Origin of the sequence: Variovorax sp. E3, assembly GCF_016082275.1 — a bacterium.
Taxonomy (GTDB): domain Bacteria; phylum Pseudomonadota; class Gammaproteobacteria; order Burkholderiales; family Burkholderiaceae_C; genus Variovorax.
On record NZ_MOWM01000034.1, the window covers coordinates 1 to 55,228 of the forward strand.

General features: G+C 69.1%; 50 protein-coding genes and 5 pseudogenes. 25 read left to right on the plus strand and 30 right to left on the minus strand.

What is annotated here, in order from left to right:
- The 4 genes from BMG07_RS14485 to BMG07_RS14500 all read right to left on the minus strand — a co-directional run.
- Positions 1 to 671: hypothetical protein (locus tag BMG07_RS14485; protein WP_198085160.1), on the minus strand; the 671-nt coding region annotated here is incomplete at its 3' end.
- Between the two features lie 244 nt (positions 672 to 915).
- A complete protein-coding gene (locus BMG07_RS14490) occupies positions 916 to 3,831 on the minus strand; it encodes a DUF11 domain-containing protein (RefSeq protein ID WP_198085161.1) in 2,916 nt (971 codons plus the stop codon).
- A 196-nt stretch (positions 3,832 to 4,027) separates the two neighbouring features.
- A complete protein-coding gene (locus tag BMG07_RS14495; RefSeq protein ID WP_269758961.1) occupies positions 4,028 to 4,543 on the minus strand; it encodes a hypothetical protein in 516 nt (171 codons plus the stop codon).
- Between the two features lie 472 nt (positions 4,544 to 5,015).
- The gene (locus tag BMG07_RS14500) at positions 5,016 to 5,909 is read right to left on the minus strand and encodes a LysR family transcriptional regulator (protein ID WP_198085162.1); all 894 of its coding nucleotides are present in this window, start codon (positions 5,907 to 5,909) and stop codon (positions 5,016 to 5,018) included.
- 345 nt (positions 5,910 to 6,254) lie between these two features.
- On the opposite strand from BMG07_RS14500, the gene BMG07_RS14505 reads away from it, so the two are divergent.
- Both BMG07_RS14505 and BMG07_RS14510 read left to right on the plus strand, forming a co-directional pair.
- Entirely contained in the window at positions 6,255 to 6,935 is a 681-nt protein-coding gene (locus BMG07_RS14505; RefSeq protein WP_198085163.1) for a FadR/GntR family transcriptional regulator, read from the plus strand.
- The gene (locus BMG07_RS14510) at positions 6,932 to 8,290 is read left to right on the plus strand and encodes an MFS transporter (RefSeq protein ID WP_269758962.1); all 1,359 of its coding nucleotides are present in this window, start codon (positions 6,932 to 6,934) and stop codon (positions 8,288 to 8,290) included. Before BMG07_RS14505 ends, BMG07_RS14510 begins: the two co-directional genes overlap by 4 nt.
- A 19-nt stretch (positions 8,291 to 8,309) precedes the next feature.
- Here the strand turns inward: BMG07_RS14510 and BMG07_RS42115 are convergent, their stop codons facing one another.
- Positions 8,310 to 8,822, minus strand: a complete 513-nt coding sequence (locus BMG07_RS42115) for a hypothetical protein (protein WP_269758963.1) — start codon at positions 8,820 to 8,822, stop codon at positions 8,310 to 8,312.
- 302 nt (positions 8,823 to 9,124) lie between these two features.
- Here BMG07_RS42115 and BMG07_RS14520 point away from each other — a divergent pair, with 302 nt between their 5' ends.
- The 3 genes from BMG07_RS14520 (at position 9,125) to BMG07_RS14530 (ending at position 12,604) form a co-directional block, all read left to right on the plus strand.
- Entirely contained in the window at positions 9,125 to 9,766 is a 642-nt protein-coding gene (locus BMG07_RS14520; RefSeq protein ID WP_198085164.1) for an ATP-binding cassette domain-containing protein, read from the plus strand.
- A 135-nt stretch (positions 9,767 to 9,901) separates the two neighbouring features.
- The gene (locus tag BMG07_RS14525) at positions 9,902 to 12,139 is read left to right on the plus strand and encodes an NADP-dependent isocitrate dehydrogenase (protein ID WP_198085165.1); all 2,238 of its coding nucleotides are present in this window, start codon (positions 9,902 to 9,904) and stop codon (positions 12,137 to 12,139) included.
- Between the two features lie 120 nt (positions 12,140 to 12,259).
- Entirely contained in the window at positions 12,260 to 12,604 is a 345-nt protein-coding gene (locus tag BMG07_RS14530; RefSeq protein WP_198085166.1) for a DUF1161 domain-containing protein, read from the plus strand.
- A 38-nt stretch (positions 12,605 to 12,642) separates the two neighbouring features.
- On the opposite strand, the gene BMG07_RS14535 is transcribed toward BMG07_RS14530, so the two are convergent.
- Positions 12,643 to 13,560, minus strand: a complete 918-nt coding sequence (locus BMG07_RS14535) for a response regulator transcription factor (protein WP_198085167.1) — start codon at positions 13,558 to 13,560, stop codon at positions 12,643 to 12,645.
- A 302-nt stretch (positions 13,561 to 13,862) separates the two neighbouring features.
- Here BMG07_RS14535 and BMG07_RS14540 point away from each other — a divergent pair, with 302 nt between their 5' ends.
- On the plus strand, positions 13,863 to 14,813 hold the full coding sequence (locus tag BMG07_RS14540) for an AraC family transcriptional regulator (RefSeq protein ID WP_307866960.1): 951 nt from the start codon (positions 13,863 to 13,865) through the stop codon (positions 14,811 to 14,813).
- Here the strand turns inward: BMG07_RS14540 and BMG07_RS14545 are convergent.
- Together BMG07_RS14545 and BMG07_RS14550 are read right to left on the minus strand one after the other, a co-directional pair.
- Positions 14,810 to 15,688 (minus strand): alpha/beta fold hydrolase, encoded by an 879-nt coding sequence (locus BMG07_RS14545; protein WP_198085169.1) that lies wholly within the window; start codon positions 15,686 to 15,688, stop codon positions 14,810 to 14,812. The two genes, BMG07_RS14540 and BMG07_RS14545, sit on opposite strands and share 4 nt — an antisense overlap.
- Before the next feature lie 154 nt (positions 15,689 to 15,842).
- The gene (locus tag BMG07_RS14550) at positions 15,843 to 16,382 is read right to left on the minus strand and encodes a nucleoside 2-deoxyribosyltransferase (protein WP_198085170.1); all 540 of its coding nucleotides are present in this window, start codon (positions 16,380 to 16,382) and stop codon (positions 15,843 to 15,845) included.
- Positions 16,383 to 16,522: 140 nt separating this feature from the next.
- Here BMG07_RS14550 and BMG07_RS14555 point away from each other — a divergent pair, with 140 nt between their 5' ends.
- The 3 genes from BMG07_RS14555 (at position 16,523) to BMG07_RS14565 (ending at position 18,119) form a co-directional block, all read left to right on the plus strand.
- The gene (locus BMG07_RS14555; protein WP_198085171.1) at positions 16,523 to 17,020 is read left to right on the plus strand and encodes a MarR family winged helix-turn-helix transcriptional regulator; all 498 of its coding nucleotides are present in this window, start codon (positions 16,523 to 16,525) and stop codon (positions 17,018 to 17,020) included.
- A gap of 138 nt (positions 17,021 to 17,158) precedes the next feature.
- Positions 17,159 to 17,593, plus strand: coding sequence for a nuclear transport factor 2 family protein (locus BMG07_RS14560; RefSeq protein ID WP_198085172.1), 435 nt, complete (start codon positions 17,159 to 17,161; stop codon positions 17,591 to 17,593).
- 34 nt (positions 17,594 to 17,627) lie between these two features.
- Positions 17,628 to 18,119 carry a nuclear transport factor 2 family protein gene (locus BMG07_RS14565; protein ID WP_198085173.1) on the plus strand — a complete coding sequence of 164 codons (492 nt, stop codon included), beginning with the start codon at positions 17,628 to 17,630 and terminating at the stop codon, positions 18,117 to 18,119.
- 30 nt (positions 18,120 to 18,149) lie between these two features.
- Here the strand turns inward: BMG07_RS14565 and BMG07_RS44075 are convergent, their stop codons facing one another.
- On the minus strand, positions 18,150 to 18,401 hold the full coding sequence (locus tag BMG07_RS44075; RefSeq protein ID WP_307866965.1) for a hypothetical protein: 252 nt from the start codon (positions 18,399 to 18,401) through the stop codon (positions 18,150 to 18,152).
- Here BMG07_RS44075 and BMG07_RS42120 point away from each other — a divergent pair.
- The 4 genes from BMG07_RS42120 to BMG07_RS14580 all read left to right on the plus strand — a co-directional run bounded on the left by BMG07_RS42120 (position 18,309) and on the right by BMG07_RS14580 (position 21,113).
- The gene (locus BMG07_RS42120) at positions 18,309 to 18,710 is read left to right on the plus strand and encodes a hypothetical protein (protein WP_307866963.1); all 402 of its coding nucleotides are present in this window, start codon (positions 18,309 to 18,311) and stop codon (positions 18,708 to 18,710) included. The two genes, BMG07_RS44075 and BMG07_RS42120, sit on opposite strands and share 93 nt — an antisense overlap.
- Positions 18,602 to 19,144, plus strand: coding sequence for a zinc-binding dehydrogenase (locus BMG07_RS42125; protein WP_307866964.1), 543 nt, complete (start codon positions 18,602 to 18,604; stop codon positions 19,142 to 19,144). The genes BMG07_RS42120 and BMG07_RS42125 overlap by 109 nt, the downstream gene beginning before the upstream one ends.
- 150 nt (positions 19,145 to 19,294) lie before the next feature.
- The gene (locus tag BMG07_RS14575) at positions 19,295 to 20,062 is read left to right on the plus strand and encodes an SMP-30/gluconolactonase/LRE family protein (protein WP_269758974.1); all 768 of its coding nucleotides are present in this window, start codon (positions 19,295 to 19,297) and stop codon (positions 20,060 to 20,062) included.
- A 292-nt stretch (positions 20,063 to 20,354) separates the two neighbouring features.
- Entirely contained in the window at positions 20,355 to 21,113 is a 759-nt protein-coding gene (locus BMG07_RS14580) for an SDR family oxidoreductase (protein WP_198085175.1), read from the plus strand.
- Here the strand turns inward: BMG07_RS14580 and cynS are convergent.
- Positions 21,107 to 21,549 (minus strand): annotated as a pseudogene (gene cynS / locus BMG07_RS14585) (cyanase). The gene BMG07_RS14580 and the pseudogene cynS overlap by 7 nt on opposite strands.
- Before the next feature lie 48 nt (positions 21,550 to 21,597).
- A complete protein-coding gene (locus tag BMG07_RS14590) occupies positions 21,598 to 22,011 on the minus strand; it encodes a nuclear transport factor 2 family protein (protein ID WP_198085176.1) in 414 nt (137 codons plus the stop codon).
- Between the two features lie 86 nt (positions 22,012 to 22,097).
- Here BMG07_RS14590 and BMG07_RS14595 point away from each other — a divergent pair, with 86 nt between their 5' ends.
- Positions 22,098 to 22,706: a TetR/AcrR family transcriptional regulator gene (locus BMG07_RS14595; protein WP_198085177.1), complete on the plus strand. Its 609-nt coding sequence runs from the start codon at positions 22,098 to 22,100 to the stop codon at positions 22,704 to 22,706.
- Here the strand turns inward: BMG07_RS14595 and BMG07_RS14600 are convergent.
- Entirely contained in the window at positions 22,684 to 24,345 is a 1,662-nt protein-coding gene (locus BMG07_RS14600; RefSeq protein ID WP_198085178.1) for an L-lactate permease, read from the minus strand. The two genes, BMG07_RS14595 and BMG07_RS14600, sit on opposite strands and share 23 nt — an antisense overlap.
- 121 nt (positions 24,346 to 24,466) lie before the next feature.
- Between BMG07_RS14600 and BMG07_RS14605 the strand changes: the two genes are divergently transcribed.
- From BMG07_RS14605 to BMG07_RS14620, 4 genes are all read left to right on the plus strand, one after another.
- A complete protein-coding gene (locus BMG07_RS14605) occupies positions 24,467 to 25,351 on the plus strand; it encodes a LysR substrate-binding domain-containing protein (protein ID WP_198085179.1) in 885 nt (294 codons plus the stop codon).
- A gap of 134 nt (positions 25,352 to 25,485) precedes the next feature.
- Positions 25,486 to 26,643, plus strand: a complete 1,158-nt coding sequence (locus BMG07_RS14610) for an alpha-hydroxy acid oxidase (RefSeq protein WP_198085180.1) — start codon at positions 25,486 to 25,488, stop codon at positions 26,641 to 26,643.
- 147 nt (positions 26,644 to 26,790) lie between these two features.
- The gene (locus BMG07_RS14615) at positions 26,791 to 28,125 is read left to right on the plus strand and encodes an MFS family transporter (RefSeq protein WP_198085181.1); all 1,335 of its coding nucleotides are present in this window, start codon (positions 26,791 to 26,793) and stop codon (positions 28,123 to 28,125) included.
- Between the two features lie 78 nt (positions 28,126 to 28,203).
- Entirely contained in the window at positions 28,204 to 28,812 is a 609-nt protein-coding gene (locus BMG07_RS14620; protein WP_198085182.1) for a hypothetical protein, read from the plus strand.
- A 5-nt stretch (positions 28,813 to 28,817) separates the two neighbouring features.
- Here BMG07_RS14620 and BMG07_RS14625 read toward each other — a convergent pair whose 3' ends face one another.
- The 7 genes and pseudogenes from BMG07_RS14625 to BMG07_RS14655 all read right to left on the minus strand — a co-directional run bounded on the left by BMG07_RS14625 (position 28,818) and on the right by BMG07_RS14655 (position 35,727).
- Positions 28,818 to 29,147 carry an L-rhamnose mutarotase gene (locus BMG07_RS14625; protein WP_198085183.1) on the minus strand — a complete coding sequence of 110 codons (330 nt, stop codon included), beginning with the start codon at positions 29,145 to 29,147 and terminating at the stop codon, positions 28,818 to 28,820.
- Positions 29,147 to 29,923: an SDR family oxidoreductase gene (locus tag BMG07_RS14630; RefSeq protein ID WP_198085184.1), complete on the minus strand. Its 777-nt coding sequence runs from the start codon at positions 29,921 to 29,923 to the stop codon at positions 29,147 to 29,149. The genes BMG07_RS14625 and BMG07_RS14630 overlap by 1 nt, the downstream gene beginning before the upstream one ends.
- 51 nt (positions 29,924 to 29,974) lie before the next feature.
- Entirely contained in the window at positions 29,975 to 31,252 is a 1,278-nt protein-coding gene (locus BMG07_RS14635; RefSeq protein WP_198085185.1) for an L-fuconate dehydratase, read from the minus strand.
- A gap of 26 nt (positions 31,253 to 31,278) precedes the next feature.
- Complete coding sequence (locus tag BMG07_RS14640; protein ID WP_198085186.1) at positions 31,279 to 32,232, minus strand: ABC transporter substrate-binding protein; 954 nt, start codon at positions 32,230 to 32,232, stop codon at positions 31,279 to 31,281.
- Positions 32,233 to 32,266: 34 nt separating this feature from the next.
- Positions 32,267 to 33,295, minus strand: coding sequence for an ABC transporter permease (locus BMG07_RS14645; protein ID WP_198085187.1), 1,029 nt, complete (start codon positions 33,293 to 33,295; stop codon positions 32,267 to 32,269).
- Positions 33,296 to 33,323: 28 nt separating this feature from the next.
- Complete coding sequence (locus tag BMG07_RS14650; protein WP_198085188.1) at positions 33,324 to 34,838, minus strand: sugar ABC transporter ATP-binding protein; 1,515 nt, start codon at positions 34,836 to 34,838, stop codon at positions 33,324 to 33,326.
- Positions 34,839 to 34,852: 14 nt separating this feature from the next.
- Positions 34,853 to 35,727, minus strand: a pseudogene (locus BMG07_RS14655) (amidohydrolase).
- Between the two features lie 174 nt (positions 35,728 to 35,901).
- On the opposite strand from BMG07_RS14655, the gene BMG07_RS14660 reads away from it, so the two are divergent.
- Positions 35,902 to 36,702 (plus strand): IclR family transcriptional regulator, encoded by an 801-nt coding sequence (locus BMG07_RS14660; protein WP_198085189.1) that lies wholly within the window; start codon positions 35,902 to 35,904, stop codon positions 36,700 to 36,702.
- Here the strand turns inward: BMG07_RS14660 and BMG07_RS14665 are convergent.
- The 3 genes and pseudogenes from BMG07_RS14665 to BMG07_RS14675 form a co-directional block, all read right to left on the minus strand.
- Positions 36,699 to 37,684, minus strand: a pseudogene (locus tag BMG07_RS14665) (tripartite tricarboxylate transporter substrate-binding protein). The gene BMG07_RS14660 and the pseudogene BMG07_RS14665 sit on opposite strands and share 4 nt — an antisense overlap.
- Before the next feature lie 40 nt (positions 37,685 to 37,724).
- A complete protein-coding gene (locus tag BMG07_RS14670) occupies positions 37,725 to 39,086 on the minus strand; it encodes a S9 family peptidase (RefSeq protein WP_198085190.1) in 1,362 nt (453 codons plus the stop codon).
- The gene (locus BMG07_RS14675; RefSeq protein ID WP_198085191.1) at positions 39,083 to 41,848 is read right to left on the minus strand and encodes a tannase/feruloyl esterase family alpha/beta hydrolase; all 2,766 of its coding nucleotides are present in this window, start codon (positions 41,846 to 41,848) and stop codon (positions 39,083 to 39,085) included. Before BMG07_RS14675 ends, BMG07_RS14670 begins: the two co-directional genes overlap by 4 nt.
- A 120-nt stretch (positions 41,849 to 41,968) precedes the next feature.
- On the opposite strand from BMG07_RS14675, the pseudogene BMG07_RS44890 reads away from it, so the two are divergent.
- Positions 41,969 to 42,888, plus strand: a pseudogene (locus BMG07_RS44890) (LysR substrate-binding domain-containing protein).
- Positions 42,885 to 43,879, plus strand: a pseudogene (locus BMG07_RS44895) (Bug family tripartite tricarboxylate transporter substrate binding protein). The pseudogenes BMG07_RS44890 and BMG07_RS44895 overlap by 4 nt, the downstream one beginning before the upstream one ends.
- A 23-nt stretch (positions 43,880 to 43,902) precedes the next feature.
- On the opposite strand, the gene BMG07_RS14690 reads toward BMG07_RS44895, so the two are convergent.
- Positions 43,903 to 44,475 carry a putative glycolipid-binding domain-containing protein gene (locus tag BMG07_RS14690; protein ID WP_269758965.1) on the minus strand — a complete coding sequence of 191 codons (573 nt, stop codon included), beginning with the start codon at positions 44,473 to 44,475 and terminating at the stop codon, positions 43,903 to 43,905.
- Positions 44,476 to 44,572: 97 nt separating this feature from the next.
- Here BMG07_RS14690 and BMG07_RS14695 point away from each other — a divergent pair, with 97 nt between their 5' ends.
- From BMG07_RS14695 to BMG07_RS14705, 3 genes are read left to right on the plus strand one after another with little or no spacing between them, the layout of a single operon-like run.
- Entirely contained in the window at positions 44,573 to 45,208 is a 636-nt protein-coding gene (locus tag BMG07_RS14695) for a YiiX family permuted papain-like enzyme (protein ID WP_198085192.1), read from the plus strand.
- 52 nt (positions 45,209 to 45,260) lie between these two features.
- Positions 45,261 to 46,508, plus strand: coding sequence for a DNA polymerase IV (gene dinB / locus BMG07_RS14700; RefSeq protein ID WP_198085193.1), 1,248 nt, complete (start codon positions 45,261 to 45,263; stop codon positions 46,506 to 46,508).
- A gap of 7 nt (positions 46,509 to 46,515) precedes the next feature.
- Positions 46,516 to 47,199 carry a TIGR02117 family protein gene (locus tag BMG07_RS14705; RefSeq protein WP_198085194.1) on the plus strand — a complete coding sequence of 228 codons (684 nt, stop codon included), beginning with the start codon at positions 46,516 to 46,518 and terminating at the stop codon, positions 47,197 to 47,199.
- 27 nt (positions 47,200 to 47,226) lie between these two features.
- Here the strand turns inward: BMG07_RS14705 and BMG07_RS42140 are convergent, their stop codons facing one another.
- Together BMG07_RS42140 and BMG07_RS42145 are read right to left on the minus strand one after the other, a co-directional pair.
- Positions 47,227 to 47,757, minus strand: a complete 531-nt coding sequence (locus BMG07_RS42140; RefSeq protein WP_269758966.1) for a hypothetical protein — start codon at positions 47,755 to 47,757, stop codon at positions 47,227 to 47,229.
- Complete coding sequence (locus BMG07_RS42145; RefSeq protein WP_269758967.1) at positions 47,688 to 48,275, minus strand: hypothetical protein; 588 nt, start codon at positions 48,273 to 48,275, stop codon at positions 47,688 to 47,690. Before BMG07_RS42145 ends, BMG07_RS42140 begins: the two co-directional genes overlap by 70 nt.
- A gap of 105 nt (positions 48,276 to 48,380) precedes the next feature.
- Between BMG07_RS42145 and BMG07_RS14715 the strand changes: the two genes are divergently transcribed.
- The gene (locus BMG07_RS14715) at positions 48,381 to 49,628 is read left to right on the plus strand and encodes a DNA topoisomerase IB (protein ID WP_198085195.1); all 1,248 of its coding nucleotides are present in this window, start codon (positions 48,381 to 48,383) and stop codon (positions 49,626 to 49,628) included.
- Here BMG07_RS14715 and BMG07_RS14720 read toward each other — a convergent pair.
- From BMG07_RS14720 to BMG07_RS14740, 5 genes are all read right to left on the minus strand, one after another.
- Positions 49,577 to 50,251, minus strand: a complete 675-nt coding sequence (locus BMG07_RS14720) for a hypothetical protein (RefSeq protein ID WP_198085196.1) — start codon at positions 50,249 to 50,251, stop codon at positions 49,577 to 49,579. The two genes, BMG07_RS14715 and BMG07_RS14720, sit on opposite strands and share 52 nt — an antisense overlap.
- Before the next feature lie 147 nt (positions 50,252 to 50,398).
- Positions 50,399 to 50,578: a DUF3606 domain-containing protein gene (locus BMG07_RS14725; protein WP_198085197.1), complete on the minus strand. Its 180-nt coding sequence runs from the start codon at positions 50,576 to 50,578 to the stop codon at positions 50,399 to 50,401.
- A 113-nt stretch (positions 50,579 to 50,691) separates the two neighbouring features.
- Positions 50,692 to 52,191, minus strand: a complete 1,500-nt coding sequence (locus BMG07_RS14730; RefSeq protein ID WP_198085198.1) for a class I adenylate-forming enzyme family protein — start codon at positions 52,189 to 52,191, stop codon at positions 50,692 to 50,694.
- Between the two features lie 3 nt (positions 52,192 to 52,194).
- Positions 52,195 to 53,181 (minus strand): tripartite tricarboxylate transporter substrate binding protein, encoded by a 987-nt coding sequence (locus BMG07_RS14735; RefSeq protein ID WP_198085199.1) that lies wholly within the window; start codon positions 53,179 to 53,181, stop codon positions 52,195 to 52,197.
- Positions 53,182 to 53,223: 42 nt separating this feature from the next.
- Positions 53,224 to 55,228 (minus strand): acyl-CoA dehydrogenase (locus BMG07_RS14740; protein ID WP_198085200.1); only part of this gene is annotated, 2,005 nt, incomplete at its 5' end.

A 55,228-nucleotide genomic window follows, 5' to 3' on the forward strand; every position in this document is an offset into this window, starting at 1 on the left:
CGCGCGCCGATGTTGGAGGCCGCCACGCTGAAGTCGATGCGCGTGGTGCCCGGCTCGATCACGCCGGGGTAGCTCGCCGACTTGGCCAGCGTGAGCACCGCGAGGTCGCCCGCGTTCACGATGTCGCGGTTGACCGCGCTCAGGTTCTGCAGCGCGGTGACGACGCCGAGCGTGACGCAGGCGCTGCCCGTCGCGGTGCCGGGCACCGTGCCCTGCACCAGCAGCGCGGCGGTCTGGCCCGGCTGCAGCGTGAGCGCGCCGTTGCTGCCCAGCGCCAGCACGGGGTCGGCCGCGTCGGCCACGCCGTTGTTGTTGCTGTCGCGCACCAGCCGCAGCGCCGCCAGGTCGAAGTTGTCGGCGGGGCAGCCCGCACCGTTGTTCGCGAGGCTGAAGCGGTAGGCCGAGGGCACGTTGCCGGTGTTGGCGATCAGGTGGCTCAGCGTGGCGCCGGTGCCCGGCGGGCGGCTCACCGTCTGGTCCTGCGTGAGCAGCAGCGCCTCGACCTCCAGCACGTTGACGCTCACGCCGTTCGAGTTCGAGGTCTCGGTCTGCAGCAGGCCCGCCGGCACGTAGGTGGCCGTGGCGACGTTGCGGATCACCGTGCCCCCGGGCGCCGACGCGGCATGCGCGGCGGTGCCGCCCCACGACAAGCACAGGAACAGCGCCGCCACGGCGCGACGGCCATGCCGCCGCCCCACCGTTGCGAGCGATTGCTCAGGTACTCGAAAAGAAACTGCACGCCACTGGCCTTCGATGAACTTTTTCCTCTGCCGCCTGCGAAGCAGGCGTGCGCGTGCGTGCGGCCCGGTGCGCAAGCGGCAAGGGAAAAAGGCGAGGCGCGCGCCGTGGCGGCGCCTCGCTAAACCGGCGGAGCAACCCGAAGGCCGCGCCCGCCGGCGACTCAAACCCCGCGCATCACTGATTGATCTTCACGGCGAAGGTCAAGGTGGCCGAGCCGCTCGGGGCCACGGTGTTGGAAGCGCTGCCGCAGCTGACGGTGCCGGCGGGCGTGCCCTGCGCGTAGGCCAGGGCCGTGCCGGTCACGCCGCTGGACGTGCACAGCGCGCCTGCCGGCTGCGTCGCGCTCAGCGTGGTGTACGGCGGCACCGCATCGTTGATGGCGATGTTGGTGACCGACGACGTGCCTTCGTTGGTGGCGACCACGCGGTACACGATGCACTGGCCGGGCTTCATGGACAGCGGGGTCGCGGCGTAGGCGCCTTCGATCACGCCGTCGCAGTTGGCGTCGGCCGCCTGCGTCTTGAGCACGCGGATCTGGCCGGTGATGACGGTGCTGATGTCGATCGCCGACGGCGCGCCGCAGCTCGACGCGCCCGCGGCGAAGGTCGCGGTCACGGTCGTGGTGTCGGTGGCGCCAGCGCTCGCGCCGCCCGGCGCGAACACGCGCACCAGCAGCTTCTGCGGCGGGCCGCCGACCGGCAGGCTCGCGATCGGGCCCGTCACCAGCGTGTCGTTGGCGTCGATCTGGCCGTCGCCGTTCACGTCGATGTAGATCGCCGTGGTCCAGCCGAGCGCGGCGTCGGCCGCCGGCACGGTGGCCGTCAGCGTGTAGGCGCCGCAGCTCTGGGTGCCGGTGTTGGTCAGCGTGTGCGGATACACCACGGTGCCGCCGGGCGCCACCTGGCCGCTGTTGTTCGGCGTGAGCGTGGCGCTCAGCGTCACGGCGGCCGTGACGGTCACGGCGTCGGTCTTGGTGTCGGTCACGAGCACGCCGGTCGAGGCCACGGCGGTCGACTTCACCTGGAAGTAGATCTTCTGCGCAACCACCGCCGGCTGCGTGGCGGGCGGCGTCACGCAGGCGCCGACCTGGCCCTGCGCGGCGGCATTGACGCTCACCGAAGTGATCGCCGCCGACGCGCAAGTGCCGCCGGCCGCCACGAACTTCACCGTCCAGCCGCTGGGCAGCGTGCCGGGGAAGCTGGTCGACTGGCTGGCCGCCAGGTTGTAGGTGTTGTTGACCGTGTCGTTGTTCTTCACGTACAGCGCGAACACCGTGCCGGTGCCGGCCGCGGTGCTGTTGGTGGTGGTCGGGTCCGGGCTCGGGCCCGGGCCCAGGTCGCCGCCGCCGACCGAACCGGTGCCGGTACCGGCCGCGGTGTTGGTCAGGTCGACCAGCGAGCCGACGACGATGGTCACGGTGTCGAGCGTGGCGTCGAGCTTGGTGGTGTCGCCGACCGAGCGGCCGGTCACGGTGGCCGAGAACGGCCCCGTGCCCACGGCCGTGGCCGCCGGCACGTTGGCCTGCAGCACGACGTTCAGGCTGCCGCCGGCCGCGATCGGGCCGGTGTCGGGCACGCCGTCGCCGTTGGTGTCCAGCAGCGGCGTGACGCCGTCGGCCGCGAAGAACACGAAGGTCGTGCCGGCCGGGAACGAGTTGGTGGACACCGCGAGGTTGACGGTGTCGCTGCCCGTGCCCGCGTTGAACACGGTCTGGCCGAACTTGACGCTGCCGCCGGCCACGGCCGACGCACGCGTGGTCAGGTCGTTGGCGGTGCCGTTGGGCGTGCCGGGCGTGGCGTCGACCGCGTTGGCGGCGGTGGAGCCGTTGGCGCCGACCACCACGCTGTAGCTCGCCAGCACCGTGTAGGCCGACGGGTTGGTGCTGGCGCCGGGCGTGCCGATGGCGGCAGCGGTCACGGTACCGGGCACCAGCGTCGGGCTGAACTTGGCGGTGTTGGTGGTGGTGGCGGTGCCGATGGCAGCGGAGCTGTTGACCAGCACCACGAAGCTCACGGTCTGCGTCACGTTCTGGCCGAGCGCGGCCACCACGGTGTTCAGCGCGCCGCCGACCACCTGGAAGTCGATGCCCGCCGGGTCGCCGCCGGCGCCGTCGCCGAGCGCGGTGCCGGGTGCGCTGCTCCACACCGCGGAACCCGCGACGTAGGTCATGCCGCTGGGCAGCGTATCGGACATCGCGAACCGGCCGGGCGCGCCGCCGGTGTTGTTGAAGGTCAGCGTGTACACGGTGTACTGGCAGTTCGCGCTCGAGCTCAGGCCGTTGGACCAGGTGGTCGCGCAGCTTGCCGAGGACGACGAGCGCGGGCCGCCGCTGACCGGGGTAGGCCATGCGCCGCCGCCGGGCGCCGAGACCGACGGAATGCCGATGGTCTTGGTCACGTTGAACGCGGCGTCGCTCGTGAGCTTGACCTCGTCCTTGTCGGCCGCCGAGGTGTTGGGCGCGGTGTACAGCGCCGCGGTGCCCGGCGTGGCGGTGATGGTCGCCTTGTCGAAGTCGCCGTTGCTGCTGGTGGCCGTGCCGGGGATCGTGTAGGCCACGACGAAGCGGAACACGCCGTTGTTGCCCGCCACGGTCTGCGCGGGCACGTTGCACACCGCGCTGCCGGTGACCGTGCACAGCGGCGTGGTGCCGTCGGGCACGCCGTCGCCGTTGGCGTCGGGGTAGACCTCGACCTTGGCGAACTTGCCGCCGTCGGTGCCGACGGCGAGCGTGAAGGTGTCACTGCCGTTGCCGGTGTTGGTCAGCGTGTGCGGCGCATAGACGATGGCGCCGGCCGCGCCGATCTTGGTGTTGACGATGGTGGTGGTGACGCTGCTGACCGTGTCCAGCGTGAACGAACCCACCTGCTGCACCGTGGTCTGGACCAGGTTGGACGTGGCCAGCTGCGTGGTGCCGGCCGAGTCGGAATAAGTGGCGGAGGCCTGGTTGCCGATGACGGTGTTGGCGGGCGGTGCGGCAGCCAGGGAGACCGGGCTTCCGAACAGGAAGCCCAGCGTCAGGGCTGCGGCGCCGGCCCACGACGCAACCGGCCTGAAGCCGCTGCTGCGCCGGGTTGGCAAGGTGGGAATCACGTGGTTTCTCCTCGGTGGTCAAAGAACGGGAACGGACATGGAAAAGCCCGCCCGCGGCGCGGCCGCCGGGGCCGCGCTGCAGGCGGGTCGGACTCGGTTCAGCGCGGGGCGGCTGCCGATGCGGGCGCGGCCGATGCGGCCTGCGCCGTGACGGCGGACGCGGGCGGCGCGACGGTCTCGACCCGCGCGCGTGCGCTCACGGCGGTGCTGCCGTTGGCGGGCAACTGGCCCAGGCTCCAGCGCAGGGCGCGGTAGTCGGCGTAGGGCACGGCCTCCAGGCGGTTGCCGGCGCCTTGCGCATCAGCGGCTCGGGGCCGAAGGCGGCGTCCCTGGTCGCGGCCTGCATCAGCGTGGCGCCGGGCTTGGCGCTGCGCGGCTGGTACTCCAGTCCCTCGGGAATCGGCAGGTCGGCGATCAGGCCGGTGACGGGCTTGCCGGTGTTGTTGGTGTAGGTGGCCGTGTACTCGACGAGGTCGCCGGGCTTGACCGCGCCGGCGTCGACGCGCTGCTCGCGGCCCTGCGCGTCCTTCACCACCTTGTGCTGGGTGAGGACGACGGTCACGGCCTTCTTCTGCGCGGCCTCGGCCTGTACACCGGCGGCGCCGGTGGCCTGGGCCGCCGCCGGCACGGCAACGCCCGCGAACACGGCGAGCACGAACGCGCCGGCCAGGCGGCGATGAAATGGGATCTGAGTCGATTTTTTACTGGACATGGGTCGCTCCGGATTCAAGACGCACAGGACTCCACCCCCGGCAAAATCCGGGCATGAAATGAACTGAAAATCTGCTGAAAGGAAAATGCCGGTCTTTTGCAATGACCAGCATCGGGTGCGCTACCGGCGCCTTTTCTTCCATTGAATGAAAGCAGGCGCAGGCCTCCAATCCGCCGGAAGTTCTTTGCTACCGGTCGGCATAGTCAACAATTGTCAACTTTTATTTCAGAGGTGTCGGACTGTATATTTGAAGTGGGTCTTTTGTACCCATCAGATTCGACAACCCATGATTCGGAATTCAGGTTCCATTTTCGACAACCGGCGCGCGAAAAAAGCGGCTTTCTCCTCTGGAGCGGGCCACTGAAATAGCGCGTGCAGACACCGTCCCGCCGCTGTTCTTCGGCAAAGAATGGGGTGATGCGGGGAAATCGGGCGTCGCGCGTCTGTTACAAGGCGGCGAGCCCCGGGGGTGCTAGAACGCCCTGAAGATGCTCAAGACGTAATCGACAAAGGTCTTGATCTTTGGCGAATTGCGGCGCGACGGCAAATAGACCAGGTTGATTTCCTGCGGCTTCAGATGCAGCTGCGGCAATACCGGCACCAGCAGCCCCTGTTCGATCTGCGGCTGGGCCAGCGACACCGGCACCAATGCAATACCGCGCGCCGATATGGCCAATTGCAGGATCAATTCCAGGTCGTCCGACTGGAATACGCTTTCCACCCGAACCCGGTGGCTTTTCTCGGCCGTCGCAAGGTTGATTTCGCGCTTGCGGCCCTCGGCGTCGGTGGTCAGGAACACGTGCGCGGCCAGGTCCTGCAGGCTCTCGATGGCCGGGTGCGGCACCAGGTAGGTCGGCGCGGCGCACAGCATCAGCGGCTCGTGCTTCAGGTGGCGCGCCACCAGTTCGTCGCAGCCGTCGCGGCCGCGGCGGATGGCCACGTCGGCCTCGTCGCGGAACAGGTCGGCGCGGTCGTTGCCGGTCTCGACCACCACCTCGAGCTGCGGGTAGGCCGTCATGAAGGCAGGCAGGTGGCTCATGAGCAGCTCCCGGCCGTAGTAGTGCGGCACCGCGATGCGCAGCCGCCCCGTCACCGCGCCGCCGCCCGACGACAGGTTGAGCATCACGTCGTCCAGGATGGTCAGCACATGCTGCGCCGCCACCAGGAACTCGCGCCCTTCCTCGGTGAGCGCGAAGCGGGTGGAGCCGCGGTGCAGCAGCAGATGCCCCACCGTGGCCTCCAGCCTCTGGAGCTGGCGCGACGCCGAGGCCTTGGGTACGTTGAGCACATCGGCGGCGGGAGTCAGTCCTCCCAGCTGTGCGGCTTTGGTGAACAGCCGCACGTCCGACAAAGAAAAGTCCTTCATTTCAGATTCGACGGGATCCGTTTTTCTTGTTCTCCCTGGGCGCCCTTCCGTGCGTGCCGACGGGAGCGCCGAGCCGCGGAGCGAAGCAACTTACAGATTCATAAGTGACCTTTAGTTTCATTTTCCGGCAGGTCGCTGATGATTGGTAACAATTGAGTCAACGTTTCATCAAGGGCGGCAAAAGTTCACTGATTCGGGGCAAATCTGCGAAACCAGCTTGCAGAATCGGGCGAACAGGTATCTGAACCGCTGCAAGCCGCGAAAGCGAGCAACCACCGCGCGCGCAGCCCGGACTTTGCCCAGAGGGCAAAATTCGTCCAATCATTGAATGAATAGGCCCCACCGATGCTCGCTCAAGCCCCTCGCACCTCCCTGGCGGACGCCGCCGCCGACAGCATCCGCGCCGAAATCTCGGGCGGCCGCTGGGCGGTGGGCAGCCGCATTCCCATCGAGCCGCAACTCGCCCTGCTGCTGGGCGTGAGCCGCGGCACGGTGCGCGAGGCGGTCAAGACGCTGGTGTCGCGCGGCCTGCTCGAAGTGCGCCAGGGCTCGGGCACTTATGTGCGCTCGGGCTTCGACCCCTCCTCCAGCCTCCAGAAAATGCGGCGCGCCAGCCTGCGTGACCAGTTCGAGGTGCGCCGCGCGCTCGAGGTCGAGGCCGCTCGGCTGGCCGCCGTGCGCCACACGGCCAAGGACCTGCGGCGGCTGAACATGCTGCTCGACAAGCGCGGCGTGCCCGACGCGGACGACAACGGCGCGGACTTCATCGAGCGCGACCTGGCCTTTCACCTGGCCATCGTCGACGTGTCGGGCAACCTCGCGCTGGCCGAGACCTGTCGCTTCATCACCGGCTACATCAAGGAAACGATCGCCAGCAGCATGGGCACCGCCCTGCCCGAGCCCGACGAAGCCGCGCACCGCGCGGTCGTCGAGGCCATCGCGAGCCGCGACCCCGACCTTGCCGCCGCCGCGGTGCGCGCGTTCATGGCGCCGATGATCAACGCACTGGCGGTGGGCACAGCATGAGCGCGGCCACGCTTGAACGCGGCAGCGCCGCCACCACGCCGACAGCGCAACGCACGCAGCCCGCGCAAGCCGGTGCCACTGGTTCCACCAATGCCACCGGCGCGGCCGAAGACCTGCTGATCGACACCGAGGCCGACAACCGGCCCGCGCCGCTCCCCACCCCCACGCCCAACCTGGGCCGCCGCATCCTGCTGGGCGCGAGCGTGGTGCTGATCGCGTTCAACCTGCGGCCGGTGTTTGCCAGCCTGTCGGTGGTGCTGCCGGAAATCATCAAGGCCACGGGCCTGTCGGGCACCGCCGCGAGCCTGCTGACCACGCTGCCGATCGTGTGCCTGGGCGTGTTCGCGCCGCTGGCGCCGGGCCTGGGCCGGCGCTTCGGCACCGAGCGCACGCTGCTGGCGTGCATGGTGCTCATCCTGCTGGGCACGGTGCTGCGCGGCACGGGCAACATCCCGCTGCTGTTCGTGGCCTCGGCCATCGCGGGCAGCGGCATCGCGGTGTCGAACGTGCTGCTGTCGGGCCTGGTCAAGCGCGACTTCGCCAGGCAGGCGGCGCTGATGATGGGCCTGTACACCATGGCCGTGTGCGGCGGCGCGGCCAGCGCGGCGGGCCTCACGGTGCCGATCGAACACGCGCTGGGCGGCGGCTGGACCATGGCGCTGGCCATGTGGGCGCTGCCGGCCGCCATCGTCACCCTGATCTGGGCGCCGCAGGCGCTGCCGCTCAAGCCGGTGGCCAGCGAGTCGGGCTTCACGGTGCGGGGCCTCTGGCGCGACCGGCTGGCCTGGCAGGTCACGTTCTTCATGGGGCTGCAGTCGGCCCTGGCCTACATCGTGATGGGCTGGCTCGCGCCGATCCTGCGCGAGCGCGGGCTGGGCAGCGAGACCGCCGGCTACGTGGTGTCGCTGTCGGTCATGACGCAGGTGGTGACCTGCCTCGTGGTGCCGGCGCTGGCGGTGAAGCTGCGCAACCAACGCGGGCTGGCCGTGGTGCTGTCGCTGCTCACGGTGACCGCCATGCTGGCGATGCTGTTCGCGCCGCTGGGCGGCGTGTGGCTGTGGGCGGTGCTGCTGGGCATTGCGCAGGGCGGCACTTTCGCTCTGGCGCTCACGATGATCGTGCTGCGCTCGCCCGACTCGCACGTGGCCGCGCACCTGTCGGGCATGGCGCAGGGCGTGGGCTACATGGTGGCGGCCTTCGGCCCGCTGGTGGCCGGGCTGCTGCACGGCTGGACGGGGAGCTTTCGCGCCTCGTCGTGGCTGTTCATCGGGCTGGGCGTCGCGCTCGTGATCGCGGGCCTGGGCGCGGGGCGCACCAGGCACGTGGGCACGGTGACGGTGCCGCGCGGCGCCTGACCGACCGACCGGCTGGTTGCTACTGCGGCCCGCCGCCGCAGAAGTCGGCCGAGCCCTCGCTGGCGGAAAAGCGCTGGCGCGTGCTGACGGTGGCGCTGGCCGGCGTGTTCGCGGCCCAGTCGCTCTGCAGCCAGGTGAACTGCCAGTCGTAGGGGCCGCCGGCCTTGGCGGGCTCGCCATAGGCGATGCGCAGGCTGCCGCTGCTTTCGTCGTGGCAGTGCTTCGAGGTCTTGTATTCCTTCTCCGAGAAGCAGGCGCGGATCATCCGGCTGCATGAATACGGAATGCCTTCGTACGCGGCGATGGTCGACTGCGGCTTGGCATCGAGCGGCACGAAGTCGGCGGTGACGAACGACGCGCCGCCGCCCGAATAGCTCTCCGACTGGCGCTGCAGCACCGCCGCGGCCCAGCGCCCGTCGGCCAGCGGATACAGCGCCGGCGCGAGCGTGCGGGCGACCTCGCCGTTGCCCGCCTCGCCTTCCTTGACCGAGCCGCGTAGGCGGTGAAGTCGTGCAGGCGGTCGAGCTTCCATTCGGTGGCCTGCGCGCCGCGCTGCAGGCGCGCCATGGCCAGCGGCGTTTCCGACAGCACCATGTAGTCGCCGGCAGCGCCGCCGCGCGGGCGGTGCAGCGTGAGCTTCTTGGGGTCGCAGGGCTGGGGCAGCAAGGCGCACAGGTGGGCGCGCCAGTCGGCATCGACCGACTCGGGCTGCTTGACCGCCACGAACACCTGCGCGGCGGGGGCCGCGAGCGCGGGCCCTGCGAACGACAGCACGGACAACAGACCTGCGGCAAGGGGCGTTTTCTTCATGGGCCCGATGGTAAAACGCGGGCCGTGAACCAGAACCCCTCCTCCTCTCCCATCCTCCAGCTGGAGAACATCGGCTTCGCCTACCCCGACCAGCCCGCCATCGCGTCGGGCTGGAACGCGGCGGTCGGCCCCGGCGTGACGCTGCTGTACGGCGACACCGGCGCCGGCAAATCGGCACTGCTGCAGGTGATCGCGGGCACGCTGCCCGCCACCGGCCGCCTGACGGTGGCCGGCACGCGCCTGGACGCCTCGCCCAAGGCCTACGCCCGCCACGTGTTCTTCGTCGACCCGGTCACCGACCGCTTCGACCAGCTCACCGCCCGCGAATGCACGCGGCAGCTGACCGAGGGCGACACGGGCTTCGACCCCGCCGCCTGGCAGGCGCTGGCCGACGGTTTTTCGCTCGCGCCGCACCTGGACAAGCAGATGTTCATGCTCTCGACCGGCTCCAGGCGCAAGGTCTGGATGGCCGCCGGGCTGGCCTCGGGCCGCCCGCTGCTGCTGCTCGACGAGCCGACCGCCGGGCTGGACGCCGGCTCGACCCGCTGCCTGTGGCAGGCGCTCACGGCCCTGGCCGCCCAGGCGCGGCGCGCCGTTCTGGTGGCCAGCGCGGCGCAGATCGACACCGTGCCGCTGGCCGCTACCATCGCCCTGCCGCTGGATTGACAAAGCCTCCCGCAGGGTGATCACCCCTCGAATCGGCCACGCCCTCTTCCGCCCGGCGACAATCGCCACCTCGTGAACTGATTTATCCCTGAAGTTCACGCCACCCGACAACACAGGATTTAAGGACGCAAGCGCATGAGCTCGAAGCAACCCACCATCGTCTACACCCTTACCGACGAGGCGCCCCTGCTGGCGACCTACGCGTTTTTGCCCATCATCCGCGCGTTCACGAACCCGGCCGGCATCAACGTCACCACGAGCGACATCTCCGTGGCCGCCCGTATCCTGGGTGAATTCCCCGAATTCCTGAGCGACGCGCAGAAAGTGCCCGACAACCTCGGCGAACTCGGCAAGCTCACGCTGCAGGCCGACGCCAACATCATCAAGCTGCCCAACATCAGCGCCTCGGTGTCGCAGCTCAAGGCGGCCATCAAGGAACTGCAGGGCAAGGGCTACAAGATCCCCGACTACCCCGAGAACCCGACGACGGAAGAAGACAAGGACATCCGCACGCGCTACAACAAGTGCACCGGCAGCGCCGTGAACCCCGTGCTGCGCGAAGGCAACTCCGACCGCCGCGCGCCCAAGGCCGTCAAGGAATACGCCCGCAAGAACCCGCACAGCATGGCCGACTGGAGCCAGGCCTCGCGCTCGCACGTCTCGCACATGCACGGCGGCGACTTCTATCACGGCGAAAAGTCCATGACCCTGGACCGCGCGCGCAACGTGAAGATGGAGCTCATCACCAAGAGCGGCAAGACCATCGTGCTCAAGTCCAAGGTCGCGCTGCTGGACCGCGAGGTCATCGACTCCATGTTCATGAGCAAGAAGGCGCTGCTGGCCTTCTATGAAAAGGAGATCGAGGACGCGCACAAGACCGGCGTCATGTTCTCGCTGCACGTGAAGGCCACCATGATGAAGGTCTCGCACCCCATCGTGTTCGGCCACTGCGTGAAGATCTTCTACAAGGAAGCCTTCGAGAAACACGGCAAGCTGTTCGACGAACTCGGCATCAACGTCAACAACGGCATGGTCGACCTGTACAGCAAGATCGCCACGCTGCCGCAAAGCACGCAGGACGAAATCAAGCGCGACCTGCACGCCTGCCACGAGCACCGCCCCGAGCTGGCCATGGTCGACTCGGCCAAGGGCATCACCAACTTCCATTCGCCCAACGACGTGATCGTGGACGCCTCGATGCCCGCGATGATCCGCAACGGCGGCAAGATGTGGGGCGCCGACGGCCGCCTGAAGGACGTCAAGGCCGTGATGCCCGAGTCGACCTTCGCCCGCATCTACCAGGAGATCATCAACTTCTGCAAGTGGCACGGCGCCTTCGACCCCAAGACCATGGGCACGGTGCCCAACGTGGGACTGATGGCCCAGAAGGCCGAAGAGTACGGCTCGCACGACAAGACCTTCGAGATCCCCGAAGACGGCGTGGCCAACATCACCGACCTGGACAGCGGCGAAGTGCTGATGAGCGAGGACGTGGAGCAAGGCGACATCTGGCGCATGTGCCAGGTCAAGGACGCCGCGATCCGCGACTGGGTCAAGCTGGCCGTCACGCGCGCGCGCAACTCGGGCATGCCGGTGGTGTTCTGGCTGGACGCCTACCGCCCGCACGAGGCACAGTTGATCACCAAGGTCAAGATGTACCTGCACGAGCACAACACCTCGGGCCTGGACATCCAGATCATGAGCCAGGTGCGCGCCATGCGCTACACGCTGGAGCGCGTCGTGCGCGGCCTGGACACCATCAGCGCCACCGGCAACATCCTGCGCGACTACCTGACCGACCTGTTCCCCATCATGGAACTGGGCACCTCGGCCAAGATGCTGTCGATCGTGCCGCTGATGGCCGGCGGCGGCCTCTACGAAACCGGCGCGGGCGGCTCGGCCCCCAAGCACGTGCAGCAGCTGGTGGAAGAAAACCACCTGCGCTGGGACTCGCTGGGTGAATTCCTGGCGCTGGCCGTGAGCCTGGAAGATTTGGGCCTGAAGGCGGGCAACAAGCAGGCCACCATCCTGGCCAAGACGCTCGACACCGCCACCGGCAAGCTGCTGGACAACAACAAGAACCCGTCGCCCAAGACCGGCCAGCTGGACAACCGCGGCAGCCAGTTCTACCTGGCCATGTACTGGGCCCAGGAACTGGCCGCGCAGACCGACGACAAGGAACTGCAAGCCAAGTTCAAGAAGCTGGCCGAGACGCTCACGGCCAACGAGCAGAAGATCGTCGACGAACTCGCGGCCGTGCAGGGCAAGGCCGTGGACATCGGCGGCTACTACCTGGCCGACACGGCCAAGTTCGAGGCGGTGATGCGCCCGAGCGCGACGCTGAACGCGGCGCTGGCTTCGGCGCAAGGCTGATCGGCTGACGAAGCGACGGGCCACGGGACGGCAGCCATTGCCGTCCCCGGCCCACGCGCAAACCGGAAGGGGCGGAACTAGACTGTTCGCCCCTTTTTTACTTTTTCAGGCAGGCCCCCCATGAAACACCGGCTGCTGATCGGTCTCATGCTGGCCTTCGCAGGCGCCGCCCACGGCGCCGAAGACTGCGAAGCGCTGCGCACCCGCATCGAATCGAAAATCGCCGCGGCCGGCGTCAGCCGCTTTGCCGTCACCGTCGTCGATGCCGGGGCCACGGCCAGCGGACAGGTGGTGGGCAGCTGCGAGCTCGGCACAAAGAAGGTGATCTACGAACGCGACGTGGGCCCCGCGCGCGAGGCCGTGCCCTCGTCGTCGCCCGCGGGCGCTTCGCGCGGCGAGCCCATGCTCACCGAATGCAAGGACGGCACCGTGTCCGTCGGCGGCGACTGCAGGAAGCAGCCGTAACAGGCAGGCAGACAGGCAGACAGGCAGGCAAGCAGCCGCTAGCCGCGACCTTCCGGGTCCAGCAGCCCCATCCGGATGCCTTCGCGCACCGCCTGCGCGCGCGACTTCACGGCCAGCTTGCGGTAGATGTTCTTGACCTGCGCATCGACCGTGTGGAGCGAGCGGTAGCTGCTCTCGGCGATCTGCCGGTTGCTCAGGCCCTGCGAGACCATCCGCAACACCTTGAGCTCGCGCGGCGACAGCGACGACCTGGCCCGCTCCGGGCTCGGCGGCTGCGCGTTGCGCACGCGCCTCGGCTTGACCAGCGTCAGCGCCTCGGCCTGCGGCTGCGGCACCTGAAGCTTTTTTCCCGCCGGCACGGACGCGGCCTTCTCGGGCACGCGCCGCGCGTCGAGGATGCGCTTGGCGATCCGCGATGCCGTGGCCGTGTCGCCTTCGGCGATCAGCCGCATCAGGAACGCCAGCTCCACCTCGTTCGCTTCCGAGAACAGCGAGCCCACGGCGCCCGCCGCCGCGGCGCAATCCACATGCAACGCCTGGCCGGCCATCGACAGCGCGGCCGGTTCGCGGTGCGCGGGCGCGATGCCTCGGGCATCCAGCGTGCTGTCGAGCGTGGCGATCCAGCGATCGGGATGCGCCGGGCGGGCGGCCCTGAATTGCTCGGCACCGCGCGCGGTGATCGTGTTGTTCTTGCGCACCGCCTCCTTCAGCAGCGAGGGAGAAATCGGCAGCCTCGGGCCCGCGGGCCGGTCAGCCGCCTGCCGCTGCCTCGACGCCAGCACGGCCATCTGGTCCAGCAGCCGCGAGCGCTCGCGCAGCGCGACGACGCGGGCTCGCGCCCCCCAGCGCTTGACGCCCAGGCTCCGGCGCAAAAGATTGCGCCTGCCCGTCGTGCGCCGGGCGAGCCAGCGCATCGGTGCGGCGGCAACCCGGCTGGTTTTTGCTTTGGACAACATGGAGGCGCTCGCTCGCTCGAGAAGGGTTGGGGGCCATGGAGCCTCGCTGTGCGGCCCCCGGTGCGCGGCCTTGCAGCCGCGTCACTCGATAGATTGCTTTCTCGCTACAAACGGGCTTGACCGTGCGTCTCAGTTCTTGAGAGAATTCGCGAAAAATACGGGATTTCTTGGCACTTTCTTCTTATTTGTAGGTTTTTGATGGCCCAAGGGCCAGATTCGAAGCATCTTTGATGGGCTTACGCGATCTTGAAACCGGCTCCCGTTCCGCCCCTCCGAACGGCCTCGTCCGCAGCCATTTCAACGTGGACGCGGAACCGCCCCAGCGGCAATTCCAGGCCTGGCGCGAGCGTGTCGGCCATGTGATCGACGTGGTGCCGTGGTCGCTCGACAGCGGCAAGCCGTTCCACGCGGCCATCGACCGCTACGTGGTCGGCGACGACATCGTGTTCACCGACTGCCGCTCCGACGCCATGCTGCTCGAGCGCTCGCTGGCGCGCATTTCCACCGACAGCGTTCGCAACTACGCCCTTCACGTGTTCGTCGAGGGCGATGTCGATGGCGTGACCGTACCCTCTTCCACGCACCGCGAAACACCCGCCGCCGCGAAGTTCGTGGCGCTCGACCTGGGCCAGCCCGTGCGCATGCACCGCAACGACTGCCGGGTGCTGACCTTCTTCGTGCCGGGCACGATGGTGCAGGAGGTCTTTCCCGACCCCGAGGCCATTCACGCGCGCACGATGCAGCCCGACTCGCCGATCGCGCAACTGGCCCTGGACCACACCGTGGCGCTCGGCCGCGAGATCGCGACCCTGGCCGCCCCGGCCGCCGAGCGCGCCGTGCGCGACGCCGCGCGCTTGCTGATCGCGGGCTTCGGCAAGCAGGCGCGCCTGAGCGGCGGCGCCGGTGCCGCGGCGCGGGCGGCCATGTTCGGGCAGGTGCGGCGCTACGTGCAGGCCAACCTGCATCGCGCCGACCTGTCGCCCGAAGGCGTGCTCACGGCGCTGCGCCTGCCGCGTCCGACCCTGTACCGGCTGTTCCAGCACGAGGGCGGGCTGGGTGCGTACATCCGCCACCTGCGGCTGCGGCATGCGGCCGACGACCTCGTGCGCTACCCGCACCTGATGGTGACGGACGTGGCCTATGGCGTCGGGTTCAAGAGCCCGTCGGATTTCACGCGGGCGTTCCGCAGGGCATACGGGATGTCGCCGCAGGAATTCAGGGCCTCGTCGGGTACATCGGGCAAGCCTGTCTAGGCGTCGCTGCGGCCCACGACCCGCGCGATCCACGCCAGCAGCACGGCAAAGACTTCTTCGCGGTTGACCTCGTTCAGCGTCTCGTGGCGCGCGCCGCCGAACACGTGGCACGACACATCGCGCAGACCCGCCTCGCGGTAGCGCTGCACCAACGGATAGAACCACTCGGCCTTGTTGCTGACCGGGTCCTGGTCGCCGACGAACAGGTAGAGCGGCAACCCGGGCCGGATGCGCTTTTGCAGCGCGGCGGGCGCGAGCTCGTCCAGGTTCGCGAACATCGAGCCCAGGCCCTCGGCCGAGACCGTGAAGCCGCACAGCGGATCGGCGATGTAGGCGTCGACCTGGGCCGGGTCGCGGCTGAGCCAGTCGAAGGGCGTGCGAACGTCGGGCAACGCGGCGTTCATGTCCTCGAGCTTGAAGCCCGACTGCAAGGCGGCGCCCAGCAGGTCGAGCGCCGTGGTGCCCGAGAGCACCGCGCCCGCCAGCAGCTCGCTGTGCCTGGCGAGGTAGTACTGGGTGGCGAACGAGCCCATGCTGTGGCCCACGAGGATCAGCGGCAGGCCCGGGTGAACGCCGCGCACATGGCGGCTCAGCAATGCCATGTCGTCCACAAGCCCCGCGAAGCCGCGCGGTCCGAATTCGCCGAGCTCGCCGCGCGCCGACGCGCCCTTGCCGTGGCCGCGATGCTCGTTCGCGTAGACGACGTAGCCGGCCTGCACCAGCGCATCCGCCAACGGCCGGTAACGCAGCGAATGCTCGCCCATGCCGTGCGCCAGTTGAATGATGGCGCGCTGCGTCGGCCCCTGCCAGCGATGGGCTTCCACCGTGACGCCGTCGTTGGAGCTCAGGTCGAAGTGCGTCTCGGTGCTCGGCATGCAATGCTCCAGTGAAAAGGAGCCGTCATGCTAGGGGCTGCCGGTTGCGGCCGGCATCAGGGCTTTCCATCTTCTTCGTTCACCGAGCGGATTCGATGCGGAAGTACGTCGTGTAGAGCGCGGGGGCTATCGGCGCGCGGGCGGCACGACGCCATCAACGGTTGGCAGCCAGCACGTCGGCCATCTTCCGCAGTGCCGCTTCGGGCGTCGGCGCGATCTGCACCGAGCAGGCCAGCATGAGGTTCAGCGGCTGGCCGAAGTCTTCGATGGCGATGCCCGTGCCGCGCTCGCGCAGCACGCCGTTGGCGTCCTGCTCGCAGGGCAGCGCAAGCCTGGCGCGCGCCGCGTAGCTGTCTTCGGGCACGCCGTAGGCGACGACGGGAATCCCCAGCGCCACGGCAGCCCCCACTTCGAACACCGTGCCCGAATCGGGCTCCAGCCCCCGGAAGCACGCGAGGTTCGCGACCACGCCGTGCGCGCTTCGCAAGAGCCGCATGTTGGCTTCGTAGATGCGCATCTCCGGCGCGTCGGAACCCGAGAGTTCGTTGCCGTCGGCCGGCAGCAGCGCCAGCAGGCCGAGCGCTTCGCAGGCCGCCGCGAGCTGCACGAAATGGTCTTGCGCATCGGGACGGAAGACATCCGGGCCCGCGAGGTAGATGCGCGGGCGCCGTGGGGTTGCGGGGGGTTCGTGCATCACGCCAGCATGGCCCCTTTTCGCGCGCGGCTCAACAAGGCTTGCGTGACCAGTCGCAACCGGCAAAGACCCCGAGTTCAGCAGATGGTCTTATATGCCCGTATTATTCGCCGCATGCCACTTCGCTCCCCGCACCCGCGATGACAGCCTCGACCACGGAAATCACGCCGGGCGTGTGCAACAGCACCGCCATCCGCAAGGCCGCGCGGCGCCTGACGCGCTTCTACGACGCCTGCATGGCCGGCACCGACCTGCGCGCCACGCAGTACACCATCCTCAACTTGCTGGCCGCGCGCGGCAGCACGACCATGGCCACCCTGGCGGACATGCTGTCGATGGACCGGGCCACCATGGGCCACAACCTGCGCCCGCTGGAGCGCGAAGGCTTCATCACCATCGAGGTCGGGCGACTGGACCGCCGGGCACGCGAGATTGCCCTGACCCCCTTCGGCATCAAGCGCGAAGCGCAAGGCAAGGCCTCGTGGCTGCGGGCGCAGGCCACCTTCGAGGAAGCCTTCGGCAAGGAAGACGCACTGGCGATGCGGCGCATCATGGCGCGCATCACGGCCCTGGACCTCGACGCGGGCGAAAGCCCGCCCTCCCCACCCATCAAGACGGCCAAGCGCGCAGAGCGCTAGGCGGTATCGCCGCAAGAGTGCCACCCGTCCTCTTGCGGTCTCTTCCGAAAAATACGGGCATATAAGCTATATATGCGTTCCACCTGCCATCGCTTCCAACGCGTCCTCCTTGCGTCCCTTGCCTGTTCGCTCTTCGCCGTGGCCGCGCACGCCCAGGCAGCGGATGTCGATACGAGCGACATCCAGCAGGTCCGCGACCTGTTCCTGCGCCAGAGCGCGGCCGAGTCGGCGCACGACATCGACGCGCTCGACAGCGTGCTCGCACACACGCCCGCCGGGCAGCCCGACCCGGTGTCGTTCATCGCGCGGGCCTACCAGTTCATCGGCCGCGACGCGGTGATGGCGCACTTCCGCAAGACCTTTGAAGGCACGTGGCGCCTCGACCCCGATGAAGCCGCGATCCGCATCGTGCCGCTGGGCGCGGACATCGTGCAGATCTACGCGCCGACCCGCGTGACCCTCGGCGCCGCCGGACAGCCACCGAAGACCGCGCCGTTCCTGATCAACGAATTCGCGATCCGCACGCCGCAAGGCTGGCGCATCTCGGCCATCGTGCCGGTGCCCGCGCAGTGAGCACGACGCGCCACACCACACCAGGAAAGAACCCATGAAGCAACGCCTCCTCTCCTTGCTGGCCTCCATGGCCTTCGTTCTCGCGGGTGCCACGGCGCACGCGGCAACACCGCGTGCCATCGATGCACAGGACATCCAGGACATCAGGACCGTGTTCCTGCAACAGGCCGCCGCCGCGACGGCGCACGACATCGCGGCCTTCGAGCGCGTCTTCACGTCCGCGCCGCAGGGCTCGCCCTACGAGGTCACCTTCGTGGCGCGCGCCTACCAGTACTGGAGCAAGCAAGCGGTCATCGAGCACTTCAAGGAAACCTTCAAGGGCGTCTGGAAGTTCGAGCCCGACCCGGCAACCATCCGCGTCATGCCGCTGACCGCCGACAGCGCCGAGATCTATGCGCCCACGCAGGTCACCTTCGGCACCTCGGACGCCACGGCAAAGACCAGCCCGTTCCTGGTCTGCGAGATCGCCGTGCGCACGCCCGAGGGCTGGCGCATCGCGACCATCATCCCGGTGCCCGCGCAGTAATCGCTTCACCTCACTTCACCTCACTTCACTTCACTCCAGCGAGACGAGACGAGAAAAATGAAAGCAGCTGTCTACTACGCCAACGGCGGTCCCGAAGTGTTTCGCTACGAGGACATCGCCGACCCCGCATGCGGCGCGGGCGAGGTCCTGATCGGCATCGAGGCGATCTCCATCGAAGGCGGCGACCTCGTGAACCGCGAGATCCGCCCGCTCGCGCGCGTTCCCCACATCGTCGGCTACCAGTGCGCGGGAACGGTCGTCGGCGTCGGCCCCGGCGTGCACGAGCGCAGGTCGGGGACCGCGTGGTCGCCGTGCTCGACTGGGGCTCGCATGCGCAGTTGGCAACGGCCCCCGTGGCCGACACCTGGGCGATCCCCGAGGGCATGGACTTCGACACCGCCGCGGCCGTGCCCGTGGCATGGGGCACGGCGCACGAATGCCTGTTCACCGCCGGCCGGCTCGAGGCAGGGCACAGCGTGCTGGTGCACGCCGGCGCGGGCGCGCTGGGCCTGGCCGCCATCCAGCTCGCGAAGCAAGCGGGCGCGCGGGTCTTCGCCACGGCGTCCAGCGCCGGGCGGCTGGCGCAACTGAAGCCCTTCGGCCTCGACGTGGGCATCAACTACCGGGACGACGACTTCGTCGCGCAGGTCATGGCCCACACGGACGGCCGCGGCGTCGACGTGGTGCTGGACAGCATCGCCGGCAAGAACCTCACGCGCAGCATCCAGTCGCTGGCCTACGGCGGGCGGGCGATCACCGTCGGCGTCTCGGGGCGCGATGCGGAAAAGCTCGACCCGGTGACGCTCTGGCGTGGCAACACCAGCCTGCACGGCGTGTACTTTCCGAGCGCGCTCGACCGCGAGCACGAGCGGGTGCATGCGCAGGTGCAGCGCATTCTGGAGCGCGTGTCGCGCGGCGAACTCCGTGTCGTGATCGACCGGGTGTTTCCGCTGGCGCAAGCCGCCGAAGCGCACAGCCACGTGCTGGGCCGGCACGCGTTCGGCCGCGTGCTGCTGCGCCCTTGAGGAGACACGCACCATGCGCATACAACAGATGATCTTCGCGCTGCTTGCGTTCGCGCTGCAGGCAACCGCGTCCGCCGAACCACCGCCGCAGGCCGAGATCGTCGCGACCGGCGTGCGCTTCGGCGAAGGCACCGTCTTCGTCGGCAGAAGCTGCACTTCGTGGACTACGCGGCCTCGACCGTCTACCGGCTCGACGACACGGGGCCGACGCCCGTGCGGCACCTGGACGGCTGCGGCGCCAACGGGCTGCTGCCGTTCGAAGACGGCCTGCTGGTCGCGTGCTACGACAGCGGCACCGTGCAGCAGATCACGCTCGACGGCAAGCTGCGCCGCACGATCGCGCGCGACGACAAGGGCGCGGCTTTCGACCGGCCCAACGACCTGGCGCGCGCCCCTGGCGACGGGGTCTACTTCACGGCCTCGGGCGGCGACGGCGGCACGCCGGGCAAGGTCTTCCACATGACCGCCGGCGACACGCCGCCACACGAAGTCGCCAGCGCCATCCAGAACGCGAACGGCGTGGCGGTGTCCCCGGACGGCAAGCGGCTCTACGTCGGCGAAAGCAGCACCGACAAGATCCTGCTGTTCGACATTGCCGGCGACGGATCGCTCGCGAACCGACGCGACTTCCTCGCGCTCGACGTCGTGCTGACAAGCACACCGGGCCGCCACACGCCCGACGGCATCCGCACCGACAAGCAAGGCCGCCTGTTCGTGAGCCTCTACAACGGCGGCGGGTTCGCGGTGTTCGACGCGGCCGGCCACGTGCTCACCAACGTAGCGATTCCCGGCCAGCACCATGCCAACCTGGCCTTGTCGCCCGACGAGCGCCACGTGTACGGCACCATCGCGCAGGACGACGCCGCGCCGGGGCCTCCAGGCGCCCTGTACCGCGTCGCGAACCCAATGGCGAAATAGCCCGCGCACGCCGCGCGCCGTTGCTGGTGGATCAGGCAAGAAATCCGCACGAAGCAGCGACCGGCTGTCACGCGGCTTTCTCGAAAATGGTGCACGTCGCCCTAGCGCGAAAGCATTCAGCGGCAGTGCCCCAGCAATGCGCCCCGCCACACCTTTTGCAGGATCAGGCAAAAACCCCGTTCGATCCGGATACCGCCTGAAGCCCCCTGCAAGCGAAACTTCTTTCCATGCCCGGCGTGCCCTCTTCCTGAGTACGCGCCCCACGGCGATCGACCAGCACAAGGAGTTCAGCATGACCGCAATCCAGGAAAAAGTCGTCCTCATCACCGGCGCGAGCGGCGGTATCGGCGAAGCGACCGCGCGGCTGCTTGCGCGGCGCGGCGCCAAGGTGGTGCTCGGCGCGCGCCGCACCGACCGGCTCTCGGCCCTGGTGGCCGAGATCGAAGCCACCGGCGGCACCGCGAGCTTCCAGCGGCTCGACGTGACGCATCGCCCCGACATGGAGGCCTTTGCAGAGTTCGCGCTCGAGCAGCACGAGCACATCGACGTGCTCGTCAACGCGGCGGGCGTGATGCCGATGTCGCCGCTGTGGAACCGCAAGATCGAAGAGTGGGAACTCATGATCGACGTGAACCTGCGCGGCGTGCTGCTCGGCATCGCGGCGGTGCTGCCGACGATGCAGGAGCAGGGCTGGGGCCACATCGTGAACGTGGCGCCGGTGGCGATGCATGGCGTGTCGCCCAGCTCCGCCGTGTACCACGGCACGCAGTACGCGGTGAACGCGATTTCCGAGGGGCTTCGCCAGGAGCACGCGGGCCGCCTGCACGTCACGGTGGTGAGCCCCGACGTGCACGGCCCCAGCGACCCGCTGGCCGAACGCATCGCGGCCAGCTACGCCCGCGAACGCATGCGCACCAACCGGCGCATCGCGGTGCCCGTGGACGCGGTGGCCCGCTCGATTGCCGGCGCCATCGAGGGCTACGGCATCACGGCGGGCCCGACGCACCCGGCGGCGCGGCAACGGCCGCGTCCCGCCGAGTACGCTCAGTAGGACTTGTAGGGCAGGAACTTGCCCGACAACACCACGTTGACGCGGTCGCCCTTCGGGTCGGCCTCGCGACGGATGTCCATGCTGAAGTCGATGGCGCTCATGATGCCGTCGCCGAACTCTTCATGGATCAATTCCTTGATGGTGGTGCCGTACACGCTCACCACCTCGTACCAGCGGTAGATGAGCGGGTCGGTCGGCACGGGCGTGGGCAGCGAGCCCTTGTAGGGCACGACCCGCAGCCACTTCTGCTCTTCGGCGCTCAAGCGAAGATCTCGCCGACGATGGCGGCCTGCTTCTCGTCGAGCGTCATCTGGCCGAGGCAGGCGGCGGTGGTCCACTCTTTCGACAGGCCCACTTGCTGGGCCACGTCGGCCCACTGGATGCCCTTGCTCACCTTGGCGGTGATGATCTTCTCGGTCACGTCGTTGCGGTTCATGCGGTCTCCTGTTGAACGCCGTCGAGCAAGCAACAGCCGTGCCGGGGATCAGCGCAACTTGCGGTCCTCCTCCTTGATCGGCTGGTCGTTGATGCTCGCGAAGCGCCTTTGCATCAGGCCGTTCTCCGCGAACTCCCAGTTCTCGTTGCCGTGGCTGCGATACCACTGGCCCGCGTCGTCATGCCATTCGTATTCGAAGCGCACCGCGATGCGGTTGTCCATGAAGGCCCACAGCTCCTTCTTGAGCCTGTAGTCGAGCTCGCGCACCCACTTGCGCGACAAGAACTCCACCACCTGCTCGCGGCCGTTGACGAACTCGGCGCGGTTGCGCCACTCGGTGTCGGGCGTGTAGGCCAGGCTCACGCGCACGGGGTCGCGCGAGTTCCAGGCGTCTTCGGCGGCCTGCACTTTCTTCAGCGCGGACTCGAGGGTGAAGGGCGGCAGCGGCGGGCGGGATTCCATGAGGCTCTTTCAGTGAAGTGATGAAGGGGAACAGGCCGCAATGTGCCACATGTAGACAGACCTGTCTACATGACTACAATCGCGCCATGGACATCTCCACGCTCCCCGCGCGCGAGCGCATCCTGCTCACCGCGCACGATCTCTTCTATGCCGACGGCATCCGCGCCACCGGCATCGACCGCGTCATTGCAGCGTCGGGCGTCACCAAGGTCACGTTCTACCGGCACTTCCCTTCCAAGGACGACCTGGTGCGCGCCTTCCTCGACCACCGGCACGGCCTGTGGATGGCGTGGTTCGTCGACGCGCTGGGCCGGCGCGGCGCGCAGCAGCGCATCGCCGACGGGCAGGCGCTGACGGTGCTGGCCGACGTGGTGGCCGAGTGGTTCGCCGACCCGGTGTTTCGCGGCTGCGCGTTCATCAACTCGGTGGTGGAAGTGGGCGCGAGCGTGGCCGGCGCGACCGACATCGCGCGCGCGCACAAGCGCGAGATGGTCGATGTCATCGCCGGCCTGCTGCCGGAATCGCTCGGGGGCCCGCAACGCATGGCCGTGGCGCAGGCGGCGGCGCTGGGCGTGGACGGCGCCATCGTCAAGGCGCAGATGGGCGACGCCGCACTGGCGCGCGAAGCGGTCGACGACCTGCGCCGGCTGCTTCAGGCGTTGACGGCCGCTACTACTTCACGACCATCAGCGTGAACGGCCACACATAGGCCTGCAAGGTCACGTAGAAGCCCACCAGGCAGGCCAGCGCGATGGAGTGGAAGAACACGTAGCGCAGGATCTCGCCCTCGTGGTTGAACCAGCGCGTGGCGGTGGAGGCCACCACGATCGACTGCGCGTCGATCATCTTGCCCATCACGCCGCCCGAGCTGTTGGCCGCGCCCATCAGGTTGGGGCTCAGGCCCAGCTGGTCGGCCGCCACTTTCTGCATGCCGCCGAAGAGCACGTTCGACGCCGTGTCCGACCCCGTGAGCGCCACGCCCAGCCAGCCCATCAGCGTGCCGAAGAACGGATAGAACATGCCGGTGTTGGCAAAGGCCAGCCCCAGCGTGGTGTCCAGCCCCGAGTAGCGCGTGAGCGTGCCGAGCGCGAGCATCAGCATGATGGTGAGCAGCGAGAACTTCACCAGCCACAGCGTGCGGCCGTAGGCGGCCACGAGCTGCACCGGGTTGTACTTCATGACCAGCCCGCCCACGATGGCCGACACCAGGATGCCGGTGCCCGTGGCCGAGAGCAGCAGCAGCTGGTACACCGCGCCCTCCTTCGTGGGCTTGGGCACCACGGGCGCCACCTTCTCGATCATGTTGTGCAGCCCGTCGATCGGGAAGTTGGGCGCGAAGATGCCGTTGAGCCAGGTCTTGACCACGGGCAGGCCCCAGATGAACACGAACACCGTGAGGATGAGCCACGGCGTCCAGGCACGGATCACCGCGGCACTCGAATGCTTCGCGGGCGCAGTGGCCGGGGCCGCCTCGCCGCCATCGGTTTCATGGCCCTTGAGCGACACCGAGGTCCAGATCTTCTTCGGCCGCCACACGCGCAGGAACAGCACCAGGCACACCATCGACACGATGGCCGCGATGATGTCCACCAGCTCCGGCCCGATGTAGTTGGACACCAGGAACTGCGGAATCGCGAACGACACGCCCGTCACCAGGATGGCGGGCCACACCTCCATCATTCCCTTGCGCCCCGCGAAGGCCCAGATGAGCCAGAACGGCACCAGCAGCGAGAAGAACGGCAACTGCCGCCCGATCATCGCGGTGACCGCCATCAGGTCGTAGCCGTGCACCTTGGCCAGCGTGATGACCGGCGTGCCCAGCGCGCCGAACGCCACCGGCGCCGTGTTGGCGATGAGCGAGAGCCCCGAGGCCGCGAGCGGCGAGAACCCCAGCCCGATGAGGATGGCCGCCGTGACCGCCACCGGCGTGCCGAAACCCGCCGCGCCCTCGAAGAAGGCGCCGAAGGCAAAGGCGATGAGCAGCAGCTGCAGCCGCCGGTCTTCGGTGATGCCGGCGATGGAGTCCTGCAAGACCTGGAAGCTGCCGTTCTGCTGCGTCAGCTGCTGCAGGAAGATGATGTTCAGCACGATCCAGCCGATGGGCAGCAGGCCGGTGATGCCGCCCAGGAAGGCGGCCTTGCCCGCCATGTCGGCCGGCATGCCGAACGCGAACACCGCGATGACCACGGCGCTCAGCAGGCCGAGCCCCGCCGCGTAGTGCGCCTTGACGTGAAGCAGTCCCAGACTCACCAGCATCACGACGACGGGTATCGCGGCCAGTGCCGTCGATACGATCATGTTGCCGAACGGGTTGTAAACCTGTTGCCAGACCATGCGCTTGTCTCCTCGTTGTTGGAATCTTTGTGAGCCGGCAACGCGAGGCAATACGGATTCCGCCACGAGCGACCGAAAGCGTTTCGCTACCATCCTACCCCGCTCTTTCCGGCAGCAACAGATGGTTTCACCGCGTCTCCCCTCGACCCAGGGCCTCCAGGCCTTCGAGGCCGTCGCGCGCCTGCGCAGCGTGAACCTGGCCGCCGAAGAGCTCAGCGTGACGCCCAGCGCCGTGAGCCACCGCATCCGCCAGCTCGAGCTGCTGCTGGGGCTGAAGTTCTTCACGGGCAGCGATTTCGGCCTGAGCACCGACGGCATGGCCTACCTCGTGCGCGTGCGCGAGGCCATTGCGGCGCTGCAGCAAGTGCCGGGCCGCGAGCCCGCGTCGCAGGTGCGGCGGCTGCGCGTGGCGGTCACGCCGACCTTCTCGCGCCAGATGCTGCTGCCCCGGCTCGCGCGCTTTCGCGACGCCTACCCGAACATCGAGCTGATGCTGCAGGTGACGGCGCCGGTGCGCAACACCACGGTGGAAGAGGCCGACATCGAGCTGCGCTTCGGCACCGGGCCGTTTCACGACCGCGAGTCTTTCCAGCTGCTGGCCGACGAGGTCTCGCCCGTGTGCAGCCCGGCCTACCTGAAGCGCCACGGGCCGTTCAACGGCTTCGCGACCGACGCCGAGGTGTCGCGCGCGCAGCTGCTGCGCACGCCGCTGGAGTCGTGGCGCACCTGGTTCAAGGCCTGCGGCGTGGGCCTGCCCGAGCCCGCCACGGGCCACCAGTTCAACGACCTGGGGCTGGCGCTCGACGCGGCGGCCGAAGACTTCGGCGTGGTGCTGATGCACCTGCGGCTGGGCAGCGCCTGGCTGGACAGCGGGCGACTGGTGCGGCTGTCGCAGCGCAGCGTGCCCTCGCCCAACGCCTACTTCCTGTGCTGGCGGCCGGGGGCGATGGAGCGCTGGGAATGCGCGACCTTCGTGGCGTGGCTGAGGGAAGCGCTGCGGGACTGAAGGCGCGACCGGACAACCCGGCGGCTGAATTTTTTTCAGTTGCGGGGCCGGCTTTTTTCAGATGGGACGCTAAAGCGCCTGCCGATAATGTTTGGTTAGCCCCAATAAACAAATCAACCGCCAGGAGACCGCCCGTGTCCGACCTTTCCAAGATCACCAGCATCGAAGACCTGCGGGTGATCGCCAAGCGGCGCGTGCCGAAGATGTTCTACGACTACGCCGACTCCGGCGCGTGGACCGAGGGCACCTACCGCGCCAACGAGAGCGACTTCCAGAAGATCAAGCTGCGCCAGCGCGTGGCCGTGAACATGGAAGGCCGGTCGCTGCGCACCACCATGGTCGGGCAGGAAACCGCCATGCCCGTGGCCATCGCGCCCACCGGCCTCACCGGCATGCAGCACGCCGACGGCGAAATCCTCGGGGCCCGCGCGGCCAAGGCCTTCGGCATTCCGTTCACGCTGTCGACCATGAGCATCTGCTCGCTCGAGGACATTGCCGAGCACACCGACCGCCACCCGTTCTGGTTCCAGCTCTACGTCATGAAGGACCGCGACTTCATCGAGCGCCTGATCGAGCGCGCCAAGGCCGCCAACGTGACCGCGCTGCAGCTCACGCTCGACCTGCAGATCCTGGGCCAGCGCCACAAGGACATCAAGAACGGCCTGACCGCGCCGCCCAAGCCCACCATCCGCAACATGATCAACCTGGCGACCAAGCCGCACTGGTGCATGGGCATGCTGGGCACCAAGCGCCGCACCTTCGGCAACATCGCGGGCCATGCCAAGGGCGTGAAAGACCTGTCGTCGCTGTCGTCGTGGACCGCCGAGCAGTTCGACCCCGCGCTGAGCTGGGCCGACGTCGAGTGGATCAAGAAGCTCTGGGGCGGCAAGCTGATCCTCAAGGGCATCATGGACGTGGAAGACGCGCGCCTGGCCGCCAACAGCGGCGCCGATGCGCTCATCGTGTCCAACCACGGCGGGCGCCAGCTCGACGGCGCGCCCTCCTCCATCGCGGCGCTGCCGGCCATTGCCGAGGCCGTGGGCAGCGAGATCGAGGTCTGGATGGACGGCGGCATCCGCAGCGGACAGGACGTGCTGAAGGCGCGTGCCCTGGGTGCGCGCGGCACCATGATCGGCCGCAGCTTCCTGTACGGGCTGGGCGCCCACGGGCAGGCCGGCGTGACGCGCGCGCTGCAGATCATCCAGAAGGAGCTGGACATCACCATGGCCTTCTGCGGCCGCACGAACATCGACGACGTCGATTCGAGCATCCTGCTTCCGGGCACGTTCTGAGAGCTTGAGCAAGGCCCCTTCGGGGGTAGGCTGATGCGGCGCCGGCTGACACGCCGTGGCCCCATGCCGGCGCAGAATGTTTTGGCAACAACAACATCGCCGGCCTGCCCTGCCCTGCCCTGCTCGCATGGCGGCCGGGACAGCATCATGAGCGCAGTCACGCCTACCCAGGGAGGCCCGTCGGCCTCCGCTTCGTCCGCCCCCCACTACACGGCCGAAGAAAAGCGACACCGCGTCTTCGCCATCATGGCGGCCTCGTCGGGCAACCTGGTCGAGTGGTTCGACTTTTATGTCTACGCGTTCTCGGCGCTGTACTTCGCGCCCGCCTTCTTTCCCAAGTCAGACCCCACCGCGCAGCTGCTGAACACCGCCGGCGTGTTCGCGGCGGGCTTTCTCATGCGGCCCATCGGCGGCTGGCTGTTCGGGCGCGTGGCCGACCGGCTCGGGCGCAAGACCTCGATGCTGATCTCGGTGACCATGATGTGCGGCGGCTCGCTCGTCATCGCGGCGCTGCCGACCTATGCACAGATCGGCGCCTGGGCGCCGTTCCTGCTGCTGGTGTGCCGGCTGTTCCAGGGCCTGTCGGTGGGCGGCGAATACGGCACCACCGCCACCTACATGAGCGAGGTCGCGCTGCGCGGCCAGCGCGGCTTCTTCTCGTCGTTCCAGTACGTCACGCTGATCGGCGGGCAACTGCTCGCGGTGCTGGTCATCGTGGTGCTCGAGCAGCTGCTGACCGAGGCCGAGCTCAAGGCCTGGGGCTGGCGCATTCCGTTCGTCATCGGCGCCATTGCCGCCGTGGTCGCGCTGCTGCTGCGCCGCACGCTGCATGAAACGCAAAGCGCCGAAGCCAAGGCCAACAAGGAAGCCGGCAGCATGGCCGCGCTGTTCAAGCACCACACGCCGGCCTTCCTGACCGTGCTGGGCTACACGGCCGGCGGCTCGCTGATCTTCTACACCTTCACGACCTACATGCAGAAGTACCTGGTGAACACGGTGCACCTGCCGATCAAGACCGCGAGCTACGTGATGACGGGCGCGCTGTTCGTCTACATGTGCATGCAGCCGGTGTTCGGCGCGCTGTCGGACCGCATCGGGCGGCGCAACAACATGCTGCTGTTCGGCGGGCTCGGCGCGCTGGCCACCGTGCCGATTCTCACGGCGCTGCAGCACACGACGAGCCCGGTGACGGCCTTCGTGCTGATCATCGTGGCGCTGGCCATCGTGAGCTTCTACACCTCGATCAGCGGCATCGTGAAGGCCGAGATGTTTCCGCCCGAAGTGCGCGCGCTGGGCGTGGGGCTGGCGTATGCGGTGGCCAACGCGATCTTCGGCGGCTCGGCGGAGTACGTGGCGCTGGGCCTGAAATCGCAGGGGCACGAGTCGGCCTTCTTCTGGTACGTGAGCGCGATGATGGTGCTGGCCTTCGTCGTGAGCTTCAGGCTGCCGCGCCAGGCCAGCTACCTGCATCACGATCACTGAGGGCGCAAAACCCCTTTGTTCGGGCAATTCAAGTACGCATCGAAGGGACATACTTCCGGCCTCCAAGAGGAAAGAGGCATGAAGTCAAAGCTGGAAACAGCCATGGTGTGCGGCGCAGCCGTGCTCGTCTACGGCGCGCTGATCGGCGTCTTCGCCGCATATCCACCCTCCACCACCGGGGAGTGGGCGGCGTGGGCGCAGGCCTTCGGCTCGGTCGCCGCCATCGGGGTGGGCCTGTGGATGGTGCAGCGGCAGCACGCGCTCCAAGCGCAGCGCCGCGCGGCACGAGAACTGGCGGCCCGCCTCTCGGTGCACCAGGGCGCGCTGCAACTGGTCGACGCGGTCTACAAGGTCGCGGAGAGGGTCAAGTCGCACCCCGATGAAACCGCGCTCGACCTGCTGCACCTGTCGCTCGAGGTCGAGGGCATCACGTCGGCGCTGTCGAATGTCGACCCCCTGCGCTTCGAGACCCCGCGCGCCATCGACGCGCTGCTGATGGCGCAGGCCGCTTCGAGAAAAATGCTGGCGCACCTGCAGCGCGCATACGACCTGTCGCTGGACGGGCGCGGGCACAAATGGGCACCGGTGAAGGAGTTCGCCGAGCAGGCGAGCGCATCGGTCAAGCCGCCGATGGATGCCTTCAGGGCCGAAGTCGGCGAGGCGGAGAAGGCGCTGGCCGCCGGTTGAAGCGTCTACAGCGCGAAGATCTTCGTCATCCCCACCCACTTCTGGCCTTCGGGCGTCCACGGCGTGGGCGCCTGGAACTTCCACATCAGCGCTTCCCATTCGCGGATCTTCGGATCGGTGTGCGACGCGTGCGCCATGGCTTGCGCGTCGTACCGCGCGTCGTCCGTCTCCATCAGCATCACCATGCGCGTGCCGAGGCGATGGATTTCCATCGCGGTCACGCCATGCGCCGCCAGGTGCGCGCGCACCTCGGGCCAGATGTTTCGGTGATAGGCCTCGTACTCGGCGATCAACGCCGGGTCGTCCTTCAGGTCGAGGGCAAGAAAGTGGCGCATCAGGTCAGCGCCCTGTCGAGATGCGTGTAGCCGCCATCGACGAACACCCACTGCCCGGTCGTGTGCGAGGCCTGCGCCGAGAGCAAGAACACCACCTGGCTGGCGACCTCTTCCGGCGTCGTCATGCGATTGCCCAGCGGGATCTTGCTGGTGATCTGCTCCAGCTTGCGGTCGGGCTCGTCGAAGGCCGAAATCCAGCGCTGGTACAGCGGCGTCATCACCTCGGCCGGAATCACGGCGTTCACGCGCACGCCGTCTTCCAGCAGCGAGGCGGCCCACTCGCGCGTGAGCGACAGCTGCGCGCCCTTGGCCGCCGTGTAGCCGCTGGTGTTGCCCTGCCCCGTGACGGCCGTCTTCGACGAGATGTTGACGATGGCGCCCCGGCTCGCCTTCAGGTGCGGCAGGCAGTAGTGCGCCATCACGTAGCAGTGCACGAGGTTGCGCTCGAGCGACGCCACGAAAGCCTCGCGCCCCGCCTCGAGCCCCACGCTGTCGTTCACGCCCGCGTTGTTGACCAGCCCGTCGATGCGGCCGAATTCGGCCGACGTGTCGGCCACGGCCTTGGCGCACGCGGCTTCTTCCATCAGCTCGAACTGGAAGAAGCGCATGCGCGGCTGCAGCGCGCGCAGCGCTTCTTCGAACGGCGCGTCGAGCGGGTTCTTGCCGCAGATCACCGGCACCGCGCCCTCCCGCGCCAGCGTCATCGAGATGGCCGCGCCGATGCCGCTGCCGCCCCCGGTGACGAGCACCACCTTGTCTTTCAGATGCAGGTCCATGGTCGTGCGATGCCTTTCGTTTCGACTGGTCTCGTTTCGTCTTGACTGGCCTCAGCCGCGGAAGCGGTAGCGCTCGAGCGACTCGGGCTTCATGGTGATCGAGAAGCCCGCGCCCTTGGGCGGCATGTAGGCCGCGTTGCGGATGTCGCAGGGCTCGATGAAGTGTTCGTGCAGGTGGTCGACGTACTCGACCACGCGGCCCTCGCGCGTGCCCGAGATGCAGAGGTAGTCGATCATCGACAGGTGCTGCACGTACTCGCACAGCCCCACGCCGCCGGCATGCGGGCACACGGGCAGCTTGTATTTCGCGGCCATGAGCATCACCGCAAGAATTTCGTTCACGCCGCCCAGGCGGCACGAATCGATCTGCACCACGTCGATGCCGCCGCGCATGATGAACTGCTTGAACATGATGCGGTTCTGGCACATCTCGCCCGTGGCCACCTTCACCGGCGCGACGCCCTCGCGGATCTTGCGGTGGCCCTCGACGTCGTCGGGGCTGGTGGGCTCCTCGATGAACCACGGCTTGGCGAAGGCCAGCTGCCGCACCCAGTCGATGGCCTGGTCGACCTCCCAGACCTGGTTGGCGTCGATCATCAGATGGCGATCGGGCCCGAGCACTTCGCGCGCCACGGCCAGGCGGCGGATGTCGTCCTGCAGGTCGCGCCCCACCTTGAGCTTGATGTGGTTGAAGCCCGCGTCCACCGCCTCCTGTGCCAGCCTGCGCAGCTTGTCGTCGGAGTAGCCGAGCCAGCCGGCCGAGGTGGTGTAGCAGGGATAGCCCTCGGCCTTGAGCGTGGCGACGCGCTCGGCCTTGCCCTTGGCCGCTTCGGTGACCAGCGCCAGCGCTTCCTCGGGCGTGATGCAGTCGGTGATGTAGCGAAAGTCGATGCAGCGCACGAACTCCTCGGGGCTCATGTCGGCCACCAGCTGCCACACGGGCTTGCCTTCGGACTTGGCCCACAGGTCCCACATGGCGTTGACGACCGCGCCGGTGGCCAGGTGGATGGCGCCCTTGTCGGGCCCGATCCAGCGCAGCTGGCTGTCGGAGGTCACGTGGCGCCAGAAGCGCCCCATGTCTTCGGCCACCCATGCGAGGTCGAGCCCCACCACCAGGTGGCGCATGGCCTCGATGGCGGCGCAGCAGATCTCGTTGCCGCGCCCGATGGTGAAGGTCAGGCCGTGGCCTTCGAGCCCCGGCTGGTCTGTTTCGAGCACCACGTACGCCGCGGAGTAATCCGGGTCGGGGTTCATCGCATCGGAGCCGTCCAGCTGCTGCGAGGTGGGAAAACGCACGTCGAGCACGCGCATCGATCGGACAATGGTCATGAGGTCTTCAGGTCTTCTTAAAAAAATCAGTCGTACAACACGGCCGCGATCTTGGGGTCGGCGATGTTGCTCTTGTCGTACCAGAAGAACCCGGTGTCCACGACCTTGGGCAGCTTCTCGCCCTTGATCGCCTTCACGGCCATCTCCACGGTCTTGTAGCCCATGCCCACGGGGTTCTGCGTGATGGCGCCGGCCATGCTGCCGTCGGCAATGGCGTTCTTCTGCTGCTTGCCCGAGTCGTAGCCGATGACCACGACCTTGCCGGTGCGCTTCATCTCCTTCACGCCGTTGACCACGCCGATGGCCGAGCCCTCGTTGGCGCCGAAGATGCCCTTGATGTTGGGCGAGGCCTGCAGGATCGACTTGGTGATCTCGGTCGACTTCAGCTGGTCGCCGCCGCCGTACTGCACGCTCACGATCTTGATGTTCGGGTAGGTCGACTTGATGCGGTTCACGAAGCCGTCGCGCCGGTCGACGCCGGTGCGGCTGGTCTGGTCGTGCACCACCAGCGCCACCTCGCCGCTCTTGCCGATCAGCTCGGCCATCTTGTCGGCGGCCAGCGCGGCGGCGGCCTTGTTGTCGGTCGTGGTGGTGGTCACGGGAATGTCGCTGTCCACGCCCGAGTCGAAGGCCACCACCGGGATCTTCGCGGCCTGCGCCTTCTTCAGCAGCGGAATGGCGGCCTGGCTGTCCAGCGCGGCAAAGCCGATGGCCTGCGGCTTCTTGGCGAGCGCGGCCGAGAGCATGTCGATCTGCTTGTCGACCATGGCCTCGGTCTCGGGGCCCTCGAAGCTGACCTTGACCTTGTAGTCCTTCGCGGCCTGCTCGGCACCCGACTTCACGGCCTGCCAGAACTGGTGCTGGAAGCCCTTGGAGACCAGCGGGATGTAGACCTCTTGCGCCTGCGCCCGTGCGATGCCCCCGAACGCGATGAGCGCGGCGCCCAGCGTGAACGTCACTGCGGCTCTTCTGTGGATCATGCGATGTCTCCTGTGGTTGTGGGAAAGTCGTCGTTCAGTGCTTGCTTGCGCCGCGGCGGCGCAGGATGTCGGCGTACACGGCCAGGATGATGATCACGCCCGTGATCACCGTCTGCCACTCCTGCGCAACCGACAGGATGCGCAAGCCGTTGGTCAGCACGCTCATGATGAAGGCGCCGATGATCGTGCCGACGATGGTGCCGGTGCCCCCGCTCAGCGAGGTGCCGCCAATGACCACCGCCGCGATGGCGTCCAGCTCGTAGCCCTGCCCCAGCGCGGGCTGCGCCGAGTTCAGCCGCGAGGCGATCAGCAGCCCCGCGATGCCGCAGATGCCGCCGCTGACCGTGTAGACCACCACCTTCCAGAAGTCGGTGTTCACGCCCGACAGGCGCACCGCCTCTTCGTTGCTGCCCAGCGCGAAGGTGTAGCGCCCGAGAATGGTCTTGTTCAGCACGATGCTCGCGGCAACGGCCACGAGAAACAGGATGAGCACCGCGTTGGGAATCGGCAGCGACGGCACGAAGTAGCCGATCAGCGAGTCCTGCGAAATGGCGGTGAAGTTCGGCGTGTCGTTGAAGTAGATCGGCTTGGTGCCCGAGATCACCAGCGACAGCCCCTTGAGCAGCATCATCATGCCCAGCGTGGCAATGAACGGCGGGATCTTGAGCTTGGCGATGAGCACGCCCGAGGTAAAGCCCGCCAGCGCGCCGAACAAGATTGCCGCCGCGATGCCGAGCGCCAGCGGCATGCCCATGTAGGTGAGCACCACGCCCGCCATCACCGCGCAGAAGGTCATGAGCGTACCCACCGACAGGTCGATGCCCGCGGTGATGATGACGAAGGTGCAGGCAATGGCGAGCACGCCGTTCACCGCGGTCGACTGCAGGATGCTCACCAGGTTGTCGGTCTGCAGGAACTGCGGCGACGCAATGCCGAAGAACACCATCAGCACGACGAGGCTGGCAAAGGCCAGCAGCTTCTGCCGCGTGGCGGGCCGCAAGAGCCGGGCCTTCAGGCTGCCGCCGGCGGAGGTGGCTGCGGTGGCGGGGGCGATCGAGGTCATGAGGCGTTGTCTCCCTGGTGTCGTGTGTCTAGGCCGCCGCGACCGGCGCTTCGCGCTGCGTGGCCAGTTGCATGATCTTTTCCTGCGTGGCCTCGCGCCCCGGCAGCTCGCCGTTGATGCGGCCTTCGCACATCACGAGCACGCGGTGGCTCATGCGCAATATCTCGGGCAGCTCCGAAGAGATGATCACGATGGCCTTGCCCTGCGCGGCCAGCTCGTGCAGCAGGCGGTAGATCTCGGCCTTGGCGCCCACGTCGATGCCGCGCGTGGGCTCGTCGAAGAACAGCACGCCGCAGTCGCGCAGCAGCCACTTGGCGATGACGATCTTCTGCTGGTTGCCGCCCGACAGCAGCCGCACCTGCTGGTGCACAGAGGGCGTCTTGATGCGCAGTTGCTTCACGTAGCGCTCGCCCGCCGCGCCGATGGCCGCCTGGTCGATGAACGCGCCCATCGACAGGAAGCGCTTCATGTTCGGCAGCGCGATGTTGGTTTCCACGTCGAGCCCGGTGGCCAGGCCGAAGTGCTTGCGGTCTTCCGAGAGGTAGCCGATGCCGTGCGCCACCGCGTCCTCGGGCGAGCGGATCGACACCTTCCTGCCGCGCACGAATACCTCGCCCGCGTCGATGCGGTCGGCGCCGAACACGGCGCGCGCCAGCTCGGTGCGGCCCGCGCCCATCAGCCCCGCGAAACCGAGGATCTCGCCGCGTCGCAGCACGAAGCTGGCGTTGCGCACCATCGCGCCGCGGCAGATGCCGCGCGCCTCCAGCACCACCTCGTTGCCGGCGGTGTCGGGGAATTCGTTCTCCACCTCGGTGAGCTGGCGGCCCACCATCATGGCAATGAGCGAGCCCATCGGCGTCTGGTCCATCGGCACGGTCGCGATGTACTGGCCGTCGCGCATCACGGTCACGCGGTCGGCAACGCGCTTGAGCTCGTCCATCTTGTGCGAGATGTAGACCACGGCCACGCCCTGCGCCTTGAGCTGGCCGATGATGCGGAACAGGTCGCTCACCTCCTCGTTGTTCAGCGCGGCGGTGGGCTCGTCCATGATGAGCACGCGCGAGTCGAACGACAGCGCCTTGGCGATTTCCACCATCTGCTGCTTGGCCACGGTGAGCTCGCCCACCGGCGTGCGCGGGTCGAGCCGCAGGTTCATGCGATCGAAGATGCGCTGCGTTTCGGCGCGCATCGCCTCTTCGTCGATGAACAGGCCGAGCACGCCGAGCGGCTCGCGGCCGATGAAGATGTTCTGCGCGGCGCTCAGGTGGTTCATCAGGTTGAGCTCCTGATGGATGATGCCGATGCCCAGCGCCTGCGCGGCGCGCGGGCTCGCGATGTCCACGGGCTGGCCGTCGAACAGCACCTCGCCCGCGTCCTTGCGGTACACGCCCGCCAGCACCTTCATGAGCGTGGACTTGCCCGCGCCGTTCTCGCCCATGAGCGCATGCACCTCGCCGGGCATCAGCTCGAACTGCGCGTTGTGCAGGGCCCGCACGCCCGCGAAGGACTTGCACAGGTCGCGGATGGTGACGATGGGTTGCATGAAGAAATGCCCGTTCAGTCCAGGGAGAGGCCGTAGAAGCGCCGCGCCGTGCCGTGCCACACGTCGGCCTGCTCGTCCTGCGAGAGGCCGCCGATGCAGGCCTGGCTCACAGCGACCCAACCCGCGTAGTCGCCGGCCAGCGTGAGCACCGGCCAGTCGCTGCCCCACATCAGCGCGCGGGGCCGAACACCTCGAGCAGGTGCTCCCACACCGGGCGCACGGCGCGCACCGTGGCCGCGACGTCGCCATGCACCGACGCCGGCGCCTCGCCCCACAGCCCCGAGAACTTGCAGCACACCTGCGAAAACGCGGCGACCTCGGCGATGTCCGCGCGCCAGCGCGCGAAGGCTTCGCTGTCGTGCGCGCCCACGGGCGGCTTGGCCGCATGGTCGATCACCACCGGCAGCTCGGGCCAGTGCCTGAGAAAGCGCAGCAGCGGCGACAGATGACGCGGCTTCACCAGCGCGTCGAAGCGCAGGCCGAGCTGCTGCAGCGCGCGCATGGCATCGGGACGCGGCCGGCTCGCGATCCAGTCGTCGTCGGGCAGGTCTTGAAGCATCGGGCGCACGCCTTTGAACTTCGGGTGCCGCGCCATGCGCTCGAGCGTGCCGACGGCGCCGGGCCGGCCCAGCTCGACCCAGCCGACCACGCCGCCGATCGATGCATGGGCGCTGGCCAGGTCGAGCATGAACTCGGTCTCGGCCCGCGACTCGGCCGCCTGCACCAGCACCGTCCGGCCGACGCCGTGCGCCGCCAGCAGCGGCGCCAGGTCGTCCGGCAGGAAGTCGCGCAGCAACGGCGCCAGCGCGGGTACGTCGGCGCGCAGCCACCGGTAGTCGCCGCGCGCGGGCCGCCAGAAGTGCTGATGGGAGTCGATGCGCTGGATCATTTTCGGGTCGCTCGCGGCGGGTGCCGGCGAGCGCCTTGCCTCTCTTTATCCATAAGTGAATAGAGTATTTACATACGAACTTTCAACGTCAAGGGCGAGAACTCGGGGCTTACCCGTAATACGAAACTTGCAATTCCTCGAATCCGCTGTTGAAATTCACCAGTGAACAAGACAATGCAAACAATCATTTCTCCAAAGGCCGCCGCCGACGAGCAGGACCGCTACCGCGCGCCCGCGCTGGACAAGGGCCTGGACATCCTGGAATTGCTGGCCGACCAGCCCGACGGCCTGACGCGCGGCGAGATCGTGAAGGCGCTGGACCGCGGCCCCAGCGAGATCTACCGCATGCTCGAGCGGCTGGTGGCGCGGCACTACGTGATGCGCTCGCTGGCGGGCGACCGCTACAGCCTGAGCCTGAAGATGTTCGACCTGGCGCACCGCTACCCGCCGGCCGAGCGGCTGGTCACGCAGGCGCTGCCGGTGATGGACCGCTATGTGAAGGAGGCCGAGCAGTCATGCCACCTGGGCGTGTACGACCGGGGCAACGTGCAGATCGTGGCGCAGGTCAACAGCCCCGCCGCGAGCAACATGACGGTGCGCCCCGGCACGCGCGTGAACCTGCTGGACACCGGTTCGGGCCAGGTGCTGCTGGCCTGTGAATCGCCCGAGCGCCGCCGGCAGATGCTGGCCGAGCACGTGGCGCTCGACGGCGAGGTGCAGATCCCGCCCGACGAGCTGGAGCACATGCTCGAGGCCGTGCGCGCCACCGGCTACCGGCAGCGCGAGAGCCTGCAGTACTTCGGCGTGATCGACATCTCGTGCCCCATCGTCGGGCCGCACGGGCATGCGCTGGCGGTGCTGACCACGCCGTACATCCGGCGCATCGACCGCCACGCGATCCCGTCGCTGGACCGCGCGCGCGAGCTGATGCTGCAGGCCGCGCGCGAGCTGTCGCTGGTAACGAACGCTGCTTAGTCGGCGTAGACGCCGGCCGCCTTGATGATGGGCGTCCACTTGGCGATTTCCTCGGTCACGAACTTCTTGTGACCGGCCGGTTCGATGCGGCCGTCGGTCGCGACCACCGCGCCCAGCAGCTCTTCACGCTTGATGAAGTCCGGGTCTTTCAGCGCCACCTTCAGCGCGTCGTTGAGCTTCTTGAGCACCGGCGCGGGGGTGCCCTTGGGCGCGTACAGGCCGTGCCAGATCGTGACCTGGAAGTTCTTCAGGCCGGCCTCGTCGAGCGTGGGCAGGTCTTTCAGCATCGGCAGCGCCAGCCGCTTGGGCGTGGTCACGGCAAAGGCCTTGACCTTGCGGCCTGGATCTGCGGCGTGGTGTTGGTGGTCTGGTCGCACAGCAGGTCGATCTGGCCGCCGATCAGGTCGGTGATGGCCGGGGCGGTGCCCTTGTACGGCACCGCCGTCATCTCGGTCCTGGTGGCGCTCTGGTAGAGCAGCCCGCACAGGTGCGAGGCCGAGCCCACGCCGGCGTTGCCGATGTTGATCTTGCCCTTGTTGGCGGCGATCCAGCTCGTCAGCTCCTTGTAGTTGGTGGCCGGGATGCTGGGCTTGGAGATCAGTGTCATCGGCACGTCGTTGACGATGCCCAGGTACTCGAAGTCGCTCTCCACCTTGAACGGCAGGTTGCGCACCAGGCTCGGCACGGTGGCCATGGCGATGTGGTTCAGCAGCAGCGTGTAGCCGTCGGGCGTGGCGCGCGCCACCTTGGCCGCGCCGATGGAGCTGCCGGCGCCGGGCACGTTGTCGATGATCACCGTGCCGCCGCCCAGCGGCTTGCGCAGCGCCTCGGCCAGGTCGCGCGCCACGCGGTCGGTCGGGCCGCCGGCCGCGAAGGGCACGACGATGGTGATCGACTTGCCGCTCGGGAAGTCTTGCGCCTGCACCGACGTGGCGCCCACGGCGGCAGCGGCAATGGCTGCGAGGGCGAACAGTTTCTTCATGGAATCTCCAGCAGTTTTGAAAAAGGAAAAAAGGGGGAATTCAGGGCGCACGCGGCGGCACGCGGCTCTCGAGCGCGGGCGGCTGCCACTCGGGCTTGATGTGGCAGCCGTTCTTGCCGTCGGTGTCGTAGCGCGCCATCGCGGCCTTGCAGCGTTGCGCCAGGCCTTCGGGCGTGGGCTTCTCGCCCTTGTCGATCCAGTCGAGCAGCGCGGCGAAGAGCGCGGGGTATTCCGAGTCGCTCAGGTAGCTGTGCTCGCGCTCGCTGCTGAAGCTCTGCACCAGGTTGCCGCCGGTGCCGGCTGCGTCGCGGATGCGGCGGTACGAATTCTCGAGTTCCACGAACGCGGTCGGGTCGTCGATGGCGTGCAGGCCCACGGTGGGCAGCGCGGTGCGTCCGGTGGGCTGGCTGTCGGCCGCCAGCGCGCCCTTGGCCTGCGGGTCGGCCGCGTAGCGCAGCACGCCGGCATTGAGCGCCGCGTCGTCGGCCGAGCCGCTGTAGACCACGCCGATGTTGCCGAAGGGGTTGCGCCCGCCCAGGCGCTTTTGCACCAGGTCCTGGAACAGCCACGTGGCCCAGGCCAGGTGGCCGACCAGCGAGCGCTCCTGGATCTTCACGACCGACAGGATGGTCTTCAGGTGCGCCGCCTGCTCGGGCGTGCGTTGCGCGGCCGGCAGGCCCACGCCGGTGCAGGCCTTCACGCGCTCGGCGAGGTCGGCGCGCGTGAGCTTCGCATCGAGCGGCAAGCCCATCCACAGCGGGTACTGCGGCTCGTCGGGGCGCGGGTGGTTGCGGCACACGTACTGGTAGACCACGCGCAGGTCGAGCCGGAAGTCGTAGTTGTTGTTGCCGCCGCCGATCACGCCGCTCGTGAGCAGCAGGCCGTCGTAAGGGCTCTTCGCGCCCCCGGCGGGCGCATACAGCTCGGCCGCCTTGGCGGCCACGCCGCCGCCGTAGCTCTGGCCGTGCAGCAGCGTGCGGTGCGGCTGGCCGAAGTGGCGCACGAAGATCCGGCGCAGGCGCTCGGTGTCTTCGGCCGACATGGTCACGCCGTAGCCGCCGCGCCGGTAGGTGGAGCCGGCCCAGGCGTAGCCGGCCTTCACGGTGACGGCCCAGCGCTTGAGGTCTTCCTCGCTGCGCTCGAGCTTGGGCGGGCCGGTCTCGGGGCCGCCGTGGGCGTGCATCACGAGCACGCGCTTCGCGTCTTTTGCCCAGCCACCCGGAAGGGCGATCCAGTAGAGCGCGCCGGTGCCGTCTTCACCGGTGTAGCAACGCGCGGTGTCCGGCACGGGCGAGGGGCAGGCCGCGGGCCTGGGCGCCGTGGCCGTGGCCGCGTGCGCGGACAGCAGCGGCGCCGTGCCGAGCAAGGCGAATGCAGCGAGCTGCGTCAGTCGTTTTTTCAATGGCGTACTCCGAATTCCAGCGCCGCATTCGATCCGGGGTCGGAGACGAATGCAAGAACGCCGCTGTTGAAAATCAATCGGCCGGGCCGGCCCGCGTCGGACGACAGCACGCCGTCCACGAGGGGGCTGGTGCTGCTCAGGGTCGCCGCGGCGCCCCCCAGGTTGAACGCGCTCCCCGCCACCGTCGCGTCATGGTTCTCCCCCTTCACGCTGACCATCGCGTAGTTGCCGTCGGCCGTGCCGGAAGCCAGGGCCTGCTGCAGGCCGAGGATGCGCAGCCCCCGCGTGAAGACCGTGCCGGCGACCGGCGCGAAGGACTTCGGCAGCAGATGCAGCGGCACCATCGCGCCGTTGACCAGGCCGATCACCATCGAGCCGCTGAGCGTGCCGCCGCTCGCAATGGCCGGGTCTCCCGGCGGCGTGGTGAACACGTCGAATGCACCGTGGCTCGCGTTGTAGGCGATGTAGCCCTTCTCGGTCTTCGTGCAGCTGGCGTTGTACATCATGAAGCTGTCCGACACAGGGTCGCGGCAGTACTGGAAGGTGCCTGCCGTGCGCAGCTTCACCACCGCGCCGTAGGCGCCGCCCGTGTCCTGCAGCACGCCCGCCGCATTGAAGGTGTTGGCGATGGCCTTGAAGTCGGTGGGCGTGGCCGCGTTGTCGTAGGTCTTCTGGAACGCCAGCAACGGTGCAAAGCTGGTGCCGCTCGGCGCGTCCATGCCGCCCGACAGCACGCCACCGGCGCCGAAGCCGAAGACCGCGCCGCCGCTCCCCGAGCTTGTGAAGGTGCAGTCGCCGAGCTTCGTCAGCGTGCCGGGGTGCTGGGTGCCGACGCGGCCCGCGTCGCCCGAATCGATGGTCACGTTGTAGGTCATGGCGGCGGGGTCGACCTGCACGCGCAGCTCTTCGCCGAAGCTGTTGCCGCCCTTGTAGACGGTGACGGCGGCCGGCAGGTTCGGGCAGGCCAGCGGATCGCCGACCTCGGTCACGCAGCTGTAGTTGACGGCCGCGTCGAGGCTGCCGCTGCCGCGGTACTTGGGCCACGACGGGAACAGGCACAGCGGGCGCGTGCGGCCGTAGGTGCCGGCCACCGCATCGACCGCCACGCCGGTGGAGGGCGCCAAACCGCCCTCCACCCAGCCTTCGAGCGCAGCCAGCGAGTCCCAGTTGGGAATGAAGCTGCCGGTGCCGTGGCCCATGCCGGGCACGGTGTAGAAGCGCACGTTCCGGTCGACCGACGCCTGGCCCACGGTGGCGATGAGCTGCTTGTAGTAGTCGATGGTCGAGTTCGGGCTGATCACTTCGTCGGCCAGCCCGTGCAGCATGATGAGGCGCCCGCCGTGCGCGAAGAAGGGCGCCAGGTTCGGGTTGGTCGCGTCCGTGAGGTTCGACACCTCGGTGACCCGCACGGCAGAGTCGGCGCCGGGGTTCTGCGGATCGAAAGTCAGCGTGTTGAAGTTCGTGATGCGCGTGACGAAGAACTTCACCCACTGGTCGCCGGTGACGTACACGTTGGCATCGGCCGAAGAGGCCGGGTTGGCCGGCACCGCCTTCGAGCCCAGGTCGCGCGTGGTGAACGGTCCCGCCACCAGAGCGCCTTCGAGCAGGTTGTAGCCGCCCGCGCGCTTCACGCCGTTGGCCAGCGAATAGGTGCTGAGTTCGAGCGGGAATTCGATGGCGCGCACCGTCTTGATCTGGTCGTCGGACAGGCAGGTGTCGCTGGGTGGCGTGCCGACGGGGCATTGCACCGACGCCAGGATCTGATCATTGAGCTTGCGGCAGCTTTCCACGTTGCTCACGATCTTGTCGACCGCGCCGTCGAGCGCGTCGCAGGCATCCATCGCGGCCTTCTGCACCAGCAGCGTCTGGGCCACGTTCATCCAGCCCGCGCCGGCGTTGTTGTAGAGCGCGCGGCCCACGGCCACGTTCGACAGCCGCGTGCCGGTGTAGTTGAGCGCGGGCTCGTTGGCGATCACGCCGTCGTAGTCCTCGGGCCAGCGCTGGATGTAGCTGAGCGCGTCGCGCCCGCCGGTCGACGTGCCCAGGAAGTAGGCGTGCTTCGGCTTCACCGCGTAGCGCGCGAACACCAGCGCCTGCGCCACGTCGCGCGTCTTCTTGAGCGACTGGCCGCCGTAGTTGGCCAGTTGCTCGTCGTTGGCCGCGAAGCGCCCGTCGGTGATGCTGCCGGACTGGTGGCCCGAGTCGTCGCCGTAGGTGGCGTAGCCCAGCGCCAGCGGCGCGGGCTTGCCGGCGGGGCCGAAGCGGATGGCCTCGGTGCCGTCGATCAGCACGCCGTCGAAGCCGCCGCCGCCGAAATGAATGGTCTTCTGGTTCCACTTCTCGGGCAGGTTCACCGCGAAGTTGATGACCGACGCGCTCGCATCGACCGGCTGGATGGTGCCGCGCACGCGGCAGTAGTCGCCCAGCAGGTTGCCTGCGTCGCCGGCGGCCACGGGCGTGGCGCTGGTGACGGTGGCGCCCTGCGTGGGCAGGCTGATCAGCGAAGCCGGCAGGCTCTTGCCGTTCAGGTCGGCGCAGGCCACGACGGGCTGCAACACGGGCGGGCCGGCCGGCGGATCTTCGGCGGGCGGGTTGTTGCCGCCGGCGGCCGGCGGAACGAACGGCAGCAAGCCGGGGCTGCCGCCCCCTCCTCCACCGCCGCCGCAGGCGGCCAGAACGAGCGAGATGGCGAGCGCGGGGCCGAACGAGCGGCAGGCGCGCAGGGCGACGCGAATCTTCGAGGCAGGGCGCTGTATGCGCATGGGTCTTGTCTCCGGCATGCGGCCTCGTTGGGCCGCTTTTTGAATGGGCGGCCGGACGATAGTTTCCCGAGTGACTTCGGGTCAAATAAAATAACAAGGCACTTTCAATACCAAAAACATATGGACATCAGGGCGCTGCGCTACTTCGTGGCCGTCGCGGGCACCGGCCACATGACGCGCGCGGCCGAGCAACTGGGCATCCAGCAGCCGCCGCTGAGCCTGCAGATCAAGGCGCTCGAACGCGAGCTGGGGGTGCTGCTGTTCCGGCGCCATCCGCGCGGCGTGGCGCTCACCGACGCGGGCCGGCTGTTCCAGGCCGAGGCGCTGCGCATGCTGCAGGACATGGAAGCCATGAAGCAGCGCATGGCGCGCGTGGCCAAGGGCCAGGCCGGCACGCTGGCGGTCGGCTTCACCAGCTCGGCGGCGGCGCACCGCTTCATGCCCGAGGCGCTGCGCGCGTTCCGCCGCGCCTACCCCGCCGTGGAGCTGCAGCTGCGCGAGGACAACGCGGCCGAGCTCACCGACGCGCTGGCCGCCGGGCGGCTGCACTGCGGCCTGCTGCGCGTGCCGGTGGCGCGGCCCGAGGGCCTGGTGTTCGAGACGCTGCTGCGCGAGCCGGTGCTGGTGGCCATGCCCAGCGACCACCGCTTTGCCCTCGCGCGCACCAAGCTTCGCGCCCGCTGCCGCTGGCCAAGCTGTGCGAGGAAGGCATCATCCTCGTGCGGCGGCCGGGTGCGCCCGGCCTCTATGCCGAGCTGCTCGCGCTGTGCCATGCCAAGGGGCTGCGCCCGCGCGTGGTGGCCGAAGTCGATCGCATGATGACCAACCTGAACCTCGTGGCCGCGGGCGTCGGCCTGTCGGTGGTGCCCGCCTCGATGACCGGCGTGCACGCGCACGCCATCGCCTACACGCGGCTGGCCGACGGCGGCCAGCTCGACGCGCCGCTCACGCTGGTGTCGCGCGCCGAAGAAGACAACCTGCCCGCGCAGCATTTCGCGGCGCTGCTGCGCAAGCTCGCGAGCGGGCACGCGGTGTCATGAGCATGCGCGCGCGACGCCGCTTCGTGCAGGGCGCCGGCGCCCTGTTCGCCGCGGCCTGCGCGGCGCCCCGTCTCCTGCACGCCGCCCCGTCGATCTGGCCGATCCGCGCGGTGCGCCTCATCGTGGTGTACCCGCCCGGCGGCGTGAGCGACGGCATGGCACGCGTGCTGGCGGAGCCGCTCGCACAGGCGCTCGGCGTGCCGGTGCTGATCGAGAACCGCCCCGGCGCCGGCGGCAGCCTGGGCATGGACGCGCTCGCGCGTTCGGCGCCCGACGGCACCACGCTGGCCTTCTCGGCCATCAGCCCGCTCACGCTGCACCCGCTGCTGGCGCGCGTGCCCTACGACCCGCTGCGTGCCTTCGCGCCCGTGGCCAGCGTGATGCGCACGCCGGTGCTGGTGGTGGGCACGCCGGCCTTCGCGGGGCGCGGCTTCGACGCGCTCATCGCGCAGGCGCGCAGCCGGCCGGGCGCGGTGCGCTGGGCCACCTCGGGCGTGGCCACCATCGGCCACATGGTGCTGGCGCAGGTGCGCATGCAAAGCCGCACCGACATCACGCACATCCCCTACCAGGGCGGCGGACCGCAACTCAACGACGCGCTGAGCGGGCAGTTCGAGGTGCTGTCGACCAACGTCGCGGCGCAGCAGTTGCAGTACATCGAGGGCGGGCGCTTCCAGGCGCTGGCGGTGGGCGCGCCCGCGCGCATCGACGCGCTGCCCGCCGTGCCCACGCTCGCGGAACTGGGCTTCGAGAAGGCCAACCGCGATTCGCTCTTCGGCATCTTCGCGCCGGCGCGCACACGGCGGCGGTGGTGCAGCGGCTCAACGCCGAGATCAACCGCGTGCTGGACAGCGACAGCGTGCGCGCGCGCCTGCGCGGCGCCTACAACCTGCCGGCCGGCGGCGACACCGACGACTTCGCGCGCGAGATCGCGGCGGACCGCCGGCGCAACCGCGCGCTGGTCGCGGGCGACCGCTCGCAGTTCGACTGACGGATGGCCCGCCGGCCGGCTTGCTACGCCTCGGCCGCCCAGAGCCGCGGGTAGTCGCGCACGAAGCTGTCCTCGGTCACGCCCAGCGTGGCCGCGTAGTCGAAGCGTTTGGCCTCATAGGCGTACTCGGTGTCGCCGAGCCGCTCGTAGCGCTGCGCCAGTTCGCTCAGCACGCCGCCGCCGTCCAGGTCCAGCCACGCGGCCGGGGCGTCGGCGCCCTCGCCCTTCGAAAGGCTGAGCCGGCGCAGTTGCAGCAGGTTGGTGGCGGGCGTGAAGCCCAGGTCGAGGTCGACGCAGTGCGACAGGTCGGGCACGGCCTCGTCGTTGAGCTTCCAGTGGCCGCGCGCGTCGCGCGTGATCGACAGGTCGATCGCCGACTCGCCGAGCCAGCCGCGCACGGTGCCCCACTGGGTGTGCCAGTGCAGATCGCAGCGCACGCGGTAGTGCAACTGGGCGATGCGGCCGCCTTCCAGGCGGAACACGGCCGCGCCATCGAGCTGCCAGGCCGAGGCGTTGCGTTCGAGACGGCAGGCGTCGTGACCCGGAACATCGAGCCTGCGCCAGAGGATGGAGGCGACGGTTTGCATGGCGCGCATGATGGCACCGCCATGCTGCGGTGCGCAAGCAATGCCCCGCTGCCCCGAGGGTGGCGCCCGGCAAGGCCGGCCCCGAATGACCGCACAATGCCCGGCCATGACCGCTTCGTCCCGCCCCGCGTTCGCCGCCCTGGCCCTTGCCGTACTTTCGGCCCTGCTGTCCGGCGGGGCCGCGCACGCGGCCAGCGCCGCGCTGAAAGACGGCGACATCGTCTTCCACACCTCCCGCTCGGCGCAGAGCGTGGCCGTGCAGCGCGCCACCGGCTCGCGCTACAGCCACATGGGCATCGTGCTGATGCGCGGCGGCAAGCCCTACGTGTTCGAGGCCGTGGCCACCGTGCGCTACACCCCGCTTGCCCAATGGACCGCGCGCGGCAACGGCGGCCACTACGTGGTGAAGCGGCTGCGCAATGCCGACAAGCTGCTGACACCGGGCGCGGTGGCCCGCCTCCGTGCCGGCACCGCCGATTTCGAAGGCCGCCCCTACGACCTGACCTTCGAGTGGTCGGACCAGCGCATCTACTGCTCGGAGCTCGTGTGGAAGCTCTACCAGCGCGCGCTGGGCGTGCGCATCGGCGAGCTGCAGAAGATCCGCGAATTCAACCTGGGCGACCCGGCCGTGCGCGCCAAGATGCGCGAACGCTACGGCGACAAGGTGCCGATGGACGAGCCCGTGATCTCCCCGGTGGCGATGTTCGACTCGCCGCTGCTCACGACCGTGGAAACGCGCTGACACAGCAGCCCCGCGCGGGCGCAAGCGGCCCGGCCGCGAGACAATCGGGGCCGTGAGTTCCCCGACCCCGCCCGCACCGCCGATACGCCGCATCGCCCACCTCGACATGGACGCCTTCTACGCGTCGGTCGAGCTGCTGCGCTATCCGCAGCTCAAGGGCCTGCCGGTGGTGATCGGCGGCGGCCGGCGGCGCGTCGACGAAGCCATCCGCGACCTGCCCGAGGGCGGCACGCTGGCCGACATTCCGGTCGCGTCGTTTCCGCTGCTCAAGGACTACACCGGGCGCGGCGTGATCACCACCGCGACCTACCCGGCGCGGCAGTTCGGCATCGGCTCGGCCATGGGGCTCATGAAGGCCGCCAAGCTGTGCCCGCAGGCCATCATCCTGCCGGTGGACTTCGACGAATACCGACGCTACTCGCGCGCCTTCAAGCAGATCATCCTGGAGGTCGCGCCGCTGATGGAAGACCGCGGCGTGGACGAGGTGTACATCGACTTCACTCACGTGCCCGGCGGCCAGCGCGACGGCGGGCGCTCGCTGGCGCGCCTGATCCAGAAGGCCATCCTCGACGCCACCGGCCTGACCTGCTCGATCGGCGTGGCGCCCAACAAGCTCATCGCCAAGATGGCGAGCGAGTTCAACAAGCCCAAGGGCATCTCGGTGGTCTACGAACAGGACCTCCAGACGCTGATCTGGCCGCTGCCCTGCCGCAAGGTGAACGGCATCGGCCCCAAGGCCGACGAGAAGCTCAAGCGCTTCGACATCGAGACCGTGGGCCAGCTCGCGGCGCGCGACCGCGACTGGCTCATTGCCACCTTCGGCAAGGCCACCGGCGCGTGGATGCACGAGGTGGCCTGGGGCCGCGACGACCGGCCCGTGGTGACCGAGAGCGAGCCCGTGTCGATGAGCCGCGAGACCACGTTCGACCGCGACCTGCACGCGGTGCGCGACCGCGCCGAGCTGGGCGCGATCTTCACGCACCTGTGCGAGAAGGTGGCCGAAGACCTGCAGCGCAAGGGCTACGTGGGCAAGACCATCGGCATCAAGCTGCGCTACGACGACTTCAAGATCGCCACGCGCGACCAGACCATCGACCGCTTCACGGCCGACGCCAGGACCATCCGCCAGACCGGCGGGCAGTGCCTCAAGCGCGTGCCGCTGGAGCGGCCGCTGCGGCTGCTGGGCGTGCGCGTGGGCGCGCTGGCCAAGGCCGGCAGCCCCGAGGCGCTGGCCCCCGCCGGCAGCGGCGCGCAGCGCCCGGCGCAGGAGCCCGCGGCCACCACCGCGTCGCTGTTCTGAACACGCCATGGTGAAACGCTGGCTGCGCCGCATCGCCTTCACCCTGCTGGGGTTGGCTGCGCTGGTGGGGCTGTATGTGGCGGTGGCGTTCGCGCTGGTGCTGTGGCCGGCCAATGCGGGGGCGGCGGCCGAAGCGCCCGCCGAGGTGCAGGCCTGGGTGCTGAGCAACGGCGTGCACACCGACTACGTGTTCCCGATCCGCTCGGCCACCGTCGACTGGCGGCAGGTGTTTGCGCCGCAGGACTTCCGGGCCCCGCCGCCCGATGCCGAGTTCGTCGCCATCGGCTGGGGCGACCGCGAGTTCTACCTGAACACGCCCACCTGGGGCGACCTGACGGCGGCGCGCGCCTTCGGGGCGCTGTCGGGCGGCAACCGCTCGCTGCTGCACGTGAGCTACCTGCGGCGCGGGCAGCTGGGGCGCGGCGCCTTCGAGCTGCCGCTGTCGCAGGCCCAGTACGCGCGGCTCGTCGACCACGTGCGCGCCACCCTGCCCCCGGGCCCGGCTGTGCCCATCGCGGGCGCGCACTACGACAGCCAGGACGCCTTCTACGAAGCCCGGGGCGCCTACAACCTCTTCGAGACCTGCAACACCTGGATCGGCCGCGGCTTGCGGCACGCAGGCGTCACGGCCAGCCGATGGACGCCCTTCGACTTCACGGTGACCTGGCACCTGAAGCCGGCGCGGCCCTGAGCGGCCCCGGCCAGGTTCAGGGCGCGTTCAAGGCTTGGGCACGCCGCCCTGCCACTGCGGCCAGTGGGCCACGATGTGGTCGACCACGCGGCTGCCCACGCGCTCGACGTTCTCCACCGTCTCGGCAAAGCCGCCGGCCGTTTCGCCCGGCGCCGGGTCCAGGTGCTGCAGCGTGGTCTCCTTCGGGTTGCCCTGGTCGAAGTTGACCGCGCCGCGCAGGCTCATCACGCGGTCGGTGCCGTGGGTGCGCTTGATCACCAGGGTGATGGCGGCGGCCTCCATTTCGGTGATGACGTAGTCGTCGGCGCCGTACAGCTTGGCGATGTACTGCGCCTGCTTCGACATGCCGGGGCCGTGGAAGAAGGTGTCGCCCGTCATGTGCGTGCCGGTGCCGACGAAGGGCGCGCGGCGCGCCGCCGCGTCGGGGTAGCGCAGGCGGTAGGCGCGGGCCGAGTCGGCGTCTTTCAGCGGCGTGTCGGCCGACAGCTTCATGGCCCAGCGCACGAGGTCGGGGTTGAGCTGGAAGCGGCGGTAGTCCTCGTAGCCCTTGCGCGGCATGAAGGTCGCGCGCCGGCCTTGTTTTCTTCGGGGGCCCAGCGGTGGCCCAGGTCGTAGTCGACCAGCCATGTGCCCCAGTTCACTTCGCCGATGGTGCCGCGCGAAGGCGGCGTGCCGGCCACGCCGGAAATGACGTAGTAGGCCTGCGAGAAGTCCAGTTGCGGGTTCAGCAGAATGGCTTGCATCGACGCCGACGAGTTGACCTTGCCCATGCCCAGCACCGCGCCGCACACGCCGTCGGTGTTGCAGTACACGGGCTGCAGCGCGCCGGGCACGGCGATGGGTTGGGCGTCTTTCCAGTAGCGCTCGTACCAGTGCTGGAACTCGCCCGCGCGGTCGCCGGTGTTCTTGCCGATCTCGAACATGGCGGCGACGAAGACCTTGACCTTCACGGGCGCGGGTGCTGCCGTGGCCGTGGCCGCCGGGGCGGAAGAATTGGAAGCGCAAGCCGTGGCAAGCAGCGCGGCGGCCGGCAGCAGCAGCCAGCGGGTGCGGAAAGACGAAGGGCTGGAAGACATTCGAAAGCTCGATAAGGGAAAGAAGAGACGGGCCGCATTTGCGGCGTCCTACAGGCGGTGATTGTCGGCGCTGGCAAAAACGGTGCCTACCACCACGCAAACCCCATGCCGGCCCCTGCCCTCTCCAGCGCTCCCGTATCGACGCCGTCCGCAAGGCCGCCGTCCAGGCCCACGCCCATCACCAACGGGCTGGTCTACGTAAACCCCGACATGCCGGGCATCCGCCGCCTGAAAAACGGCGAGCGCTTTCGCTACCGCGACGCCAAGGGCCGATGGCTGCGCGACGTCGACGAGATCTCGCGCATCCGCATGCTGGCGATTCCGCCGGCCTACACGCAGGTGTGGATCTGCCCGCTGCCCAACGGCCACCTGCAGGCCACGGGCATCGACGCGCGCGGGCGCAAGCAGTACCGCTACCACGCCGACTGGCGCCTGATGAAGGACGAGACCAAGTTCGACCGGCTCGAGGCCTTCGGGCGCGCGCTGCCGCGCATCCGCGCCCGCGTGGCGCGCGACCTGCGGCCGCCCGAAGGCGGCAAGGCCCCGAGCCGCGCCGAAGTGCTCGCGGCGCTGGTGCGCCTGCTCGACACCACGCTGCTGCGCATCGGCAACGAGGAATACGCGAGCAGCAACGGCTCCTACGGCCTCACCACGCTGCGCAACCGGCACGCGGCCGTGCGCGGCGCGGCGCTGCGGCTGAAGTTCAGGGGCAAGAGCGGCGTGATGCACGAAGCCACACTCGACGACCCGCGCGTGGCCAAGGTGGTGCGGCAGTGCCAGCAGTTGCCGGGGCAGGCGCTGTTCCAGTACGCCGACGAAGAAGACGGCGAGCTGCGCAGCGTGTCGTCCACCGACGTGAACGACTATCTGGCCGAGGCCGCGCCGGGCGAGCGCTTCACCGCCAAGGACTTCCGCACCTGGCACGGCACGGTGCAGGCGCTGGAACTCACGCGCCTGGCTTGCGAGCCGGGGCGCAGCGCGGCGGACGGCACCCGCTACAGCGCCAAGGACATATTGGGGGCCGTGGCCAAGCAGCTAGGCAACACGCCGGCCGTCTGCAAGAAGGCATATGTGCATCCGGCCGTGCTGGCGCTGGGCAGCGCGCTCGCGGACGACGACGAGGCCGAAGCGCTGTTCCAGAAGATCGCGGGGCGCAACGCCGCCAAGCCGTCACGCGGCCTCCATGCCGCCGAGCGGCGGCTGCTGGCCTTTCTTCGCGCGCACCGGCAAGGGCAGCGCGCCGCCCCACGCGCTCAACGCACCCAACGCACCACGGGCCAGTCCGCGAAGAAGGCTCGGGCTCAGTCGCCGAGCGCGAAGCGCACGCTGTCGCCGTCGACCTCGACCATGTAGCCCATGTCTTCGGCCAGGCTCTGCAGCGCGACGGCGTCGATGGCCAGCGCGCGCGGCGCGCGATGCGCGTCGAGCACCGCGTGGGTGGCGCCCGGCTCTCGCGGCAAGGCGGTGAAGCGCAGCGCGTCGGCGCCGTCGGCCTCGACGCGGATCGTGCCCGCCTCGGCCGCGCCGTCGTGCAGGTAGCCCAGCACGCCGAGAAAGAGATAGCGCAGCGCCGCGGCGGCGGGCCGGCGCGCTTCGCCGTCGCGCGGTTCGAGGTCGGGGCCGGTGTCGAGCGTCACGCCGTGCAGGTCGAAGGCCGAGCGCATCAGTGCCATGCACTGCGCCACCAGCGCGCTGCGCGTGATGCCGTCGTCGGTGGTGGCCAGTTCCCAGTCGCGCAGCGAACGGATGGCGTTGACCAGTTCGGCCACCTGGTTGTCGATCAGCGCCACGCGTTCTTCGCAGGCGGCGGCATCGATGGTGGCCGCGCCGACCTGCCGCTTGAGCATCAGCAGCGCCATGCGGATCACCGAGACCGGTGCCGCCATGTCGTGCCGCAGGGCGGGCAGCGCCCGTGTGAGCAGTTCGTGGCGCACGCCGGCGGCGATCCAGCTGCGCGCGCTGGGGGACGCCTTCATCGGGCGGCGGCCATGGGCTTCGGGTTCATCGGCACGGTCACGGGTACTTCCTGAAACGAGAGAGAGCAACAAGTATGGTGCCCGACTCCCGCGCCGGGTGTAGGAACGTGCCTACGGCTGCCGCCACCGGGGTTCGCGCCCGCGCCCTCAGGGCTTGCCGAGGTAGGTGCGCACGTCCTTCACCTCGACGCCGGCGGCGGCGATGGCCGAGCGCAGCTGCGCCTCGGTCACGCCCAGGGTCTGGGTCCAGTAGCGGACCTCGTGCGCCTCGTTCACGTTGATGCGGGTGGCATCCTGCGGCCCGCGCTTGCTCAGGTCATCGGCCATGGTGTGGTTTCCTTTGCAGAAAACCTCACGATGCGGCCGGCGCGGCGGGGTGGGCTGGAGGACTGCGGCGCGCCCGCTTGCAGGAAAACGCCGAGGTCCGTGCCTGCCCCCGCCTACGCTGCGCGAAGGCGCGCCTGCAGCTCGCGCTTGAGCAGCTTGCCGTTGGCCGTGGTGGGCATCGCATCGATCAGCTCGATGCGCGCCGGGCGCTTGTACGGCGACAGGTGTTCGACCAGGTGCGCGCGCAGCGCCTCGCGGTCGAGCGCCGCGCCGGGCTTGAGCTCCACGAAGGCCACCACCTGCTCGTTGCCGTCGGCCTCGGGCGTGCCGACCACGGCGCACAGGTGCACGCCCTCGAAGCGGCCGATGACCGCCTCGATCTCCGCCGGGTACACGTTGAAGCCCGAGCGGATGATCATTTCCTTCAGCCGCCCGACCACGAACAGCGCACCGTCTTCGCCGAAGCGCCCGAGGTCGCCGGTGGCATACCAGCCGCCGGGGCGCATCACCTGCGCGGTGGCGGCCGCATCGCGGAAGTAGCCGAGCATCAGGCCCGGCCCGCGCAGCCAGATTTCGCCGGTGTCGCCCGGCGCCACGTCGTGCCCGTCGAGCGACACGATGCGGGCCTCGCCGCCCTCCACCGCGTGGCCGGCCGCCGTGTCTGAGCGCGGCGACTCGGTGCGCGTGAGGAACACCGAGCCCGCGTACTCCGACAGCCCGTAGCCGTAGTGCAGCGGCTGGCCGAACAGCTGCTCCACGCGCTGCTTGAGCGCGGGGTCCAGCGGCGCCGAGCCGGTGTACACGTAGCGCAGTTGCGGAAAGCGCGGTGTCGCGCGTTCGGCCTCGATGTGCGCGAGCAGCCGCGCATACATGGTCGGCGGGCCGAGCAGGTTCGACACCTGTTCGTGCGCCAGCGCCTGCAGCATGTCGGCCGGCGAGAAGCTGCCGCGCAGCACCAGCGACGCGCCGCCCGTGAGCGCGGCCATCAGCACGGTGCCGATGCCGAAGATGTGCGTCATCGGCAGGAAGGCGTAGGCGCGGTCGCGCCCGGTCAGCGCGCGCACGCCGGCCGACACGCGGCCGAAATGCAGCAGCCCGCGGTGCGACACCATCACGCCCTTCGGCGTGCCCGAGGTGCCCGACGTGAAGATGATCGCGGCGGTGTCGGCCAGCGCGGGGGCTGTTTCAGGCAGCGCCTGCGCACGCACCGGCGAACGGCTGACGCCGGCCAGCGCGGCGGGCACCGCGCCCGCCCGCGCCGCATGCTTTTCAGCCGCCTCGGACACGCCGCCCGTGAAGCAGCAAAGACGCGCATCCGCCCGCTCGACGATCGCCGCGACCTCGCCCGGCGACATGCGCGCGTTCACGCCGCACGACCACGCGCCGACGCGGCTGCACGCCATCAGCAGCGCGATGTGCGCGGCGCAGTTCTCGGCCACCAGCACCACGCGGTCGGTCGGCCGCACGCCCGCGTCCAGCAGGTCTTGCGCGGCCGTCTCGACCATGGCCTGCAATGCCGCGTAGGTGGTGGTGCCGCCGGGCTCGAAAAGAAAGATCGCCTGCGGCGTGCGCGCCGCGCGGGCTTCCAGCAGTTCGTGAATCCGTTGCCGCATCGCCTATTCCGCCTCGATGCCCTTGGAGGCCGTCGCCCAGAGCTGGCGGTCGGACTTGCCCTTGGTCGCCAGCAGGTCGGCCGCGCCGGACCACACGTCGTAGCCCTGCTCGCGCAGCCGGCTCGCGATGTCCTCGCGCGCCAGCATCTTCTGCGCGGCGGCGTTCATGCGCGCGACCAGCGCCGGGTCCATGCGCGCCGGGCCGTACAGGCCGAACCAGCCGCCCACGTCGTAGCCGGGCACGCCCGACTCGATCATGGTCGGCACGTCGGGCAGCATGCGGTTGCGCTGGCGCGAGGTGACGGCCAGCGCACGCACCTTGCCGGTCTGGATGAAGGGCTTCGACGTGGCGATGATGTCGAACATCATCGTCACCGTGCCGCCCATCACATCGGCCAGCGCCGGCGCGCTGCCCTTGTAGGGCACGTGCGTGAGCTGCACGCCGGTCATCTTCTCGAGCAGCGCGCCGCTCAGGTGGTTGGACGCGCCCACGCCCGCCGAGCCGTAGAACACCTTGCCGGGTCGCGCCTTGGCATAGGCCAGCAGCTCGGCCACGCTGTGCACGGGCACCTCGGTGTTGACGACCAGCACGTTGGTGTAGTCGACCAGCGGCGCAATGGGCGTGAGGTCCTTCATCGGGTCGAAGGCCATGCGCCGCTGCACGTTGGGGTTGATGGTGATGGTCGGGCTCGCGCCGAAGAACAGCATGGCGCCGTCGGGCTGCGCCTTGGCCACCGCGTCGCCGCCCAGCGAGCCGCTCGCGCCGGGGCGGTTGTCCACGATCACCTGCGTGCCCAGGGCCTGGCTCAGCGCGGGCGCCAGCAGGCGCGCGGCGCCGTCCACCGGGCCGCCGGCCGAGTAGCCGACCACCAGCTTGATGAGCGGCGGCAAGGGTTGCTCCGCGAAGGCGCGTGAAGGCAAAGCGGCCAGCGCCGCGCTGCCCGCCAGCGCGGCCACCATGTGGCGGCGCGAGATGTCGGTGGATGTCATGAGCGTTGTCTCCTGTTATGAATTCTTCGGCGCGTGCATCGCTCAGGCCGGCAGGTCCAGGACCTGCCGCGCGAGGATGTTGCGCTGTATCTCGTTGGTGCCGCCGTAGATCATTGCGGCCGTGGCGCCGATGAGCGGCGAGAGCACGTTGAAGGTCTGGCCGTCGAGCACCTGGTCGCCGGCCACGGCGCCTTGTTCTTCGCCCGCCTCGACCAGCAGCGCGCCGATGCGGTGGTAGGTCTCGCTGGCCCAGATCTTCAGCAGCGACACCGACGCCGGCAGCGGCTTGCCCGCGCGCACGATGTTCGCGAAGCCGGTGTACGCGGCCGACAGGTCGAGCACGTCCAGCCGCAGCGCCGCGAAGCGCTGCGCGAACACCGGATCGGCGAACAGGCGCTTGGCCTGCGCCAGCCGCGCCAGTTGCCCCAGCGCGTACTGCGACTGCTTGGGGCTGCCCAGGAAGATGCGCTCGAAGCCCAGCAGCGCCTTCGCGATGGTCCAGCCGCCGTGCAGCTTGCCCACCAGGTTGTCGGCCGGCACGCGCACGTTGTCGAAGAACACTTCGCAGAACTCGGGCTCGCCCGCCAGCGTGTGGATCGGCCGGATGGTGATGCCCGGCGTGCGCAAGTCGCACAGCAGGAAGCTGATGCCTTCCTGCTTGCGCGCGTCCTTGTCGGTGCGCACGAGCAGGAAAATGTGGTTGGCGTCCTGCGCGAGCGTGGTCCAGATCTTCTGGCCGTTGACCACGAAGTGGTCGCCTTGCGCGTCGCGCGCCGACACGGCCTCGGTGCGCAGGCCCGCAAGGTCGGAGCCGGCATTGGGCTCCGAGTAGCCTTGGCACCACACGTTCTCGCCGCTCAATATGCGCGGCAGAAAGCGCTGCTGCTGCTCGGGCGTGCCGTGCTGGATCAGCAGCGGGCCGATCATCACGATGCCCTGGTCGGGCGCGCGTGCCACGCCGTGCTGCTCCAGCTCTTCGATCCACGCGATGAGCTTGTCCGCCGGCAGGCCCATGCCGCCGTGCGCCTGCGGCCAGGCGGGCGCGATCCAGCCCTGCGCGGACAGCGTGAGGTACCACTCGCGCATCTCGCGCCAGCGCGCGCGGTGCGACAGGTAGCGCAGTTGCGGCGGATAGCGCTGCTGCAGAAAGGCGCGCACCATGCGGCGGAAATCGGCCTCGGGCATCGCGGCCCAATCGGCGGTGCGCGGAAACTCGCCCTGCCATTCGGCGGCGCTCGCGGTCGCTTCCGCTTCGCCCGCCAGCGCCGCATGCCGGCGCTGGTGCGCGGTGACGTTGCCCAGCCAGGCCGAGAGGCACAGCACGCGCTTGTAGAACAGACTCAGGTCGCACTCCTGCGTGTAGCCGATGGCGCCATGCAATTGCACCGACGCGCGCGAGGCCTGCAAGGCCGCGGCCGTGCAGCGTGCGTTGGCGCGGCTCGCCTCGGCTTCGAGCCGGTCCGATGGCAGCCCTTGCACCGCGAGCGCGAGCACTTCGTTCAACGTGGCCTGCGCCACCTCGAGGTGAATGAACATGTCGACGCAGCGGTGCTGCAGCGCCTGGAAGCTGCCGATGGGCTTGCCGAACTGCGAGCGCGTGCGCAGGTAGGCAAGCGTCTGCGCGAGCATTGCCTGTCCCGCGCCCAGCAGCTCGGCCGCCTGCAGGACCTGGCCCGCCGCGAGCGCCTGGCGCAATGCATCCTGCGCGGCCGGGCCTTCGGCCAGCACCGCGTCGGCCGGCAGCGCGACCTGCTCGAAGCGCAGGTTCGACGCCTGGCTGCCATCGACCAGCGGCACGATCGTTTCGCTCACGCCCTCGGTGCCGCGCGGCACCCACAGCAGCACCGCGTCGTCTTCGCCGCGCGCCGACACCAGCCAGCCGCTGGCGGCCGCGCCGGGCAGCACCATGAGCTTCTCGCCCTGCAGCAGCACGCCGCCGGCATGACCGGTGCGCGCTTCGCAGCCGCAGGCCAGCGGCACCGCGCTGAGGTCGCCCGCGCTCTCCTGCCAGGCCAGCGCCGGCAAGCTGCGGCCCGCGACCAGTTCG

Excerpts from the sequence above, each read along its gene's own strand:
- BMG07_RS14530 (WP_198085166.1), top strand. The coding sequence starts at position 12,260 with ATGAAACACCGGCTGCTGATCGGTCTCATGCTGGCCTTCGCAGGCGCC.
- BMG07_RS14650 (WP_198085188.1), bottom strand. The coding sequence starts at position 34,838 with ATGCAACCCATCGTCACCATCCGCGACCTGTGCAAGTCCTTCGCGGGC.
- BMG07_RS14645 (WP_198085187.1), bottom strand. The coding sequence starts at position 33,295 with ATGACCTCGATCGCCCCCGCCACCGCAGCCACCTCCGCCGGCGGCAGC.
- BMG07_RS14580 (WP_198085175.1), top strand. The coding sequence starts at position 20,355 with ATGACCGCAATCCAGGAAAAAGTCGTCCTCATCACCGGCGCGAGCGGC.
- BMG07_RS14525 (WP_198085165.1), top strand. The coding sequence starts at position 9,902 with ATGAGCTCGAAGCAACCCACCATCGTCTACACCCTTACCGACGAGGCG.
- BMG07_RS14635 (WP_198085185.1), bottom strand. The coding sequence starts at position 31,252 with ATGACCATTGTCCGATCGATGCGCGTGCTCGACGTGCGTTTTCCCACC.
- BMG07_RS14500 (WP_198085162.1), bottom strand. The coding sequence starts at position 5,909 with ATGAAGGACTTTTCTTTGTCGGACGTGCGGCTGTTCACCAAAGCCGCA.
- BMG07_RS14550 (WP_198085170.1), bottom strand. The coding sequence starts at position 16,382 with ATGCACGAACCCCCCGCAACCCCACGGCGCCCGCGCATCTACCTCGCG.
- BMG07_RS14705 (WP_198085194.1), top strand. The coding sequence starts at position 46,516 with ATGGTGAAACGCTGGCTGCGCCGCATCGCCTTCACCCTGCTGGGGTTG.
- BMG07_RS14625 (WP_198085183.1), bottom strand. The coding sequence starts at position 29,147 with ATGCGCCACTTTCTTGCCCTCGACCTGAAGGACGACCCGGCGTTGATC.
- BMG07_RS42115 (WP_269758963.1), bottom strand. The coding sequence starts at position 8,822 with ATGGAAGCTCGACCGCCTGCACGACTTCACCGCCTACGCGGCTCGGTC.
- BMG07_RS14725 (WP_198085197.1), bottom strand. The coding sequence starts at position 50,578 with ATGGCCGATGACCTGAGCAAGCGCGGGCCGCAGGATGCCACCCGCATC.
- BMG07_RS14640 (WP_198085186.1), bottom strand. The coding sequence starts at position 32,232 with ATGATCCACAGAAGAGCCGCAGTGACGTTCACGCTGGGCGCCGCGCTC.
- BMG07_RS14715 (WP_198085195.1), top strand. The coding sequence starts at position 48,381 with ATGCCGGCCCCTGCCCTCTCCAGCGCTCCCGTATCGACGCCGTCCGCA.
- BMG07_RS42140 (WP_269758966.1), bottom strand. The coding sequence starts at position 47,757 with ATGCCGCGCAAGGGCTACGAGGACTACCGCCGCTTCCAGCTCAACCCC.
- BMG07_RS14605 (WP_198085179.1), top strand. The coding sequence starts at position 24,467 with ATGGTTTCACCGCGTCTCCCCTCGACCCAGGGCCTCCAGGCCTTCGAG.
- BMG07_RS14555 (WP_198085171.1), top strand. The coding sequence starts at position 16,523 with ATGACAGCCTCGACCACGGAAATCACGCCGGGCGTGTGCAACAGCACC.
- BMG07_RS14595 (WP_198085177.1), top strand. The coding sequence starts at position 22,098 with ATGGACATCTCCACGCTCCCCGCGCGCGAGCGCATCCTGCTCACCGCG.
- BMG07_RS14600 (WP_198085178.1), bottom strand. The coding sequence starts at position 24,345 with ATGGTCTGGCAACAGGTTTACAACCCGTTCGGCAACATGATCGTATCG.
- BMG07_RS42145 (WP_269758967.1), bottom strand. The coding sequence starts at position 48,275 with ATGTCTTCCAGCCCTTCGTCTTTCCGCACCCGCTGGCTGCTGCTGCCG.
- BMG07_RS14620 (WP_198085182.1), top strand. The coding sequence starts at position 28,204 with ATGAAGTCAAAGCTGGAAACAGCCATGGTGTGCGGCGCAGCCGTGCTC.
- BMG07_RS14730 (WP_198085198.1), bottom strand. The coding sequence starts at position 52,191 with ATGCGGCAACGGATTCACGAACTGCTGGAAGCCCGCGCGGCGCGCACG.
- BMG07_RS14510 (WP_269758962.1), top strand. The coding sequence starts at position 6,932 with ATGAGCGCGGCCACGCTTGAACGCGGCAGCGCCGCCACCACGCCGACA.
- BMG07_RS14690 (WP_269758965.1), bottom strand. The coding sequence starts at position 44,475 with ATGCGCGCCATGCAAACCGTCGCCTCCATCCTCTGGCGCAGGCTCGAT.
- BMG07_RS14505 (WP_198085163.1), top strand. The coding sequence starts at position 6,255 with ATGCTCGCTCAAGCCCCTCGCACCTCCCTGGCGGACGCCGCCGCCGAC.
- BMG07_RS14590 (WP_198085176.1), bottom strand. The coding sequence starts at position 22,011 with ATGGAATCCCGCCCGCCGCTGCCGCCCTTCACCCTCGAGTCCGCGCTG.
- BMG07_RS14615 (WP_198085181.1), top strand. The coding sequence starts at position 26,791 with ATGAGCGCAGTCACGCCTACCCAGGGAGGCCCGTCGGCCTCCGCTTCG.
- BMG07_RS14495 (WP_269758961.1), bottom strand. The coding sequence starts at position 4,543 with ATGTCCAGTAAAAAATCGACTCAGATCCCATTTCATCGCCGCCTGGCC.
- BMG07_RS14735 (WP_198085199.1), bottom strand. The coding sequence starts at position 53,181 with ATGACATCCACCGACATCTCGCGCCGCCACATGGTGGCCGCGCTGGCG.
- BMG07_RS14695 (WP_198085192.1), top strand. The coding sequence starts at position 44,573 with ATGACCGCTTCGTCCCGCCCCGCGTTCGCCGCCCTGGCCCTTGCCGTA.
- BMG07_RS14565 (WP_198085173.1), top strand. The coding sequence starts at position 17,628 with ATGAAGCAACGCCTCCTCTCCTTGCTGGCCTCCATGGCCTTCGTTCTC.
- BMG07_RS14545 (WP_198085169.1), bottom strand. The coding sequence starts at position 15,688 with ATGCCGAGCACCGAGACGCACTTCGACCTGAGCTCCAACGACGGCGTC.
- BMG07_RS14630 (WP_198085184.1), bottom strand. The coding sequence starts at position 29,923 with ATGGACCTGCATCTGAAAGACAAGGTGGTGCTCGTCACCGGGGGCGGC.
- BMG07_RS14720 (WP_198085196.1), bottom strand. The coding sequence starts at position 50,251 with ATGAAGGCGTCCCCCAGCGCGCGCAGCTGGATCGCCGCCGGCGTGCGC.
- BMG07_RS14675 (WP_198085191.1), bottom strand. The coding sequence starts at position 41,848 with ATGCGCATACAGCGCCCTGCCTCGAAGATTCGCGTCGCCCTGCGCGCC.
- BMG07_RS14535 (WP_198085167.1), bottom strand. The coding sequence starts at position 13,560 with ATGTTGTCCAAAGCAAAAACCAGCCGGGTTGCCGCCGCACCGATGCGC.
- BMG07_RS14660 (WP_198085189.1), top strand. The coding sequence starts at position 35,902 with ATGCAAACAATCATTTCTCCAAAGGCCGCCGCCGACGAGCAGGACCGC.